This window comes from Paradesertivirga mongoliensis, from assembly GCF_024436395.1.
GTDB classification, from domain to species: domain Bacteria; phylum Bacteroidota; class Bacteroidia; order Sphingobacteriales; family Sphingobacteriaceae; genus Paradesertivirga; species Paradesertivirga mongoliensis.
In genome coordinates, this window is the sequence record NZ_JAFMZO010000003.1 from 1 (window position 1) to 57,671 (window position 57,671).

Genomic DNA, 57,671 nt, shown 5'->3' on the forward strand with positions numbered 1-57,671 from the left:
TGATGATTTTCTCTTGTGTTGTCATTGCTTAATCTGATTTTAAGTTACTAATTTTATTGTAACTGTCAGATTAAGTCGTGACTACTTCACTTAAAACCCCAACGTGACTCCATCTATAGTCACTAAAGAGAGGCTTTCCTAACTGGGTCAGCCTCTCTTTTTATATTTCTTCATTTTGTGTCTATCTAAGTGCCTTTAAGGATGAAGCAACAAAAGTTACCGAATCAGATCAGCGCAATACTGATTAAGCACGTCGCTGTTAAAAATTCACAAATATTTGCCACCACTGGAATCAGCCAGACACGTTACTTGTGAATCCGCTAGGACGAATCTGATTTTTTGGAGATGTTCGAAAGCTCGAAAAAATGAGACCCTAGGAATGCTAAACTGAAGAAAAACTTTGCAGACAGCATCGGCCCACAAAGTACTAAAAGATCTGACAGAAAGGAAAGTACAACCCAAAAGTCATGGAAGCACAAACTCGCATTTGCAAAACGGCCGTCGCCTGTAGGCCTTTATTTTTGGTCGTAACCCATATCGTAATTTGGATTAAACCACACCATGTGAATTGGTGTATGAAAACAATTCTTTGACAAATATATCTTACGTTCCTGCCTTCCTTCGTTAATAAATCCAAGGCTTTCGTAAAACTTCACATTTCTCTCATTATGCTCTCTTGTATAAAGTTCTACCCTTAAAATGTGAGGAAAACTTGTTTCAACCACATACAAAAACTCTTTAAAGATAATCTTTCCCAAGCCTTGACCTTGTTTTGAGGGATCAATAACAATTGTTAGGTCAGTTAGTAGATGTTGAAACGCGTAGATTTTGGGCGTAGCTGCGTGTATTTCTCCTACAATTTGATATTCATTTACAGCAACTAAAATTAAACCGTTATCAATAGATTCTTCTAAAAAATTGGAAACATATTGTTCAGTGATTTCGCTTGGGTTGCGGATAATGCCGTCCGGAACAATTGCCAATTTTTTGTACAGCGAAAATATTTGTTCATTATCATTGATTGTAGCTTTTCTAACTATCATTTTTTTTGCTATTATGCTCACCTCCATGCTTATAGCTTACTCCCCGCCCGTATTAGCATTTTCTTGTCGCCCAGAACCAAATTAATTAAAAAGGATAACAGAACAACAACCACCTCGCCTCGATATAAATTCAGACCTTCGAGTTTGCAGTCGACTCGCACCTAAAGCACCTAATGGTACCGGTGGGCCGCGTTAGTCGCCAGCGATAGCTAATTCAAGTAAAGCCACACTTAAATTTCGATTCTGAATTGGAAGTTCAAAATCATTAGTTGTCTTATAATATTCAATAAACTTAAATCCGAATGATTTATAGTAGTCAATGATTCTTTTGTTTTCTGCCCAAGTATCCATTCGGACATATTTCATCCCTTTTGTCTTGGCAAATTGCTTGGCCCAAGCAAGGACCTTGTCAAACAGTCTGTGTCCCTTGAAATCTTGATTGACAACAATTCTGTGCAGATAAATAGCGTTACCTTCATCTCTTTCTCGCCAGATCAAAGGGTCATTAAATTGAATGCTGAAAACGCAGTGAATGGCATTACCACACACAATTTTGTATTGCAACCCATTCTTAATGTCCTTCTCCAGTACATCTTTGTCAATATCGTCCCAAACCGTGTAGCCCTCTCTCCCTTGCAAATCCATAGCCCGCTCAAACAGCCAAATACAGTCTGCAAAGTCCGCCTTAGTTGTATTAATGATTTTAAACTCTGTCTTGCTTGTTTCCACACCGTAAGGTTAAAAAGTCTATCCCTATTAAAGTGTTTCTTAAATTACCAGCTTCTGAATCACCTTTTCCGGCAATTTAATATAAACTACATACGTACATTTTTATCACTTTGCAGCCAGATTACAATCCCATCGCGGATGTATTTCAGCTACCATTTCTGATCCAAATCCGCAGCTTCTTTTAGTAAACGGGAAACGTCATTGATATTTATTTCAGTTGGTGATAGATAAACTCTGTAATAAATCCTCTTATTAGTTCCACGAGTGAGATAATTAGCCGCATCTTGGAGCTTACTCCCATACCAAAACCCAAGCAAAACTCCCTGTTTAATTCCTCCTCTTGGAACAGTTGAAGGCCATATAATACATATTCCCTTTTTACCATAAAAGAACGGAACATTGTAAGATATTTTCTCTTTGCAATAGCTGGGAAGAGTCTCGATGATTATTTCCCTCAACACATCCACTATTATTCTTTCTTCCTCTGGAAGAATGGAAAATAGTTCCGCATAATTCCTAATTCTCATGTGGATTATGCAGAACTATTAAAATTGCTTAAGCACCATACGTTCCTGTCCTTACTTCGCCAGTCCGATTGTAATAGGCGAGTATTACGCCCTTTTCTGTAATTTCACTTTCAGTCAAGGCAAGTTCTGTAGCAATTCTGCCCTCTTTAAATAATTTTTTTCCTTCACCAAGAATGACAGGGTGAATTCGAAGATGGAGTTCATCCACTAAATCATTTTCCAGAAGAAGCTGAATAAGTTCACTACTGCCCCAAACATGAATATCAACGCCGTTCGAATTCTTGAGCTTCTTGAGGTCTTCTAATTTATTAAGAAAAACCGTATTTTTCCAATCTGACTTTTCTAGGGTGTTGGAAAAGACATATTTCGTACCCTCAGTAATTTGTGGCCACATATCCGCTCGTTGTGGCCAAACAGAATAAAAAATCTCAAATGTCTTTCTGCCTAAAAGATATTCTGCATTTGCATCCATATATCTTTTTACTGCCTTACCACTAACTTCGTCTGCGTGTGGAACACTCCAGCCACCAAATTCAAATCCGCCTGATGCATCTTCATTGGGGCCTCCCATTCCCTGCATTACTCCATCTAGTGTAATGTTTGTCGTAACAATTATTTTTCTCATGTTATTTATATTTATTTTTTAAATGTTTCTCTAATAAACTTAAAATCAACGCAAATCTATTCTGGAATCCATTTCTGATCATGGTTTCCATACGTTCCAAAGATTCGTTAACGATGGTAATACTGAGTTTAGTTACCCCGTTTTGTTCACTGAAATGGTAGTTCCACTCAGATCCTGGTAATTGCGGGTTTTCATCTTTATCTGCGAAGTAATTGTGGAACTTAAAACTGCTCTTTGGTGTAATCGATGTGTATTTTTGAATTATCCAGTTTTCCCCTTCATCAGGGCAACCCATCGCATAAAACCTTTGCCCCCCAACTACAAAATCCATATACTTTGTTTTTGAAACAAGAGGAGGCGTAGCTTCCCATTGGTCGATCAACTCAGGCTTCGTAAATGCGTCCCAAACCAATTCAAGTTCAGCTGCAAACTCGCGACCTATGGTTATGGTTTTGCTAAGCTTGTCCACATGAAAGTCAAATTGAAGATCTTGATTCATCACTTCATTTGTTTAAATCAATAAGTAGTTCGTCCAAATTATTGAAGCACTCAGCCATACCATCCTGGTGATTTCCTCCAATCATCCTTTCAAAAGCTTCTAGAGATGTATATTGAACCGTCTTTTTGAGAGTAGTAATACCATTAGTATCCGTAAAAACTAAGTGACTTTCTGAACCAAAAGAGTCGGAACTTACATTTCCATCTTTATCGGAAAAAGCAGACTTGTATTGGATATCCGTTTTGAGAGTTATGGCAGTGTATTTTTCAACAGACCAGAATTCTTTTCCCCCGGGGATGCTTATGGCATACAATCTGCGACCTCCAACGGTAAAATCCATTTCTTTTGTATTCGACACTACCGGTCTTGGTGCATACCATCGATCGATTAAATCAGCTTTTGTAAAGGCATCCCATACTAAAGATGCTTTAGCTGCAAACTCTCTCGTGTAGTACTCTGTTCGGGTTTCCTTGTTAACTCTCCAATCAAATGCTAACTCTCTATTCATTTTTTTTGCTTTTTTATTGTTGCTAAAACATTGTCTAGTTGATTAAATCTCACTTCCCACATTTTTCTGTATTGGCTAAGCCATTGATCAATTTCTTTCATCTTTTCTAATTCAAGTGAGTAATAAATCTCTCGGCCCTGAAACTTCTGTTTTACAAGCTGGCATTCGGCAAGAACGCGCAAATGTTTCGACACAGCTTGTCGTGTAATGTTGAAGTTTTCAGCAATAGCATTCGGGGTCATTGCTTGCAACGCTACCAAAGCAATAATAGCTCGCCTTGTCGGGTCTGCAATGGCTTGAAAAATATCTCGTTTCGTTTGACTTTCAATCATCTTGCGCAACTCTGTGGTTGCAAATATATATGCAACTTTTGGGTTTCGCAAATCTTTTTTTTTTAACTATTGATGGCGAATTAGCCTTTTAAAATGTAGGCTATTCATTTACTAGCATAAATCCATTCGTTATGCTATTATTTAGTATAAATATCAGTATGCGGGCACAAATGTATTTCTATCAAAAAGCTGGAGAAATGGCAGCAAAAGTTACCCCCCAAGATGAAATTAAGTCCCGAGACAGCGTGCTATTTGACAAAACAACTTATATTAAACGCCATAAACATATTCAAAAGCGTTTCACTCTTCCACCTTCACAGTGAGTTCTCGTGATACAAGTAGAGAAAACTACAGCTTCTAGGAAGTCGCAGTGTATATTACAATTGGCTACTGAGATATGCAGGTTGATATTACCTATAGTCAAAAGCATGGCTGACCAAGATACGTAATGAGAAAAGTCACACTTCACATAAACCAGCCAATAATCAGTCGGCAGAACTGAATCTGCATCCTTTCCTTTCTATGGCATGAAGCCATTAGAAGATTGGAGCACAAACAAGCAGTGAACGAGATTGCTTTGAGCCGGGCCATTAGACTCTTAGTTCGTTTAAAAAATTTCGGAAAGACGTTAGGGAAGTATTTAAGTCAGGATTTGAACAATAATTCGATTCAATGGTCATATTCATAGTCTAAAACATGGCATGATTCCTTGCTTCTTATCGATTAAGTGTTTAAAAAACAGTTTCCTTGCCGCAGTCTCTGTAACGACACCTCAGATTAGATACTCACCGGCTCAATGCCTTCAGACGTCATCATAACTTTCTTGATCGTGCCGTCGTTGTTGTAGTGTAAGTAATCCATACAAACAGACCGTCTATGACTCCCGCCATCTTTCAATCCCCCGTTATGATAGAAAAAGTAAGATTTTTCACTTATATCAAGGGTTGCTGGCCTATTCGTTTCGCAGTTACCCGCTAATTCATTTACCAGACCCATGAATTTCCATGGACCATAAATACTTTCGCTCATTGCATATGCCACACGTTCAGGAGTCCCATATCCATACATCAGGTAATAATTTCCGTTACGTTTATAGACGTGTGAACCTTCGTTGAATTCGGGGAGTGATATCTGCTTTATTTCTCCCTTTAATTCCAGAAGGTCTTCACTAAGTTGCGAATAAAGGCAACGGCCATTTCCCCAGAATATGAAAGCCCTTCCATCATCGTCGATTATCACGCTAGGATCAAGATTCGCTTTCTCACCCGCTTCTACGGGAAGCATATCTCCGGTGATAAGTGCCGCACCCTTTGCATCGAAGAAAGGCCCCGTGGGTCTTTCCGAGACAGCAATTCCAATAGCCTTCCCGGGAATAGTCTTATGAGAAACCGCGGTGAAAAAATAGAACAGATTATTGTAGTATATGATCTTTGAGGCAAAGGCGTCCCCGGAGGCCCATGTGTAGTCTTTGGCAGCTAACGGACTTGGATGCTCGACCCAGTTTACCAAATCCCTCGATGAAAAGCACAGCCAATTCGTCATAATATACTCCTCTCTTTCCACCGGACACTCGTCATGCCCGGTGTATAAATAAACCACCCCATCATGTTCAATTAAGGTTGGGTCAGAGGTAAAAACGTGCCGAATTATTGGATTGTTCGTTTTCATAATTCACGAGATTTCTTCAGATTATCAAACAAGTTTATAGCAAAAGGTTTTGGAAATCATCACAGAAGGTCCTTGAGAACTTTAGCAGTTCAGACATGGCAAGGCGACTGTAAGGACTGTTTTTTTGGCAATACAGCTGAAAATGAGTAATCCATAAAGCTGGCTCCAGATGCTCTAGCCCCCTTCACATCAGTCAGACTAGTTGCTTTCTATACATGCACCAATATCTCGCGTAGCCCATTTGGGAAGAGTTCAGTTAACTACAGAGAGAAATTGCATGAGGATTTGTTCCCCAGGATCGATATTTAACCTACAGTTATAAGCGATTGGCGCGCTGTCGCATTTAGCCCTTATATTGTCGCAATATACTTCCTAAAGTCTCGTGCCCCCGCCCGAATTTTACATCATTTAAACATAATAATATGAAGCACAGCAGTGACAAAATTTCTATTGCAATCATGATCGTAACCTCCTGTCAATAACAAGAATGAACTATGTCGAAGTTACTCTAAGGGAAATCGCAACCGACCTCTTTACTATCGAATCCGACGGATCCATTCAGCGGCCATTCAATTTCCAATCTCGTTCCGTAACGCTAGATTTTATTGATTTTCATATTTTGGCCGACTTGATTCACTGAAGCCGAGAAAAGACTATTGGAAGAACTAACCGCTCTTTACTAGAGAGCTGAAGCGCTCAAAGCAAATCTCGAATTAGTTGACCGGATGTGTTTTGAATTTTTACGAACGGCTTTGCGTAAAAAAGACATTGATCTCAATCAGGTTATCTATGATTGTATACGAACCCTAAACCAAAACACAAATAAGATCGGGTATGATGTTCTGGACGAATTCATCAACGGATTGATTTGTACAGACGATCCCCCAGAAGCCAGGCTCTCATTGAAAGAGGGCATGGTGCAATATCAGAAAACACCCGCTAGGATTATATTGGAACTTGTATCTATCGTTCAGAATAGACAGATAAAAAAGTTTGTTGACCTTGGCTCCGGTTTGGGTCAACCCGTTATACTTTTCACCCTTTTGACAGGAACAAGATGCTTCGCCATTGAATACGAGCCAACCTACCGTGAGTATGCGAAACGTTGCGCTTCGCAGCTAGGGATTGACACTGTCACTTTTATAAATGTAGACGCTCGCAATTTAGATTATCCCGACAATGCAGTTTTCTATATATACACTTCGCTTGAGGGTATTCTGTTAGAAGAAATATTAAAAAAAATTGAGCGAAAGTCACTCCATATGCCCATCAGTCTGTTTACGTACGCCCCCTGTTCTTCAGTCATAGCTAAAAAAAGCTGGCTCCATTGCTCAAATGGCAATCCGATTGATCCTCATTCCCTTTGCGAATTCACTAGCTTACCTCCCTTATACCTTTAGTAAATACGGCGATTGACAAAATGGAAGTTAGGCTTGATTAAATAAACAGCTTTAAAAATCTGAAACATGATAAACAGGACGGCCTTATGTAGTTTGCTTGATGGTAAGATCAAACTGCTTTACGTAAATGCAGCTAACAAACAAATCACAACACGACCTTCGTTATCTTCTGTTAAAGCTTGCTCCAGAGATACCGGGAAAAGATCGTTTTGAGAACAACTGCTTCCTGGTATAGTACTGAAGTAATCAAATGTATAATAGAAAAAGAACCACGTCCCTCGGGCATCATGCAAACCTGACATTAGATGTTTGTGCCTTTTTCTTTCGCAATGATTTTTAAAAATGCTGTTACTAATTTATGTGGATTTTCTTCTGTTGAATTGTCCTGTGGCACAAACAATGTCGCAATAAAAAACAAATGATTTTCTAACTCCAAAATTCTTGCTTCTTTGAGATTGTCAGTGCCAACAATTTTAAACCCTTTATCGGCAAGTTGATTTTGATATTTAGGGTTTAGTCCAAAGTTGCAATAGTATTTTTCTCTTATTTTATCTGTTTCAAAAATTTGAAATGTTTTTGATGATTTGTCGGTAAGCTCAATTTCAAGAGTTTGTCCTGCTAATGAACAACCTAAAGGATTTACAACAAGTTTAGAAGAATACGGGTCATATTCAGCGTGTTCAGCCTCTGTAATTCCTAATACATTCCTTGCAAATTCAATTACCATATGTTGAAATCCGCCGCAAGTCCCAATTGTCGGTATATTTTTCTCTCTCGCATGATGAATGATTTTCAAAGCCCCTTTCATGCTTCTGTAAGGACTTCCTGGCGCTATCCAAAATCCGTTATAGGTTCGAATAATCTGGTCAAAATCACTTTCAATAATGTCAGTTGAAAGCCATTCAAATTCAATCTTTATATTATATTTTTTGATGGAATGTAGTATAGCTTCATTTGTCGCTTGATGTGGTCGAAAATCCTCATTATAGTCTCCTATTATCGCTAATTTCATCGTCAATGCGATATAAAGCTGAAGAAGTAAATCATGTATTCTTTAATGAAATAAAACGATATGCGCCAAAGCCTGGTGTTGATGAAGTTTGCAAAGAAGTTATTCTTGATCTATATAATTCAGACTTTGCCTCTAAAGGTGATGGAAGAAGAGAAGTTCTTGACAAAATAGATGCTCTTACCAAAAGGCAAAAAAACGCAATGGAGCTTTTATTAAAAGGGGATTTAGACGAAATTGAATACAAGGAGATAAAATTAGACTGCGAAGCTAAAATAAATGCTCTGGAAGCTAAACTGAGTGACTTTTCCATAAAAAATATCAACATTGCAGATGACCTCGATAAACTGCGTTCACCCGAGCGGTTCGATGTTGCAGATTCCTCTCGTTATTTTTCCATCATTCCATATACGCTGTATCTATACAATTACCAACTCACTTAATTAAACCGGGTTCAAGCTTTGATCCATCATTTACTTACGCAAGTACGCAAGTTTGCATTTTTAAGCGTTTTTTATGCAATAATAAACGCAATACATCGTAAAACAAATTTTTATAGTAAAAAAATTTGTTTTCCTGCTTTCAACCAGAAGACTAAAAGATTGAAATTGAGTTCCAGTTGATCTATAAATGCTACTAGTATTGATAGTATCTAAAGATAAGTCATATGAGATAGGGTTGAATTCTTCAACACTGAGAAAACTAAACTTTATAGTTGAATGTAGGTACCCCACTTTTCCGACAATGCTAAACTAAACAATTACGCACTCCTTTTTTGTTTGAATTCTATGGGCGAGCAGTCGCCCAGACTGGAGTGTGGATGACTGTTGTTGTAATCATCTCTCCATTCATCTGCAATATTCTGCACCTGTTCCAGATTTTCGAAGATATAGGCATCCAGGACATCTTTTCGGAAGGCGTTATTGAAACGCTCACAATAACCGTTCTGCGTCGGTTTGCCCTTTTGTATCCGGAAGTGCTGAATGGAGGAATCATTGCAAAAGCCCTCAAATGCTTTTGCAATGAATTCCGTGCCATTATCGGTGCGAATGCTGTCCGGCCTACCGTACCAGTCTATCAGACGTTCGAGTAATTGCACCACCTTCTGTGAGGGAAAGCTGAAGGCTGCATGACACATCAGCGCTTCCCGGTTATAGTCATCTATGACGTTGAGTATGCGTACCTTCCGACCATTTTCGAGCCTGTCTTCCATAAAGTCAGCGCTCCAGGTTTGTTGGGTGCAAGGAGTTGTAACAAAGGGAGCTTTTGCGGGTTGGGAAGACGCCGCTTAATCTTTCTTCTCCGCCTGTTCATACCCAGCGTGACGTATACCCGCTCAATTCGCTTGTGGTTCCACATTATACCCTCTCTGCGGATCCGTTTTGTGTACTCGGGACAACCACGTGTGGGCAGTTTAGTGGCATAATAATGAAGCCGCCCTCCACTTCGGTGTCATCTCTCCGGGGCTGATAATAATACCCTGAACGATCTAAGTCAACCAGTCTGCAGGCCCTGACAATACTGATCTTTTCCTCATCTCTAATACTCTCCAGCAGATCTCGTTTCTGACAGGGCCTTAGAGCTTTTTTTCGATTACATCTTTCAATATCCGATGATCAAGACTTAGCTCTGCATACATCTGCTTCAGTTTAGCATTCTCCCACTCCATATCCTTGAACTTGCGAAGCATCGCTGAATCCATGTCCTCATATTTTCGCTTCCACAAATAAAACGTGTTCTGGCTTACTCCAAGTTCACGGCAGATATCCGCCGCTTTCTTACCAGCAGCGTGTTCTTTCAAAACTCCGCTGATCTGGCTCTCTTTAAAGTTTGACTTCTTCATTTTACTAATCTTTTAAATTGTCGGAGTTTTGGGGGGACTTACAATAGGAATATTGTGTATTCTGCAGGCTGTTATGCAGGGCCTTTGTTTTAAGCTGCCCGATTCATTATAATCCAAGCTGCTTAAGATAACCGCTCCCTGGCTATAGATATTGGAAGTGGTGGTCATCTTCTTCCTAAATGGCCATACGTGTAGCCGTTTACGATCGTGGTAGTGACACTGTTTGCCGTATGGCTGCGCGTACTGGCCATCAGCTCCCATGCAAAGTTGTACGTGTTGGTAATAACATCGGTTCTGCCCAGGTGGTTCTCAGCCTTGGTTTGGAAACTCTGCCTTTATCGTCATAAAAACTATTACTCAGCAGCAACGTACTACTCCCCAGGACATTCACCCTGGTACCGGTAGGCAGTCCCCTGGTTTTGCTGTTGGGTGATACGCCTGAAGCGCCCAGGGTATTGTTGTAAAGTCAGCACGAACTTTCTATCTTCTGGGGGGCAGTTTGCTCCGGAATCGGGTGGTCAGTTTACTTCGGAATAGTGGGTCAGTTTACTCCGTTTTTTCCACGTATACTGCCAAACTTAAGGAACCTATCTGAAATCTATGAAAAAGGAAACATAACTCAGAAGCATACATTGCTTCGGGGAGTGGTCAAAGATAGTCTGCTATGGGGTGACGGCTCATTTATAACTGCTTTTATAGACCCCACCTTCTACGATAACATACTGACAGTCAAACGGAAAGGACTGCTCTTTCATGAGTAACCCTTTCGAAATTCGGACAATTTTCCGTTTAGTACCCAAAGCCGTATTAATGTCGAACCATTTTGTTGATGATCTAAAAAAAATAGCCGCGTTAAGTGGTTCTATGACACATCAAGGATTAACAAAGCCGAATCAGGTCCAACCGAACTGCTGTTATACGAGCATCTCTAATATCTATTGTTCCGGCAGTACGGGTATCAATTCCTTTTTTTGACACCAAGGCGATTACCTTTGGAGTATTGGCAGCTTTCAATGTAGCTGCATCGATACCTGGAGTGGCATCATACTCCATTAATGTTACAAATTAGCCATTAGCCGATTGGGAACTGTAACCTTAAGACTGATTATTGCCCGATAAAACGAAAGCCGCATGAGCTCTCTTGCCAGAAACGGAAGAGGGACAGATTGCACCAACAACGCAGTTGTTGTCTATTCATCCATAAACACCGAAGCCGCTTTATCACTCAAATTAGAATTTCCATCTCCAACCCTCACTACCAATAAGTTGTTTGTCTCAAAATCTATAGGCTGAGATTCTGAGCACAAGATTTTACTGTAAATAAGGATAAGACCACAATGGATCATGATAAAATTATTTTTAATTTCATGGTTCGTATTGATATGTGTTAAACTTTAGATTAATTACTCCAATTGTCTGTACGGAAAGGTGTTACTGGCAATCCATTACTGTTAAATAAATTAGGCATAGCGATATCTGTGAATCCAAATCGCACTGCTTCTGGCTTTTTCACGTTTTTAGAAGACACCTCTAACGTATTACCTTTTATTGATCCTTTTGCATTGTAGAAATTACCGTCGCTGCCTGCTATCTGTATTTCCGTTATTTCTTTTCCTTTTACAGAAAGTCCTTTTTCCAGATATTTAAAATGAAGGATTATTTTACGCCCTTTAATCTCTGACCTATCGTAAACAGGGCTCCTATAGTCTGTTTTATGCTTTCCGTAGGTTTCTACTAATGCTAAATCTGCCAACCTGTTTGCTACCTCTACCTTTTTTTCCGGGTGTATATTTTTGATGTCGGGCACCAAATCTGAAATAACTGCCATGCCTGTTTTGGATAACAATAGCACTTTAGTTTGTTGCTCCCTTAAAAGGGCCGAAAGATTCCTTGTTCCTGTTTTGTAATCGTGAGGCGCTATCTGAACATAATAGAAAGGAAAATCGTAACCCCATGCTTTTCGCCATGATTGTATCATCGCCGAAAAAAGCTGGCTGTAACCTTGCCATGTAGGCACATTTGATTCGCCTTGATACCAATATGCACCCGCTATTCGATAACCTACTAACGGGTAAACCATAGAGTTCCATAAACTTCCAGGTGTATGCGGACGACTTATATCTGGTTTCTGCAGGTCTGCATAAGACTTTAGAAGCGAATTACTGTTAATCACCTCTTCCGGTGTCCATACTTCCGCAGGCGTACCTCCCCAACTCGAATTGATTACTCCTATAGGTACATTCAATTCTTTCTGCAATTTTTTGGCAATAAAATATGCAATGGAACTAAATCCTTTGACAGTCTCTGGATTTGCAGTTTTCCATGAAGCGACTAAATCGTCTTGCGGATTTAACGAACTGACATTTGGAATATGTAAAATCCTTATCTTATTGTTATTGATAGTAGGTAATTCATCCAGCATTTCCTGATGATTATTTAGTGAATTCCAAACCATGTTAGATTGTCCCGAACATAACCATACTTCCCCTATCAAAACATCTTGCAGTACAATCCTGTTATCAGGAGCGATAAACGTAATTGTATACGGACCTCCAGCTCCGGGAGTCTTTAATGTCGCTCTCCAATTTGCATATCCATCTGTCCGCACTTTAACCGTATCTTTTGACCACGAAGGAATAATCTGGATAAATTGAGATGCTCCAGCCCATCCCCAAATACTTACTTCCGAGTTTTGCTGTAAAACCATATGGCTAGAAAAAAAAGATGGTAATCTAACTGCTCCTTGCACAGATACAGCTAAACATAAAATTGTAATTACTAATAAAGCTTGTTTTCTCATTTATTCATTTTTAAAATTTAAACACATAATCGCCTGAAGGCACTTTAAAACAAGGCTTCCTTTAACATTATGCAGATATTCTATTTCTTTAATGGTGGAAATAGCCTTATTGCCTTCTTCTATATCTTTAAGTGAAGAGGCTGGACGATATATTTCCGCGCTGCTGTTTGCCGGTATGGAAACCGGCATAATATTCTGTCCTTGTGGCATGCCATCGTCAATTGTCTATGACAACTGGCCACCCGTCTTTATATTTAATAGGTCGAATTAACATTACCCGGTCTGAATTTTTTGCTTTATTGGTTTGTTTATCTAAAGGAATGGCATGGTAAGCTATATAAACTTTTCCTTGCTTATCTCTAAAAATTGAGTTATGCCCCAGAGCAAGCCAGCTATCATTCTTTTCAAGGATTACGCTGTTTCCACTTCCATTATGCTCTCCCAGTCTTCTAAAAGGTCCTGTGGCCTTTTTTGCTCTCGCTACCAATACAGCATAATTTGCATTCTCTCCGCAACAATTATCTCCTGAATAATAGAGATAGTATTTACCCTTATGATAGTCTACCCACGCACCTTCTACCAAACGATCGTACTTTTTTTCCTCGTCTGTATTGATCAAAGGCTGCGGCTTAGACCCTGCTTTAAAAGCGCGCCAATCCTCATTCAATTCCTGTACCTTGATTGGCTGATGGCCAGATCCCCAATAAAGCAACTTCCTGCCTGATTCGGGGTCAACGAACGCGAATGGATCGATATTGATAAATCCTTCACCTGAGATTAGGGGAGAGCCTTTATCAATAAAGGGACCTTCCGGCTTGTCAGAAAAAGCAACACCAATACATTTACCTGTGTTCTCCCCTTGTTCCCCTGAATAGAATAAAACGTATTTATCTATTTTCTTATCAAATAAAACATGAGGAGCCCAAAAATCTTTCGTCGCCCAGCTAGGCTTTTGAGGCAGGGCATCACCCTCAATATTCCAGTTTTGAAGATCCGTGGAAGAGGCAACCGGTATATTATAGTTCTTCCCGTTTATTCCTCCATTAGTAGCATACGCAAAGTACTTATCGCCTACCCGGATAATCGTTGGATCTGGAAAATTTGCATTTAATACAGGGTTGTTAAGATGTGTTTGTGAGAAACTAATAGAAACAGTTATTGCAAAGGCAATGATAAAAAATAGTCTTTTCATTTATTTTATTAGATATACTTTCGCCAGATTGTTTTGTTCAAGAGTTACTTTCTTTTTATTATAGCCACCCATCCGCCTCCCGGAGCCATTTTTATACTTAGTTTGCTTTGGTTGGTAATATTTAAATTTACTTTCTTATAATCATTCCCATTGCGGTGTGCATTTACTCCGTCCTGCACAATTTCTGCCTCAAAATTACCTCCAGGTAAAAAAGAAAAGTCAACAGTGAAGTCTCTAGGGTCCCAGTCTGTCATACCGCCTATATACCAGTTATCCCCTTTACGCCGGGCGGTAAGAATGTAATCCGAAACTTTAGCTGAAATTACATGTGTTTCATCCCAGGTAACTGGTATTCTTGATATAAAATCGGCAGACTCATCCTCTTTGTAATAGTTGGTTGGGCTGTCTGCCAGCATTTGTAACAGGCTTTCATAAACCACATACATAGCCAACTGATGGCACCGTGTTCCCATGCTCATCGGGGTCTCAAATATATCCCGAAAACTATGTTTGTTAGCATTATTCATTGCTCCTGGAGTATAGTCCATAGGGCCAGCTACCATTCTGGTAAAAGGGATTGTTACATTATGTTCAGGGGTAATGGAGTGTGTCCATTTATTCTGTTCCAACCCTTTTACTCCTTCATGGCTCATTATATTCGGATATTTCCGATGCATCCCTCCCGGTTTAAAAGAACCGTGAAAATTTACAAGCAGCTTTCGTTCTGCACAAGCTTTAGCCAGTCTTTCATAGTAATTTACCATACCTTGGTCACTTCGCTGCATGAAATCCACTTTTATACCTTTTACTCCCCAGGCAGCAAAGCGATCTAATAGTTTATTCATATCATTATCCAAAGGTTTCCACAACGACCATAAAATAATTCCTACATTTTTGGTTTTTCCGTAATCCACCAGTTCCGGAATATTAATGGCTTCGGTAGATTCCATCAAATTGGTAGTCGAAGCGGACCAGCCCTCATCCAGAATAATATACTCGAGGCTATACTTGGAAGCAAAATCAATATAATATTTATAGGTTTTGGTATTAATTCCCGCAGGGAAATCAACGCCATAAATATTATTAGCATTCCACCAATCCCATGATACTTGGCCTGGCTTAATCCAGCTCGTCTCCTTTATAACAGAGGGGGTTGATAGTTTATAAACCATATCGCTTTCTGCTAATTTCCTGTCGTCATTCGTAATTGTAAATACTCTCCAGGGCAAGTTGCGGGTTCCAGCAGTTTTTGCAATATAATCCGCTTCTTTAACGATATTTTCCATTCTATCACCGCTTTGAACAGCTTCAAGCACTACAGGCGGAAACTTTGCTTTAAGCGAGTTTGTTCCCGTTGCTTCTAAAAACATATTAGGATAATCTAACACGTCGGCATCTGTTATCAGAACACGTATATTATTTTTAGTAGTAGCCAACATCGGTAAGGAGCAAAATTGCTTGGATGTGAAAGCAGAAAGGGCATTTTCCAGATATGGCCGTTCATTATCCGACAGGGTGCTTTGTTCTTCAGGAAACAACACACGTGTGGCTTGGGGAAAGTTAATTTGGAGACTTTCTTGGTTAACCAAAATATCCTTTACAAAACTTGTTTTAAAACGATAAGCCAAACCGTCATTGTATACACGAAAAACCAGTCCGTTATTATTCTTCAATTCCAAAGTAATCTCACTATAATTATTATCAACAATTTTCGACTTTCGGGCAACCTCTGCCGGTATAGGTGCATTTACCTGTTGCCGCTTTGATCTTACTACAGCGGTATTTAATTCACGCGAGTTAACTGTAAGGGATATTGTACTGGGGAAGATGACTTCTTCATTATGTAAGTTAACACTCCATTGTATATCCTTTTTGCTAATAGTAACTGATAATTTTAGCTTTCCATCTGGCGAAGCCAAGGTATATTGTTGTGCAACTGAGGCTTTTACTGCCAGAAAAAAAACGATGCTTAATAAGAAAAACTTCATCCGAATAGTATTAAGTGTGAAAAACATGAATTAGCTACTTCTTTTACCAACCTTATGGCCCTCAATAGCGTAATATCCTATAGCGAGATAACATGGAATGACCATCCAATATGCTTGTTGAGGATTAGCCTTATCAGCGATATAACCATATAAAAGAGGTAATAAAGCAGCGCCTGAAATAGCCATCACTAAAAGAGAAGACCCTATTTTAGTAAATTTACCTAATCCTGCTATCGCAAGAGGCCAGATAGAAGGCCACATTAACGAGTTTGCCAAACCAAGCATTGCTACAAATATCACAGAGGTTAAACCGTTGGTTACAATAGCGAGTATTGCAAATACAATTCCTATTAGAGCAGAGCTCTTAAGGGCTGTTTCCTGGCTGAAATATTTTGGTATGCAAACTATTCCTATTATATATCCTACAAGCATGCTTATAAGTGTAAATGAGGTGAAGAACTTTGAAACTGCAAGTGGTATACCCTGATAGGAGCCATAGCCGATAATACTGTTACCCGCTATCACCTCTACCCCTGTATATAAAAACAAAACGATTACACCAAGTAAAAGATAAGGAAACTGAAAAATTGAGGACTTTACAGCTTTTTCTCCTGCTTCCAATTCTTCTTCAGTCTCTTCATCAATTTCGGGAAGAGCCGAGAAGTAAACTACCAAAGCAAGAATTACCAGTAAAATTGTAATAATCAGATAGGGCAAAATTACCTTATTAGCCAGATCATCTAATTCATCAATTCTTCGTAGCGGACTTAATAAGCTTAATTTGCTTTTTAAAGCATCAGCATCATTTAAAATAACAGCTCCAAGAACAACAGGAGCAATAGCTCCTGCAATCCCATTACATATTCCCATGAAACTTATCCGTCTTGCAGCGCTTTCTTTAGGGCCTAGGATAGTAACATATGGATTTGACGCAGTTTGTAATACTGTTACTCCTGCTCCCTGTACAAATAAACCTAATAGAAATACAATATATAACCGGTTCATTGCCGCAGGGATGAATAAAAGGGAGCCTGCTGCTACAAATAGCAAACCTAATGATAAACCTTTCTTAAATCCGGTTATTTTAAGTAACCAAGCTGAAGGTACTCCCATAAAAAAATAAGAAATATAAAAAGCAAAAGCAACCAGATAAGATTGAAAATTGTTCAGTTGGCATGCTATCTGAAGATAAGGTATTAATACAGAACTTAGCCAGGTAATAAAACCGAATATAAAAAACAGCACCCCGATAATTATTAATGGGTTTAATACTAATTTACCTGTTTTAATTAAGGTGGCTTCTTGTGTAGCTCCCATAGTTACTAATCTTGCTTACTTATTTTATCCAGTATTTTTTGATAGACAGATTCAGGGAACAAAGCAGGTTGTGCGTACCAAAAAAATGATTCTACTCCTTCATACACACCTGTCTTGATATGCATTTCAGTAGGTAAATAACTTGATACATCATTACAGTATCCGGCAACACTGACTATTTTATCAGGCCATAATTTTTTAATTCCAATACTATATTCAGTAACTACCTCGCGTGATAAACCAACAAGCTTCCAGCTACCAATGTTAATGGTCTGAATATATACGGGCATAGTCACAGGCATTCTATTTTGTATATCCAAAGAAAGCATAAGATCGGCCCAACGCATATTTGTCTCCGCAAAAACCTCACCTGACTTGTTGCTGTTCTGTTGCTTGAAATTAATAATTTCTTCTCTGCTCCATCTTTTCACAGGAAAATTCATAGAGTCAAGATTAAAAGTAATTTTCCCTGCTAGCTTTTGCATTGGTTTGTTTAATACTTCTCTTACATCTGAGGCAAGGTTCTTGCCGGTATTGATATGGTTCGTACTTACAGGATTGATATCTCCGCCACACCCCTGAATAAATAAGGAGCCCGAAATTCCTGCATCTTTTTTAAGGGATGATCTTGTTATTCCCGGATAATTAGGACTAATTGTAAATCCCTCTATGCCTTCATTTTTAAATACAGGGTGGCATCCGGCTAAAAACAATACTGTCTTTTTACCATCCCTTTTCCTTACAACATTAACCACATCCACATCATCATCATAAGGGATAGGCTCTCTCGTAAATGTACGGTTAGCTCCAATAGAGGTTTTACCTCGTCCGAAATACAACTCTGATGGAGTCATATTACGGATTGCACGTTCTATAGCATCAACCATAGCAGGCTTGACAATCGAATATAAATACGTACTATCAGGTCGCTGGTTGTGTTCGCCCCAGGTAGTCCAGCGTTGGGTAACGGGAGCAAAATGGGTATGAGATGCATTGATTAATATTGCAGAGGGAGGTACATGATACTTTCGGAAAATCTCATGTTTAACTGAAGAAATAAAATCATAGTCGAAACCACATAAATCTGCTCCCACAAGTACAACCGTTTGTTGGGCAGAATTTATTGAAAGTGCGGTAACAGACAGATCTCCAGTAGTTTGGTGCCTGGCTTCATAAATAGTATTGTTATCATCAAGTCCATATAAAACATCTTTAGCAATTGCAATAAACCTAAGATCTACGTCATATGATACTCCGTTATACCTAGCGATCTTTAACCATGTGCTATTTTTATTCTTTAAATCGTATTTCAGCAAATCATTGTTAACCGTAAGTGCATATAAACACCCTCTATACCCTGTCAAGCTTTGAATTCCGGAAAGCTTTGATAATCTTTGCCAGTTCAGGTTTTCACCCTTCACTGCCGCATAAGTAACAGTTCCTTCTTTATTTGCGGCGTAGATAATATTATCAAGAATAGTTATTGCTTCAGCGTTATCTACTGAGCCAATCTTTTTCCAGTTTAAACGTTTTTTAAACCCCGAATGAAGGACCTGACCTGTCCCGTCAACTGCAAATAGCCTTTTCTTATCCCCAGTTAGAAGTTTAATGTTTTCTGATTTCCCAACACTTCTCCACAACATTTTTCCAGGGTTGGCAACCAATAGCTCCCCATTGCTAATTGAAAATAAGTTATCCTCAGTACCTGTAAAAGAAGTGCACTTATTTAAGCTCTCTTTCTTGCTCCACCTAAGAGTGAAACGGCCCTCCGGGGGAGCTCCATATCCAGCAAGCGCCAAAGAGAAAGGGTGTAGAGTAGGCTCAATGCTTGCTTTGGCGTAACCCGCTTTGTAATTTGTCTGAGCATCTGCAGTTAATACAGGTGTCAGGTATAAAATTATAAAGATTACTTTCAACAGATGCTTGGTACTCATGGGAATAGGTAAAACGGAGAAATTAATTAGGATTGATAAAAATTGTGGAAGTATTAACGCTTCGCTTTCCCGAAGGGGTAATGACAACAGTCTTTAATTGTCTTTTTTCACCTTTTCGAAGTATAATATGAATAGGCCTCTCGTAGAGGAAATCGGTCTCCCTGGCATCTTGTCCATCAAAATTATAATATATTTTTGCACCTTCTACGGAAGGTTTCAGACCGATTTTAAATTCAGAGCCAAATAATTTACTATTATAAATCCCAATGGCTTCTGGAACCCTATAAATTTTATCTGTCTCGTCCAGCAGAGCTAAGTGTTTTGGCAACCTTTGCTCAAAAAAGCTTACAGAATCTTTTTTATACGGTTCTGTCCATGCAATCTCTGATAAAGCAAATAGACGGGGATATAACATATACTCTACCTTGCGATGAGTATCCATATACTCTGTCCATATAGGTGCTTCCACGCCAACAATATATTTTTTTTGTTCTTCGGATAAGGACTGGGGAGTGGGATCATAAGCATATATTCTGGACAAAGTATTAAACCCTCCGATAGCATATGGTTCAAGCTCTTTTTCACCCTGAAGATAATCAAGATATACATTTGTGTGAGGAGCCATTATTACATCATGATTTTGTTTAGCTGCTTCTATTCCCCCTTCCACTCCCCGCCAGCTCATTACTGTTGCATTAGGTGCAAGTCCCCCTTCCAGTATTTCATCCCAACCAATAATTTTCCTTCCATTGGAATTGATAAATTTTCCTATGCGCTGTACAAAATAACTTTGTAATTCAAGTTCATCCTTTAATTGATTTTCTTTAATGCGTTTCTGACAGAACTTACAAGCCTTCCAGCGATCTTTCGGGCACTCATCTCCTCCAATATGAATATACGGAGAGGGGAATAAAGCCAATACTTCAGTAAATACATCTTCCAAAAATTTAAAAGTGCTTTCCTTGCCTGCACAATAAACATCTTTGTAAATCCCCCATTGTTCTGCTGTTTTAAATGGACCGGGGGTATCACCGCAAGCAAGCTCAGGGTATGCCACAAGTGCTGCTACCGAATGTCCGGGCAGTTCAATCTCAGGAATAACTGTTACGTGTCTCTCCGCAGCAAATGCTACAACTTCTTTAATCTCTTCCTGTGTATAGAAGCCTCCGTAAGGCAGGTGGTCCGACCCTTTTAATGAGTCGGTATAATTGCTGATCGGACTGCTGTCTCTATACGCTCCTACAGAAGTAAGTTTAGGATATTTTTTAATCTCAATACGCCATCCATGATCCTCAGTCAGGTGCCAGTGGTAGACATTCATTTTATATTTAGCCAGCATCTCGATCTGACTTTTTATAAATGATACCGGATAAATATGATACCCTACATCCTGCATTATGCCTCGGTAAGCGTAGCGAGGCTTATCAGAAATTTCTGCACACGGTATCTTTTTACCATTAAGCGTGACAATCTGCATCAGCGTTTGCAATCCATAGAATAATCCTGCATCATCTCCTGATATAACAAGATTTGAAGGTGTTATAATCATATTATACCCTTCTTTATCAGATTCCTTTTGAACCTTCGAAATAAAATCAATAGTTTGCTTGGACTTACCGGACTTCTGTAGTACCGGTAATTTCATTCCATAGTTTTTTTCGAAGTAATCCCTTAACATAATAGCCTTCCCTTTAGATTTACTATCAGAGTAACTTATAACTGTTTTTGCTCCAATAGTAAAATCGCCATCTTTTAATGCAATAATATTTGGAGCGGGTATTACACCCAGATTAACAGATTGTGTTTGTGAATACACAGCTGTACAGCAGCACAAAAGACTAATAAGGATATATTTCAAAATAATTGGAATAGATTTCTTCTAAAACACTGCTCTGGTTTATTACAGAATCTTAAATAAATACTGCAGCAGTAGCCTGATATCATTAATTAATACTATAATACTATAGAGAACTTTTATTTCTTTTTAGCCATAACGTCCACAGTTTGTTTTATTGAATCACTTGAACCTTTTGTAAGTTCCCAGTAACTCTCTTTCTTTTCAACTTGAAGCTGGGTCGTTACTATCCAGCTCTGGATCCAACCGCTAAGGGTACACCATGCTCCCCAGCCTACATCAGCATTGGAGGCCCAGTAATCCCAGCGGTCATACTCAAAGGCTCTGAACCAGGAGCCATCCAAATCCTTATGCTTTTTACTATTTACCTGGATACGGGTCAGAAAATCTGATAACTTATCTACTGCTGTCTTGTATTTTTGATTACCTGTAGCATGAGCTGCTTCGTTTAAGCTGAATATAGCAAAATTACATGTATATAACATCTCTGCTACCGGATCGCCATTTTCAAAGATTAACGAGCTTTCGTCTGTACCGTAATCGCTGTTGGATTTTAACTCTTTGAAGTGACCCTTTCCTTCGCCAATTTCTTCCCTTATACCGCCACTCTCTACCTGCGCTTTCAGCAAATCTGTTGCAACTATATCCAGCCAGCGACGATGCTCTTCGGTATCTTGTATACGTACTAACCAGGCCAGTGGCAGAACCATGCGCGCCCGCTGGGTTTGCAAACTGCTTCCCCACAACCATTTGTTTGGATAAGCATCCATTGTCATTTTGATAGCCGTTTTTGTTTTGGTAAGAAGCGGCTCATAGCCTGTTTTGTTGTACAACCATAGGTACAATGCCCACATCCAGGACTCAAAATGAGGAGAGGGATAAAACAAATCCCTGTTTTCATAAAACTTCAATCCATTCTTAACTATATCATGCTCCTCCAAACGCTCACTCCTGAACCCTTGTTTTCCTGTTGTTCGGAAGTTAGCCATAATAGCTTCAGTAAGCTCTCTATCCCACTGATTTGACTTAAGGTAGGCAGAGGCACCTATTATACCTAAAATTGCTCTGGCATTATCATCACCATAAAACGTGCCCGGATTCGTAGTTGCCCAACCAATTAGTCCATATGCAGGGCTATTAGGATCGTTTTTAGCACCAGCGCGCATATTCGATGTATCGAACAAATAATTTATCAGGTTAATCGCTTTTTCATTATACTTTTCATCTTTAAAGGCACTTCCGGCTGCCGCCAGGGCCATACTCACTTCCCCCTGTACATCGGCTCTCATCCAGTAATTATATTGCTGCCTGCCATTATAATTAATTAAGGAAGTATGCCCTTCTATTATTCCCAAAGCGCCATCTCCGCTCGGTTTATTGTAATCGATTGGCGGGCCCTGAGCACCCTTATTTGCCTGATTTTTCAACCACAGGTCTTTCCAGTTGGGATGGATAAAAAGCTTAGCGTTATCAAACCACTCCACTCCTTTTTTAACACTATTAATTCTTGCTCCCTTAGGCAATTTTTGATTCTTACCATACATGGGAGACACATGACGCGGCCAATGCTTAATTTTCAAAGCCTTATTATCTGTCACTTGAGACAAAATATAGGTCCATAATTGTTTTATAGATTCGTTGGGCCCATACCGAGCTGTAGCAAAATTGCTTAGCTTGGTCATCGAAATCATGGCATTGCCACTCTCAAATAATAACGGATATGTGGTAGTATTTGCCAAGCCATATTCCGCTTTATCGAATCCTACAACTCTGGCCAGTACAACTAATGGGTTACTTACATTCACCGGTAAGATATGGCAATTATGAATTCCCAGTAAACTCATCGGCTTTAAAACTCCGCCCAGCTCTGAACTGGTAACAACACCCCGCTCAAATCTGGTTTCAAGAGGTGATGTATTTACCTTTAATCCCGGAAAAGATGATGGATATTCTATATAAAGCTTCAGATCCTTTTTGTTTGCAGTGCTAAGCATCGCTTCTGTCACATCATTCTTAGTACTTACTTCCGGGTAAGATTCGGATATAATAAACACTGCTGAACCAGAAGCTGCGGCATTAATAGCTGCAGAAGGGGATGGATACTGCTTAACTTTATAGCCTTCGCACTTTAAAAGGATATAAAGGTCATTCGCAGTACTGCCGCAGAATGCTATCTGCTTTCTCTTCGAAAATCCTGAGGCTGTAGTAATTACTATCAGTAATGAAAAACAAATGGTTAGAAATTTACTTAGCATAATTATTAGACAAATGCGTTTTTTAGCGGTTATAAAATCAAATATACACGCAAAATACCTTAAATCAAATTTTTAAAAGAAAATTTCCATTTATCATTAAAATTTTACCAAACGAAATAACGGAGCCGAATCTTGTTTAGTTAAAAAGTAGTATGTCTATGTTCAGGTAATTATATAGAGAAGTATTTATACTTGATTAGGATGACTACTTATTGCTATGACAGGCACCCGTCATAGCAATAAGCTACCTTTTGAATCGCATAGATATTTATAGCTTCACTTCCCATGCTTAATAGAAGAGCGGGTATTCAACATTTTACAAGGCTTTTTCACAAATTTAGTCCTGGCTGCCATGCCATCCCGACCTGATAATAATTATGTTATTACTTCTCTCTATTATCTATCGATAGTTGAACGTAGCTTTTTGATCGCCAACTGTTACAACAAATTCTCCTGGTTCTGTAACACGTTTTAAAGTAGCATCTACAAAGGACAGCTGTTCTCCAGTGATTTTAAACGTCACAGTTTGTGTTTTACCAGGTTCAAGACTGATCTTTTCAAAGGCCCGAAGTCTTTTCGCTTCTGGTGTGATAGACGCAACCAAATCACTTACAAATAACAGTACAGATTCTTTTCCCATTTGATTGCCCGTATTGGTAATATCAACCGATACAGTAATTGGTTGGCCTTCTGTTAACACCTTACTGCTTAATTTGAGATTGCTGTACTTAAATGTTGTATAGCTAAGGCCGTAACCGAACTCCCATTGTGGGTTATAGCTGTTATCCACTTCTTCCGTATACTTTCTGTAATAATTGAACAAATAATTAGGATACCGGGGATAAGTATAAGGGAGCTTTCCACTAGGATTTACTTTACCCGCAAGCACATTTGCCACTACATTCCCTCCCTCATTACCAGGCAAATAAGCATGTATAACTGCAGAGCAAAGTGGCTCTATAGCTGAAATTATTCTTGGACGCCCTTCTGTAAGTACCAGAACAATGGGTTTACCTGAAGCTTTCAAAGCACGGGCCAGCTCAAGTTGTGCAGCAGGAAGCGTCAGATCCTGGATATTACCAGGTGTTTCAGCATAGCTGTCTTCACCTAAACAAAGCACAACAACATCTGCCTTTTCTGACTTGGATAATGCGGTGTTTAAATCGGATGGTGCATTAAACTTTGCACCCTGAGCAAAATCCACATTCTTACTTCCAAAAACATTTTGAATAGCCTCATAAATGGTATTTTTATCTTTTTCTGTTTCATCACTGTTAGTACCCTGCCATCTCCTTGACCATCCCCCGTTTAAAGCAACCATAGAATTAGCAGCAGGACCAGTTACCAAAATTTTCTTATCGGTCTTGAGAGGTAACAGGTTATTGGTATTCTTCAGCAAAGTGATACATTCAGAAGTGATTTCGTAATTTGTTTTATTATGAGCAACACCGTTAAATTCTTTATAATCACTTGCTTTACCAACAGGATTGTCGAATAATCCTACATCAAATTTCACTCTCAGAATTCGTCTTACGGCATCATCAATACGACTCATTGAAACTTTCCCCTCATTAACCAAGGCTACAAGGTCATCACAAAAAGTATAATCAACAGGTACCATACTCATGTCAATACCTGCATTAATTGCCATCATAGTAGCCTCCTTATAATCCTTGGCTACATGATGTCGATCAACAAGAAATTGAATATCCATCCAGTCGGTAAGAGCAAAACCTTTAAATTTCAATTCCTTTTTTAATACATCTGTAAGAATATATTTATTGGTATGCACGGGTACACCATTAATTTCCCCACTGTTTACCATTACAGTTTTTGCACCGATAGCTATTGCGGCAGCGAAAGATGGAAGAAAATATTCCCGAAGCTCTCTTTCGGGTATCCAGGCAGGCGTGCGGTCAAGTCCGGTAAGCGACATGCTGTATCCCATATAATGCTTCAAGCAAGCCGCTACATGATATTTATCTATCGAAGAAGAACTACCCTGGTAACCTGTTACCATAGCTTTTCCTAATTCTGAAACCAGGTAAGGATCTTCGCCAAAAGTTTCGTAAACACGTGACCAGATTGGCTTTCTGCCTAAATCGAGTACAGGACTAAATGTCCATGGAATAAATGAAGCGCGAGTTTCGTACGCTGTAATTTCAGCAGCCTTTTTCACTAATGCTCTATTGAAAGAAGCTGCTTGAGCAATTTGCTGAGGAAACAATACAGAATTAGCAGTATAATTATTACCATGAATAGCGTCAATGCCGTACAAAACAGGAATCTTTACCCGTTCCTTCAAAGCCATATCCTGGATAGTTTCAATCCACTTATGCCAGTTTTCACGCGTTTGAGCCGTAATTCCAATATTAAGTATCGAACCTACTTTATATTTCTTTATACATTGTGCTAATTTTTCCGGGTCAAGCTCATCTGGTTCTGTTAATGATCCTGGCTTTTTCAGGAGGATTTCAACAGCAATTTGGGTCATCTGTCCAACTTTCTCCTGAATAGTCATTTCAGATAAAAGCTTATCAATTTTTTTATCGATCTCATTATACGCTTTCCGGTTTTGGGCAAAACCCACTACTGATAGAAATAAAAGTAAAACTGTAATTAAATTTCTCATTTTAAACTGCTGTTTAATACTGCATCTTTGCGGTTAATTCATTAAAAAGTAAGTCAAGTTTCCTTGTAAACTGATACTAATAACTCTGATACATCTGGTAATATATTTCATGCTCTGCCTGGAGCGTGTAATGCCCTAGCAAGACAGTTAATTAAAAGATCAATTCAACCAGACCCGGGCAATAGTTTTATTAGTCACATTTTCTCTATGGTTAGTCGACTTCAAGTTTTTCTTGCCCACCTAATATTTAATATGCGGTTAATCTGCTTTACTCATCATCGACCGGATGACAGATTTACCAGGGGTAGCTATAGCAGAACCCTTAGTTACTTCCCAAAAGCTTTTTTTCTGCTCGATCTGAACCTGAGAGGTAACAATCCAGCTCTGAGTCCATCCTGTAAGTGTACTCCATGCGCCCCATCCGGCATCAGAGTTAGATGCCCAATAATCCCATTTACCGTAGTCAAAGGCTCTGAACCAGGCACCATCCAGGTCTTTGTGTTTGGCACTCTGAATCTGTATTCTGGTCATAAAATCTGATAGCTTATCAGTAGCTTCTTTATACTTTTTATTCCCGGTAGCCTCTGCTGCCTCATTTAGACCGAAAAGCGCAAAATTACAGGTATACAACATGCAGGATATTTTCTCATCATTCCTAAAGATCAGTGACCCTTCATCTGTACCATAATCTGAATTAGACTTCAGCTCTTTAAAAAAGCCTTTTCCTGCACCAATTTCTTCGCGGATTGCACCACTTTCATCCTGGTACTTCAAGGTCTCAGTTATCATTTTATCCAACCACTGACGATGCTCCTCTGTATCTTCTACCCTCACCAACCATGCTAAAGGAAGAATCATCCGTGCGCGCTGCATTTGCATACTGCTTCCCCACAACCATTTTTCCGGGTATGCATTCATCGTAATCTTAATCGCTTCTTTGGTTCTGGCAAGTAAAGGTTCGTGTTTGGTTTTATCATATAACCACAGGTAACATGCCCACATCCAGGACTCAAAATGTGGCAAAAGATATACCAGGTCCCTGTTATGATAATATTCCCATCCATTTTTAATAATATCCGGTTGCTCCAAGCGTTCGCCCCTGAAACCCTGTTTTCCGGTTGTTCTGAAATTACCCATAATAGCCTCCGCCAACTCCTTATCCCACTTCCCGGAATTCAGGTAAGAGGCTGCTCCAATTATTCCCAGTATTGCCCGGGCGTTATCATCTCCGTAAAAAGATCCGGAATTAGTTGTTGCCCATCCAATCAAACCGTAGGCAGGACTCTGGGGATCATTTTTAGGTCCGGCCCTCATGTTTGAGGTTTTGAATAGATAATTAATCAGATTGGCTGAGACCTCATTATAGTGTCTATTTTTTAACAGACTTCCTGCTGCTGCCAGGGCCATAGCAGATTCGCCCTGTACATCTGCACGCATCCAGTAACGATATTCGTGAGTACCGTTATAATTAATTTTAGATGTATGCCCCTCTAATATCCCGAGGCTTCCATCACCGCTGAACTTTTCCTGGCTAATTGGGGGACCAACAGGAGTGGAAAGGCTTCCATACTTTAGCCAGTCTGCTTCCCAGCTTGGATGAAGAAGAAATTTACCATTATAAAACCATTCAATACCTTTTTTAATACTATTCAATCTCGCTTTTTCAGGTAACGATTCAGTCTTGCTGTACATAGGCCTTACATCTTGAGGCCAGTTTTTTAGTTGAACTGATTTATTTGCTATGCGAGATAAAATATAAGTCCAAACTTCCTTAATCGATTCGTTTGGTCCATATCGGCCGGTTTGAAAATTACTGAGGCCTGTCATGCTTACTAGTGCATCTCCTTTCTCAAAAAGCAAAGGATATGTCTTTGTGCTGTCAAGTCCGTATTCTGCCCTGTCGACTCCTACTACTCGGGCTAATACAACTAATGGGTTACTCGCTTCAACTGGTAGTATATGACAATTATGGATGCCCAAAATGCTCATCCGTCCCAATTTCCCTCCAAACACATCACGGGTAATCACACCACGTTCATAACGTGTTTCAATAGGGCCTGACGGAATAGTTAACCCTGGAAATGAAGAAGGATATTCAATGTAAAGTTTTAGCTTTTTCCTTTTAGCGACATTTAGCAGGTTCTCAGTAATCCGGTTAACCGGATCCATTTTCGGATAATCTTTCGCAATGATAAATACACTCGCCCCTGATGAAGCAGCCTTTACTGCAGCCTCCGGAGTTTTATATAGTTTTACCATATAACCTTCCTGCTTCAAAAGCTGGTGTAGGTCATTTTTTATAGCGCCGTAAAAGTATACTGTTTTACCAATTGGACGCGCATGTGCAGCTAAACCTATTATAGTAAGTAATAACAGTGTAACAAGGTTCCTTTTTTTCATTTTTCTCATAATAATTTATTTACTTTACTCATCATCAATTGTATCACGGATTTACGTTGAGTACCTATAGCAGATCCTTTAGTTACACCAAAGGCTTTGTTTATGTTGAATCTAACCTGACAGCAACAATCAACTCTGGCCCCATCTGTATGCACGTTCCCATATAAAAAAGGCGATTTTCATCCTATAGCCAAACCGTAACTAATGAATAATTTCATAAGCGGGCATATGCCGCTCCTTTTGATAAAGCATGATCGTTAATGATCCAGTTTCTGGTTCAACAAAAGGCCCAGGATTATCACTGATTTAAAGCGTGAACATTCTCTTCGTCAATTACAACTCTGGCTATTCGCCTTACATAAGATCCGCGGAAAGCAGCTTGCGTATTTTAGCGTTTAACATAACAAATATAACCGCACAAAAAATTATATCAAAATATATTTACAAATAGCAGGGCTGCCGGTTGATTCCCTATTCTTAAGAAATTGAATGCTACAGACTAACGAGGAACACCCTTTCGAGTTATACAAGCGTCGCATTAAATTCATCTAAAGTTTTCCAGCAATACCATTCCTGTCTAGGTAAATGAAAAGGTCCCTTAAACAAATTACCCTTTGCAGTTTGGGAAATAGTACCATCACGGTGCAGATAACCAAACCACTCTCCGTTGGTTTTATCATAAAAATGGTTATACGAATAATCATGAACCATTTTATGCCATTCTGCATACTTATTATCTTTTGTAAGAGTATAGGCTAGTAATGTGGCAATAATAAATTCATTATGCGGCCACCAAAACTTCATATCGTGATAGTATTCCTGAACCGGTTTGTTATAGACATCTCTAAAATAATAGATACCGCCATATTCTTTGTCCCAGCCTCGTTCCCACATGTAATCAATGATCTTACATCCTAGTTCAACTAAATGCGGATCATTATTGCGGTACTTGGCCTCATTTAAAATAAACCAAGAAGCTTCTATTGCATGACCAGGTGTAAGCATTCTTCCATCAAAGTGATCTATAATACTTCCATTCGGAGCCACCTGTTCCATTACGCACTGTATATCGTCCTTCACAAAATCCCTTTCAATTTCTAAAATCCATTTCATTATCCACTCATCGCATCGAGGATCACCAACAGTTTCCCGGAGTTGCTGAGCGGTATTAATCATAATCATCGGAACTCCTATTGCTTTTGCTGGACGGATATTTGTAAACTTCGGAGTCAGTAAGCCGGGAGTAGTTGCATACTCGATACATTTTCCAAAGAGCTCTCTTGCCCGTTCTGCAACCCGCTTATCGCCACTTGCTTTTGCATAGGCAGCCATGCCAATCACCGCAAACGTTTCTGAATAAAAATATCTGCGCTTACGGATAGGTTTACCATCACGGGTGACATGGAAAAACATCTGCCCATCTGTATCAAAGCAATACTTCTCAAGAAAATCAACTCCAATCTTAGAGCCTTCAAGCCACTCTTGTTTCGCTTCTACTGTATTGTACAAGGTGGCCAATAACCATGCAGCTCGCCCTTGTATCCAGACAGCTTTGTCATCATCTAGTAGTGAGCCGTCGGCATCCCGCATCAGCAGGTATCCCCCGTACTCCTTATCGAAAGATCTCGGAAACCAAAATGGGACTGTATCATTTAGCAGTTGGTTCCGGTAGAACTCTTTTAACTCCTGCAACTCCTTTTGAATCTCTCTTTAGATAGACCCAAGATTAATGCTTAAAAGGCAAGGCAATTACTCTGGGAAGATTTGAGGAATTTTACCTTATTTACTATTTAATGCCTTTCTATTAATTTCTGTCAAGTGGTTTACTTATGTTTTTATCAAAAGCATTCTTAAGAATCTCAGTTAATTCTTCAAAGTTTACGGGTTTAGATATATAGCATGTCCATCCCCGCATTAATACACTCTTCCCGGTCTTCAGTCAAGGCATTCGCCGTCATAGCGATTATTATAGGCTGGTAGATGTGGTTTTTTCTAATGAGCCTGGTTGCTTCCAACACATCCATTTCAGGCATCTGTACATCCATTAAGATCACATCAAACATCTTTGCTTTTAACATATTCAATACTTCTACTCCATTATTCGCTACTTCTGGATTGTAACCCAGTTTAGTTAAAATCCCTATTGCTAGCTTTTGATTAATAAGATTATCTTCGAGCAAGGAGGATATTTAACGGAAAAATTTTACCGAAATTGGCAGGTAATAGCGATTTCCTCTTTTGATCTATTTCGATACCATTGGTAATTCCTTTTAGTTGTTCTTGTACCAACCTTAAGAACTGATCGTACTTTACCGGTTTTGTTAATACCGAATTGAAAAGGCCCGGATACTTTACTTTGTTCTCATCTCCTACAATACTCAATAAAACAATAAGTAAATTCGGATATTTGTCTCTTATTTTACGAGCTACTTCAATGCCATTCACTTCGGGCAGATTAATATCTACAAACACAAAGTTCAGGTCGGTTTCTTTTGCAAGCAGTTCAAATGCCTGATGTCCAGACGATGCTGAAGCAAAAGATACTCCCCAATTCTCTAATTGTGATTTTAGAACATTCAAATGGCTCATGTTCTGAACTATAAGGAGTATCTTTTTCCCTTTATCGTCTGTAGCAGTGAAATAGCCATATTCGTTTTTTGCACTCTCCCTTGCCTGTGTATTTATATTGAAGCTAAATATTGTACCCTTTCCTACCTAACTATTTACCCAGACAGTTCCTCCCATCAGTTCTGCCAGTCGCTCACTGATCACTAAACCCAAGGCGGTACCGCCGTATTTACGGGCTGTCGTGTTATCCACTTGCGAAAATGACTTTTCTTCAGGAATTCCAATTCCAGTGTCATGTATGTCAAAAGTAAGTTCTAACTTGTTATTAATCGAACTGCTCAAAACTACTTTAAAACAACTTCCCCCTGATGAGTAAACTTTAGAGCGTTGCTTATCAGGTTTGTCGGAGTCACCTTTTAAATGGCCCACTTTCAAGGAAGTCTACAGGGAAGCTTACAATCTACCGGTAACGTTTTTTATCACTATCATAGAGGTGCGATTTCAGCCATCGAATTTTTTTAGAGATTAATTTCTCCAATTACAAAAGTTATCTTTTCACTTCGTAGTGTAAGGCTACTTCTCCGTTAGAAATTGTTTTGGCCCCAATTAACTTTAACCTTTTCAAATCATTACTTGGCGCAAACATTGGAATTCCCGTTCCAAAAATAACAGGGTTGACAAAGATCCAATACTCGTCTATTAGATTTGATTGCAATAATAATTGACCAACGGAAGGACTTCCAAATAACAGTATGTTTTTACCTGTTTTATTTTTATTTTCCTCAATCGTTGAGACAATATCACTCTTAACTAAGATTGTATTATTTCCTTTCAATTCATTTAGCGTGTTTGAAAGCACAAGCTTTGTCGCTTTGTTATACCAATGGGAATAGCACTTCTCAAACTCTGAAGAGAGCGGGTTATTTTCGATAGCAGGCCAATAGCTCTCGAACATCTCGTAAGTTATTCTGCCAAATAAAATACTATCAGCACTAAGTAATAACTTATTAACAAAACTAAGGTGCTCACCGGCATTCTCGAACCGGTCCAACTCTCCATTTTTCCAGGCAGTATAACCGTCTAAAGATGTGTGTGTAATTTGAATAATTTTTCTCATAACTATTTCTGTTCCTCCTTCAACGTGCGGAGACATTCGGATTATTAAATCGGTTTTTTAATTTTATTATACTTGTGCGTTTAGTGTCGTTCTTCAATGTCGTTGGCCATTTTTTTTTAAATAATTAATGGTCACACCTCCTTCGTCACTGTCATCGTAACTTGAATTGAACCATCGAGCATTAGCAAGCCTTTGTTTGAGATAACCGATGTCGCCTTCAGAAATTTGAATTGTAAACTCTTGCATGAATAATAAATTTAGAATTATACCGTTATGGTGAATCTCGGATCGTTTCATAATAAAGGCCAATAACACCTGATTGATATTCCTTTATTTGGAGAAGTTTCAGCTTTTTTCTGCTTTTTATTTCTTTGAACAACGGCGTTCCCTCACCTAGAATTATCGGATTTATTCCTATTCTAATTTCGTCTATTAAATCAAGATTAAGAAGTGTGGTAATTAGCCCTGAACCGCCGAATAACCAAATATCTTTATTTGCACGTGCTTTAATTTCGTTAACCCGCTTAACAATACTTTCAGCAATAACTATCGAATTAACATCCGTAATTTGTCGTTTGGTTGAAAAAACAAACTTTTGCAACTTGTTTATCCTGGAATAAAACTCTTTCTCGAAAGTACCGGCTCCTTCCGACGGAAGGTAATTCCCGTAAAGCTCGTAACTAACCCTTCCGTATAATATAGCATCAATTTCGCCGGCAAAATTACACAGATCTCTCCCTATTTCATCATCAAAAATGATCCAGTCTGTTTCTCTGTTTTTTCCTTCTATATATCCGTCGAGTGAAACAGTAAGGTCAAGAATTATTCGTTTCATATTAAGTTTGTAGTATTATTAATTCCCTGTTTATCAGAGCGGCACCAATAGCATCTTTAAATTTTGCTGCTGGCTCCGATGATTCGGCTACGCCGATTGCAGAACCTTTAATAGTCTGATGATTGACAGCAACATACCAAAAAAATTTGCCGTGCCTTTTAATAACTTTTGACGCAAATGCACCACCCTCAGCCCATACAAAGTCTGTAGCCTTTAATAAGCCTTGATGTTCTTCCCAGTATATAAGGTCGGAGGATGAAAAGCACAGCCATTTATTCATTACATAATCTTCTGTTCCCGGTGGCGCTTCGTCATGCCCCGTGTACAAATAAACTTTATCATCATGATCAACTGCGGTAGGGTCACTTGTGTATTTGTGTTTTATTATCGGATTTCCGGAAGTTTCCATATTGAATCGTATATTATTGCCGGATGTTTTGCAAGGATTTTAACAACCAAAAAACAAGGGCAGACAGAGTAATCCGCAGATTAGTAGGGAATAAACCATTTATTTTCATCGTCGTTGCATTTTCAAAATTCAGATAAATATCTTACCTTCCATTGTCACCACAGAAGAACCGCTTATCACTATTCCGTCATCTGCTATCTGAAATTTGATAATTGAAGGTCGCTTCATTATACTCCCCTGCAACAGTTGATAAGAGGTACCGGCTTTTATTCGCCCGGTCTTATACAAGAGTCCCGCAAGAGGCCCAGCTGCACTTCCGGTAGCAGGATCTTCGTCTATGCCGATTAGCGGATTAAAAAAACGTGTTTCAACGAGGTGTGTATTACTTCCGGTGAGACTGAAACAATAAACTCCTTCAAAACCATATCTGATACTTAGGTCGGAAAGTCTTTTTTTATTCGATTGAATTTTATCTAATACCTCCGTGCTTTTCACCGGAACCATTAAATGCGAAACTTCAGTAGCTGCAACAACGGGCGGCAACTCACTCGAAAAATCAGCCATATTTAATGAAAGTCCTTCGGCTACCTTTTCAACGGGAACGACATCTCCAAAACTTGCCGGCCTTTGTTTCATCCCGATTACATGAGTACCTGAAGAATTGTTAAGTTCAAGATAGGTCGGGGTATCTTTCATAATTACATATGGCTCGCCCGCTTGCCCGGCGAAAATGTCTTCCCCTTTCTCTAAGAAATCTGAAACAACCCCCAGCAAGTTATGGCCTCCTCCATGAATTTCAAATCCTGTTGATGTAAAAGACCGGATTTTTAAGGCTCTGTCTTCTACTGAGTAATAGGCAAAAGAAGACTCAGAATACCCGAATTCACTTGATATTTTTTCGTACAGTTGTTTTTCCAGCTCGCCAGTTACTTGTATTACAGCTAATTGATTGCCGGTAAACGGAGTTTCGGTAAATACATCCAGAACCCTGTAGCTGAAGGATTTTGTTTTACTGTGAGACACAATGATGAAAGGCTTTTTTTATTAACCTTAATGCTTATGAAAAAATTCCTTCAATTCAGCGCTATAAACTTCCGGCACCTCAATAGCGGCAAAATGTCCGCCTTGTTCCAACTTTTTGAAGCTTACGATATTTGCTTGCCGGTCTGCCCATTCTTTAGGAAACTGTGCTTCCTTGGGAAATAACGAAACTCCGGTAGGCACATCAACTCTTTGTGATGATTTTAATCCTCCTGTATACATCGCTTTTGCATTTTCGGCATAAGTTCTAATCGAGGTGTTGACAGTTTGAGTAACCCAATAAATCATGATATTGGTGAGAATTTCATCTTTTGTAAAGCTGTTTTCTATGTTGCCGTCACTATCGCTCCAAGAGTTTAATTTCTCCAGTATCCAAGAAGCCAAGCCCACAGGTGAATCGTTTAATCCGTATCCCAATGTTTGCGGCTTCGTAGATTGAATCATAATATAGGCCCCTTCGGTAAAAACCCATTGTTGTATCAGTTGCCCGAATTGTTGTTCGGCGGGCGACATAGTGCTCCAATCTTCGCTTCCGCTAGGATAACCTACATCAGTTAAATGAATTGCTTTTACAGTTCCCGGAAATTCTACAGCTAATGATTTCGTAATAAGCGTTCCTATATCACCGCCTGCAGCATAATAATTTTGATAACCTAAAACGTCTGTCATCAATCCATTAAAAAGCCGAGCAGTTCTATCACAATCTACCGCTTCCCGGCTTGAAAACCCAAATCCCGGTATAGAGGGTACAACAACATCAAAAGTTTGCTCGCCTTCGGTAAGCAAAGAAAGCACTTTCACAAAACGGTAAAATGAGTCCGGCCAGCCGTGGCTCAAGAGCAAAGGCTTTGAGTTGTGCCCTTTGCCTTTTATATGGATAAAATGAACGGTAATACCTTCAATATCTGCAGTAAATTGAGGAAGCTTATTTAGTTCTTCCTCATGTTTTCGCCAGCTGTATTTTGTTTGCCAGTATTCCAGAAGTTCCTTTAAGTAAGCAGAATTAGTGCCGTAATGCCATTCGGCATCCTCGGGTGAATCTGTCCATCGAGTGTTTTTTAAGCGATTGTTCAAGTCTTCGAGAGTTAATTCCGGAACTTGGATCTTAAAGGGAGCAATTTGTGCCATATTTATCAATTCAGTTTTAAGCCGTGATCTAATTACAAATCGTAGATACTCTGCAAAATAAACTGATGGATTCTAATGAAAATAGAACAAATCCGACATGATTATTCGCTCAAAATAGATCCGCTATCTTCTAATAAATTGGTTTTGGATAAAAGCTTTTTAGGGGTAAGGGTAGTAAATTTTTTAAACTCGCGATTAAAATGGGATTGATCGGAGTAGCCTAATTCATAGGCCAAGTCAGTAAGGGATTCAAATTGTCCCTGTTGAATAGTATAAAGAGTTCTTTCAAAACGTAAGACTCTTTTATAAAATGAGGGCGTAAAACCAACAGTTTGCAAAAAAATGCGTTCAAACTGCCGCTCACTTATTTTGTACTTAGCCAATAGCTTCGCATAGCTTGTTACTGAGCTTAGTTGGAGGAAATCTATTACCCTCTTGTCTAATTTTTTAATAAAATCTAATCGCTTCAAAAAAAAGGCGTCCAAGATCTTAATCCGCATTTGATGAGAAGTTGCGCTTATTAATTGCTCGATACCTTCATTTGGACAAAAGTGATTCATATCCAACACTGCATCAGTAGTCTCTTGGGCATCAACACCAAAAAATGCCTTAACAGCATGCGGAAAAAAAGAAACAGCTATATGGGAGTACTTTGGCTCCATCTGCAGCAAGGCGGGCTTGGATGTAACCCCTTTTAAGCTTGCAGGAAAAATACCTTGATTGTGATAGCCGTGGAGTGCATTTTTACCATCTAAACATTGAATGATAAGACGAGGAAACCTATCTGCCATCAGTTGGAGGCTTAACATTGAGTTAGTAGGAAGGTTAAGCCCCAAAGACCAGTAATACCTTATGTATGATCTTAACGCAGGATGCGGTTGATATATATCATGAGTGGCTAAATGATTTTCGAAGGCCATTTTTATGGTATATTTTCTCCAACAAATTTATTATTACCTAGTAAAAAGCCGACTACTTTTTCAATAATTTTCTAGACACTCTCTTCAGACTTTAGCATTGAAATATAATTATTATCACTTTTGGTTTTGACAGGGTAAAGCCTGTCTATATTTTTTTTCTACCGGATATGCATCTAATGTTGCTACAAACTTCGGATTAGCTGCGACATCTCTGCCATCCTTATCATAAGCAATTGAAACTTCCAGATATCGACCTGTTCGCTTCAACGCGTTTTAAGCATGTAATATTTACATAAACCTCCATTCACCGCTGTATTTCACCCGGTGTGCTTATAGGCTCACCATTTATTGTTCCGCAGATTGAAATATGCCCCTATCCTTGCCCGCATGTTTAAATATCCCATTTATATTTGGTTCGGTACAAACACTAAACGTCTAATCCCGATTTATTTAAGTTCAGATCCGAATTCAGCTTATTATTTTTAACGGTTCGAGACAAGTGGGGCTCTTACACCCGATTGCAAATTTCTTTGTTGCTTTTAATGATGATGAATCCCGGTTTGCGGATTTAAACGCCTTTAGGGCTTAAATGGACTACCCAAAGATTGTTCGATCATATAAGCAGTTGCAACGGCTTGTCCTGCTGCGCGAGCTACAGCTCACGTTACCGGATCACCCAATTGTCTTGCAACAGCATGTGCTCCCAGCGACGCCTTCATCGCTACCCCTGCTTTCACCTTTTTCCCAGTTCTCAAAAGCCTCCGAAGCATGAACTAATCCTTGAATAATATTTTGACCCATAAGTTCTGTTACGAGTTACGCAAACTCTCTTGCTTATTGGTTGAGCTTACTATGATTTTCTGCTGAAAGAAGTCCTCCTCGGTGTTTTGCAAAATTTATACCGCTTGGAATATTCAAGTTTGGCGTTTAGAGGCATAAATTTCACTTTTGGTGAATGTACTCGCTGATATTTCAAGAGAAAACTAATCGTTTTTTGGGACTATATTAGACAAGGACCTTTCGCATCAATGTGTCCCTCGCATCAGTTTTGCATCTAACAAAACCCATCTTTTCAGCAAATTTTACTGCTTTAACATTTTGTGTTTTGGTTTGTCCCATTAGTGCTGTTACACCTAATTCCTGTTTTGAAACTTCCACCAATAAGTCAAATGCAGCCTGCATATAACCCTTTCCCCAATATTCAGGTAGCAGGGAGCCTCCTATTTCAATTTCCTTGTTCAGTTTATCCCAGTGGTGTAACGCGCAGTCGCCAATGATTAAGGTTGGATTGTCCGTCGGTCTTATTGTAAAAATATATTCGCAGATCGATATAATTCGTTCTGTAAATTCTATTGGCGTTTCATTTGGTAAAAAAGGACTTTCATCAAAGTTTATTGCCAGTGCAGGATGTGTGTAAAGACCATGAAAAAACTTAGCGTCGTTTACAGTAAGATTTTTCAGTATTACTTTTCTGTTCGATAACATTTCGGAAACATTTATTATCAAGAGTTACTAGGGTAATGATTTTAATTATAGTCTAAAGGAGCGATTTGCGTATATATAAGTAATATCCCATCGTGTCTCATTATTAGATTTTCTGAGAATTTCACAATGAACTGTACATTATACCTGGTTGTTTTTACAAGTACTCATAATCTAAAACTAGAAGGGGTTTCATCGCTTTTTATTTACCCTTACCGCTGTACGACTTGATTGAAACGCCTTACTCGGACATTCCAAACTTTTGGCGTCTTAGACGGGCCGAGATCCGCAAAGCAGAGACTAAAATATGTAATTTTTAAAGTATTCACTTTGTAAGCACAGCATTAAATTAAAAAAACCTTATGAACGCTTTTTATGGGAATATGTATCTTTGCTCTATGAGAATGACCGTAATGTTATAGTATAAATTTTCAAGTCACTAAAACTAATGTCCAATAGGGCACTAATACTTTATTGTCTAAAATTTATATTGATACATTATGTATGATATTTTAAATTCCCAACAAATACATTCTTTTATTACTGACGGTTTTGTCCGCATTGATAATGCATTCTCTTCTGATATCGCAGCCGAAGCAAGAAGCATATTATGGAAAGATATTCCAGCAAATCCAAACGATAGACACAGCCGGTCGTATGGCTGGGGATGTATACGCAGGAGCCATTTATAAAGGCTGCTAATAACACTATACTTCACAGCGCCTTCGATCAATTAGTCGGGAAAGAAAAATGGATACCCTGCATGAGTATGGGTGCATTTCTGTTCGTTTCCCTTCTGAAGTGGATTCTGGTGATACAGGCTGGCATGTAGACGCCGGATTTGCGGGAGCTGATCACAATGACTTTTCCGCTTATCGCATCAACGTGTATTCAAAAGGGCGCGGCCTGTTGATGCTGTTTTTATTTTCTGACGTAGGCGAGAAGGATGCACCGACCAAGATTCTTAAGAGCTCTCATCTTGATGTTGCCAGATTATTAGCAGAAAAAGGTGAAGACGGGCTCTCGTTTATGGAATTGGTCTCTGAGTTGTCAGGAATTTCTAAAAGTGAAGAAATCCTGGCTGTAGGAAACGCTGGAACAGTTTATCTCTGTCACCCGTTCCTCGTTCATGGTGCACAGCGACATCTTGGTCAAGTTTGTGTCGATCTTCGAGTTTTCGGAATATACTGGTCTGCAAATCGAAGAGATTCGGACCTTCCTTCGCCCACCAATTCTTCATTCTTCCAGCTTTACCACTTTCCCTCGATTTAAATACATCTTCGTATTCAGTGACATATTGCCATGTCAGTGGGTAATTCGACTTTAATTCTTTCATCGTCACCACTAAGTCTTCAACTGTTGGGTCCCATTGCTTGTTGGTAAAAAGTAGGGTTGAGGTCCAAATGCAATTAGATGGGAATTTCACCCTGACTTTTTTACTTAGACTTGGTGATCGAAGGTTTTAAAGTTTAGTATACATAATCTTCAAAAAGTTCCACCTTTCATTGTAGTCGGAAGATTAATGAATAAAAAAGGGCTTCACACCAGCCCTTCATCTGCAAATGAGTAAAACCCTTCAACTGTCACTATTAGATGATCTAAAACAGCTATATCTAACAATTTTCCTCCATTTTTAATTTTTCTGGTAAGGTTTATATCAGCCTGACTAGGTTTTAAATTTCCTGATGGATGATTATGAGCGAGAATAATGGAACTGGCACATCCTTTCAAAGCAGTTCCGAAAATTAATTTAGGGTCAGCTATTGTTCCTGCCATTCCTCCTGTTGAAACTTCAAATATTCCTAAAACTTTGTTTCCGCGGTTTAACAGGATGACTTTGAACTGTTCCTGTAATTCCATCTTATTCATATCCCAATTCTGGTACAAAATCTCATAGATGTCTTTGGAGCAGCATATTCTTGGTCTTTCTGACGCTTTGAACTTTGGTCTGTAAATAACTTCAATTTCTGATATCTGGAACAATGAAATCTGATTTTGTAGCTTTTCCATAATTAGCTGATTTAGTAGTGAATGAATTAATCATGGCGCTCAAGCAGGACTGAATAAGGACTAAGGGCAAAGTGGAGATTCAAATAATGTGGAGGCTCCGCCACAGGCGGATACCCATTTTTTTAATACTACTTTGGCGCAGCGTACCTGTGTCCGGATGCAGACCTAACTTTGTGCTGATGATTAAGAATGATGATCGTGAATGACTAGACCGACAGGATTGAAGATGGAACTTTTGTATTTTTGCGATAATGGGAATGCCGCTGAGATTAACGTTAGAAGGTAAGGACTACTGGTTTCAGATAGAAAATGAGCGACTCATTACTAAAGGCACAGTCGAGATACCGATTGTTTTTGAAGGGGCCTCATTGACGTTGCTCAGAAACGGAAAAGGTTGGTTGATAGAAGGAAACGGTACTGGATTGTCCTCAGACTTGGTTCACGCCATTGGCCGAGCCATTGAGTCGAGGTTTAGGTTATGAAAGAAGAAGCCCTCGAGCTCCTCTCACTTATTTCTCTTTGTTCTCAATCTCGGTTACTTCTTTTCTCATATCAGAAGCGAGAGTTTTAATATCCTGCAATCCTTTGCGCACCCGCGTTCCCGCAGCGCTGTTACCGCTATTATAAAATTTGTCAGCATCGGCTTCAATAGACGCAAGTAGATCTTTCAGTTTGTTGTAATTATTCATGAATTTGAGTTTAGATAGCCAAGATGCGAAAGTTCACCAACAAAACCAACTTGTTCCCTTGTTTGAGCTCACAACGTTCGTTTCTAACACGGTGTGTTATCGAACAATCCAACCCATTCTCACTGGGTAGGCACCAAAGAGCGGTAGCCATGCGAAGCGTCAAGGCCGGATGGCCAAAAAGCAACGATGACCGATGAATCCGCTTGTATAGCCTTTACGCTTCGCGTGGCGTCGGTATCTTTGCTTAAGGTGGTGAGAAAGGCGGATTTACATATAGTGAAGGTGGCCAGCAGTTATTTTGGAGAACACTTTACTTTTACTGTGTCTAGGAATCAACTCAGCATTGCACGATTCACATACTGCAAGCTCACGTGTTAGGGTTTGATTCTCTCTCCTTTTATTTTACAACTCCAAACCCGTTTTTTTTAGCGTTCCGAGTTCACTGCTCCACTCTCCACCCATCATCATACAATAAAAAATCCGCCTTATGGTTCTCCTTCTCATCAAACTTCCTTTTTGACAGCTTAGCAAACGGAGTAACATTCCTATAGGAGGTTGTATATTCAACAACAGCCTTTTTATCACCATCTAACATCTGGATACCAGTAACTTCTTCAATAGCCTGATCAGCTATTTTGACCCTTTGTATATTGTCTTTTTTATCCTCTTCCGTTTGCGAAACCATGTACGCCTCTCCTTTTTCTGTGAAGGAGATCAACGGTTTTCCCGAATCGCTAAAATCTTGTGTTCGTTGGACAGTTAAAAGACCATCGCTCTCCAATCCGGCGTCGAGCATTCTTTTAGCGTAGGCAGGGTCTGAAACAAATATTTTGTAGGTAGCGGGCTGAGATTGGTGGTTTTCTTGTAGAAGTTTCAGAGCTTTCTCCCGATCTAGTTTTTCAGATGAGCAGGATACGATTAAAAGGATTGGCAGTAAGTAGGTTAGTGCATCTTTCATATAAGTAGGTCTATGGAATAACTAAGATATAGAATTGTGCCTTTATTAAAAAATGCATGAAAACTAAAGAAGCCCTTTCGGGCTCCTGGATTATGACAGAGACAGTTTTCGCTTACGCGATTGCTTTTGCTTCGGCTGCTCCGGGTCGGCATCCTTCTTTTGGGCTTGCTTCTGAGAAGCCTTTTCTCCGGTTGATTCAGACTTTCCGAAAATCTGAACGTTCTGCCTTCTTACAGCATGCATCTTCTGATCGTAAACGTTTATGTTCTTGAATTGCGGAACGGCTTCGATGAAAAACTTCAAATCCTTTTCACCCTGTTTCATCGTCACCTGCTGCACATTGCCTTTTTCGAGGGACTGGAGGAGCTGTTTTTTTTGTTCCGGATCAGCAAGTTCCTTGATAGGAAAATTGCCTAAAGTCTTTTCCAGATCGTATCCGTAATGATCATTAAACTGTTTTAATTTGTGATTGCCTTTATCATCCGCATTCTCAAAATCCAATTTTAGCCATGCACTGTACTTTTGCCCCTCTTTGATCATGAGGTCTTTGAAAACGGATCGACCTTCCAAGAGGTTGAAGGCCTCCTTTGCTGTAATTCCGTTCCCTTTATTCACATAGAAGGATTGACTTTTTTCTTCCTCCGGTTTTCCGTTCTGCAGTTTAGCATCCATTCGGTTGAAGAAATACATTTCTGTAGAATCAGATTTTTTGAAATGGAGAGTGTAGTCCATCTTATTATTGAAATGAGGAATTTGCAAGTTGATCTGAAATTCTCCTTTTTGTTGCTCAATATTTTTCTTCAGTTCCTCGTTAAGTTTGTCTCCAAATCCAAAATACTTTAAGCTGGATTGAAGGAAGTCTAGATTTTGCGTATTCATAGATCTTATTGATTTCAAGTGTTGAATGTCTTTATCCTCATTTTGCCTGGGTTTGATATCTAACATTTTTTTCAATTGATAGAGAGCGTCTGACACATACCCGGTTTCTATTATTTCCCAGGCAGAGGTATTATCATGAGCATACTGCTGGGCATCCAGATGGCTGGAAAAGCAGTTTACATCCCACTTTCCTTTAATGACTGAGTCGGGGGCGTATGCGAACCACTTTTTCCCCTCCGAGTACTCACTTTCAAAATAGTCGCGCAGATTGTCAGCGTTTTCATGATCGAATTCCATCTTCTATTCCTTTAGTAATTGCGCCTTTACATTTTCTCTGCTGTCACTTTTAAGTACAAGTTCCGGGCTCCGTTCTTTTCGTAAATCTCCGTGAATAACGCCTGGCCTTTTGCAAGTGGAAACTTGTCGAAGGTAAATATATAAAGTCCCGAGCCACCGGCTGTGATAGTATTTTGCGATGCTCCAATGGCTTGCGTTGGATGGATTTCCCGCTCCTGAGTAACTGTCCTTTTCGTGGTTTTGAGATCCCGGACATAGAAGCGGACGAAATCGAGATCATAGTTAATACTGGAGTTATTTTCGATTTTCAACTTATAAAAGAGAGTATTTCCTGACACTGATATCTGTCCGAGTTCAGCTTTTACTCTGCCCTTTTTGTCGCTGGTTACTACATTTCGGACTCTACCTGATGCTAGTTTTGAGCTGACTTCTTCTTTTGGCGTTTTCCGTCGGGCATCTACTGCTACAGTTTCCTGGCTGTTAGCCAAACGATAAAAGCGACCAGCCCGGCCATAAGAAAAGGCAACGGGAAAATGATAATCTCCTCCGTCTTCTGTTGTTATACGAATCTGGGAGGGGAAAAAGCCTTGCGAGGCTTTAACTGTAAGCACATTATCTCCTGTTACCGCTGCAATTAGATGACGACCAGCATTTACCGGATTGGCAATCCTCGCAGGAAATTCTATTGCTGTTGTTTTGTTGTGGCTGACATAAATAGTATCCTGACCGCTGACTAGATTCGCTATGCAGATCAATGTCAGGATTATTATTGATTCAAATGATTTCATGGCTGATGAATTAGTTTCGTTGACTATTATCTCTGAGGAGCAGCTGATATCCAGCCTTCAACTTTACTCTTACCTGCTTTACTTTGCGACTGAACAAGCCCTTTGCAGCCTGTACTCCTGCACCAGCTACCTGGGCAGACACAGACGGATCCATTGTCATAATTTGCAGACTTTGCACTGCATCCTCAACTCCCTTTTTTGAGGCGTCACGGGTTATTGCTCCCGGAATGTATAACCCTTCCAGACCGTCAAGATCAAAGGCAGAAAGAGAGACAGGAAGAATGGAATTTTTATAGCGGAGAGTGGGGATATCAATTTTCAAACGCTCATCATCAATAGAAGCAATCCCATAAACAAATTCATTTCTCGGAATTAGCGTGCCTCTAACGAAAATGCTGTCAAGTAAGCGCAGTTTTATTACGGAACCGGCAACAATTTCCTGATCCTGATGGATGGTTGCTTCAATGGCATTTCCGGTGCTTTCCGCGTACCGGGAATTAATATTTCGGCCCAGAGCATACAGACTTTGTTTCTCCTCCTGGCCGTTTGCTACATGAACAGAAAAAGTCGCGGTTGATCTGTCAGTCAATTTCTGTTTTTGTTTTTCTCTTATCCTTGATGGATTTTGAATTTCGAGTACCTTTTCAAGTATTGAGTTTAGTTGGGCCATTTCCTTATCATCCTCATTCCCGCCCTGTAAGCTATTCATTAAGTTTTCAAGACGGTTTACGTCTGCACCCATATTAGAAGATTGTTGATAGGCAGCGATACGAGCGGTTGAGTAAGAATCTCCCGAAGGCGGTGTCGTTCGGTTCAACTCTGTTGTGATTTGTGCCAGCTTTTCGTTGATCTTCTGTTCGTTGGGATCAACCACATCTGCGTCCTGAGGAAATGCAAGTCCTTTAAAACCTGATTCTTCATCATTATTTGCCGACACTCTTGCTGAAGTCTGGTAGATGCTGAATTTGTCATTCTTCTCCTCCTGGTTGAACTTTGCATCTGGAAGATCCGTATTAAATCCTTCTTTTGATTGCTTCGCCAGGTCTTTGTCAGGCATTCCTTTTCCACCACCTAATGCCCAGAAGGCCATCGTCATAAAGGGGAATACCAGTAGTGGCAACACCATTAAAAATTTCCGTTTCCTTCGCGTTTCCGCCGATAGTTGCTTTTTCATAGCTATTGATTTAAATGATTAATAATTAAATTGAATGGAAGATGAGATATAAGCTTATGGCGCCAAAAAAGGCGCTGATAACAAGCAGGAAGATTTCTTTCTGAACTTTCGAGAAATTTGCTGTTTTAACATTGAGCCATCCGGCTGTCGAAAGTTGAAGTTTAATAATCTTTGCAGCGATTCTCCGAGCCAGGTCTTCCTGCTTGCGGCTTAACTTTAACAGAAACACTCTGCCTTTGCTGCACTATCTTTCCGAACCTCTCTGCCAGCTGCTTGGCAGTATCTCCGGTCACTTGTCCCGCTATAACATTACCTACGATGTTAAGAATTACTTCTGCCTGCTCTCTTCCATAATCTTTTTTAGCTGACTGTAGTCCTGAACCGCCAGAGTTGTTGCTACCTTATTTGATCGGGCAGTCGCTATCAGGCTGTCGATATGGTTGAAATAGATCGTCGGGAATTCATCAAATATCAAGCTGCATTTTTGCTTGTTTTTCTGATTTACTAGTTTAATCATTCTTGAAATATACAAACTCAGTACGGCCCCATATACCTGCTGCTTCTGCGGATTGTTGCCATACAAATAACTTTTGCCTCATCGGGATTATTTAAATCAAGTGTGAAGTCGTTACCTGATAATACGAAATACAAAGCTGGCGATGAAAGTCTTGCCATGCTAATTTTTGCACTTGCTACCTGACCTTCTAATTGATCATATGCTTCGTTTTTCCAGGCTGAAATAAAGGGATTGAGTAAAACTTCAATTTCTGGTTCCTGGTTAAGCACAGCAAACAGGTACTTATATTCAACCTGCATTAATTCAATAACATGTGGTAAGGTGCAAAAAATTCCGCCCTTGTATTTTCTCAAATACCAAATTATCGCTGTTACAAAATTGATAGGTGATTCAACGAAAAAGTCTCCTTGCTTTTTGATCCATTCGCGGTTCAACCCCAACATTATTGTTCTCGAGGCTTCAGTTGCATCGGTAATATCAGTCATGCTCTGAGGATTCAGAGGGTTGCACCGATGCGTCCTGGTTAAATCTTCAAAATTGATTACATAGAATTTCCGTTGTAGGTGCTTTTGGTCTTCGCAAGTCAGGAGGGTGTTGTAAGCGATTTTGGTTAAATCATCGTATTTAAAATCATAGATAAACATGCTAAAGCCCTTCTTAATATGCTGGGTGATGATATGCCGGATTGCAAAATATGATTTCCCTGAGCCGGGAGTACCGAGTATCAATGATCCCCTAAATGGATTGATAGTGTTAATCCAGCTGTTTCGGGTTTTACCTTTCAAGTAGTACTGTGCAGGCAGATTAATAGAGAACTCATTTTCCAACTTTCTTTCCTCCTGAGGAAATGTCTCGTTGTCCTTATTGAAGATATCACCACCCAACTTTAGTATCAATAGACGCGAAAGGCGCGTTCCCCTTTGATAGAAAAATACATCACCAAATACCGAGTTGATGGCAATAACAAGGTGGAAAAACTGAAATACGAGGGTTCCAAAGTTTGGATCAACGGGAGTCAGTATTTCGATAATGTACCTCAACTCGCCTGGGAATTTTACATTGGAGGCTACCAGCCTGCTCAAAAGTGGTTGAAGGACAGGAAAGGAAGAGAACTTGATTTCGAAGACATTTTACACTATCAAAAGATCATTGTGACGCTAACAGAAACCGACAGGTTGATGAAGGAAATTGATGAAATTATATCCGCATAGTTGGCAATTACATTTTTAAAAGGCTCAGAACTAAATACTGCTCTGGAGCACCTTATTGAGGATGCAGATAACTACTTATACCTAATTTGTCCTTACTTTCATTTACATGAGAAGCTGAAAGTTGAATTGAAAGACAAAAAGGATAAGCCCGATCTAAAGATTGTGGTGATGTTCGACAAAAATGAGGAAGGTACACATAAGAGTTTAAGAAAAGAGGATTTCGATTTTCTCAGGACCTTCCCTAATATCGAAATCAGGTACGAACCGAAATTGCACGCTAAGTATTACGCCAGCGAAGACCGTGCAATAATCACCTCTTTAAATTTACTGCAATACTCGCACGATCATAATATTGAAGTTGGGGTTGTTATGGATGTAAAAGGCTTCCTGGGCGATATTGGTGATTTAGTAAGCTCTGGAAACAGTGTAGAACGGGACTCATACCTGTATTTCGAAAAGGTTATTAAAAACTCCGAGTTAAAATATCAACGAGTTCCTGTTTTTGAAAAAGCATTGCTCGGATTCAAGAACGACTACAAGAAATCGGAAGAGAATGTAAACCTTCTTGATGACGTCTATAAATCTAACGCCCCATCTGCTGTTGGATATAAATGGGGAAAAAATTCGCCTGCCGAAGAAAGGGAGCGGCGTGAATGGTCTAATAACCCACTTGCTGAAAAAGTTGGGTACTGTATTCATACCGGCGAAGAAATACCTTTCAATTTGAAGAAGCCCTACACAAGAAAGGCATTTAGCACCTGGTCCCAATTTAGTAATCCGGATTATTCCGAGCGATTTTGCCATTACTTTGGGGAACCCTCAAACGGCGAAACAACTTTTGCCAACCCTGTTCTAAGGAAGAATTGGCGCAAAGCGAAGGAAGATCATAGGTTTTAAGCTGCCCTGCAATTAATAAAAGTATTTGGAACTAAGTGGTATAAATACTTCTTCAACTGACAAAATCTTTTACAGCTTATTTCGCTGGATTTTGCAGCAACTCATGAATCTGTTGATAAGCGTAATAATATACACCACCGACCTTCTTCGCATATAAAATACCGTTGGTTCGATACGTATTTAACGTATTCTTGGTAATATTCAACATAGTCATCACTTCGAAAGACTTTAACCATTTCTTTCTAGGTGTTTCATTATACGTTTTTAAAAGTCTCTCAAAATCTTCCAATAATTGGACACGGAATTCCCGAAGATCATCTGTAGTCAATATTTCAGTAGGCATGATAAATAAGTTTATATTACAAAAGTGATAACTCTAGAAATTTACCAATGGGGATTTTTAAAAATGGCCATTGAAAAATTTCACTTTTTTTGATCTTGCACCTACAATATTATTGCTATGAAAACTGAAAGAATTTGTATTTACCCAAAGGACGTCATGCTAATAACAGGAAGAAGTGAACGTTCAGGTTGCAGGCTTTTGCAGACCATTAAAAAAAAGTATAAAAAGACTAAGCACCAGTTTGTATCGATTTTTGAATTTTCGGAATACACTGGTCTGGAAATTAATGAAATCCGGGGATTTCTCAATTAATAAAAGACGAGTCTATTTTGGTACATTTTGTGCTTTTTAGTATATTTGAATGTCATTAGAAAATGTCTGATCACTTACAGGAACAGAATACCTATTCGACAACCTTAAGATTGTTCTTTATCGTAACAGATTAATAATAAACGATTTACAGAGTAGGATTGTCGTCCTGCCACCCCGACGAAAACGTTGTTTATCAATGTGAGAAAGGCCTTAAAACACTGTTTTAAGGCCTTTCTGGTTTTTTACAAAACCAAAATGCCCCCTATGTTCATAATCATCTGCAAGCGGAAACAGAAGAAGCACAAATCCTGAAAAATCCCTCACTTGAGTACAACCTCTATAGCTGCGACGGTTTTCCAGATTTCTGAGTTCTGTCTAAAAGCTTTCACCATAGACCACCTTCCTTCGCAGATGAAAAAACAGAGGCGTTCCTGTTCTATAATTCATATTTCACAAAATTCTGAACAATAAAAAATACCATGAGTTAAAATGGCAAGCTTCGGAAACGATGGAACAGGACAAGATCATAAAAGCTCCACGTGGAAGAGAAAGGCTCAAATGGCTGGGCCCGGCATTCATCTGGATGCTGTCTGCCGCAGGCTCCGGTGAACTTCTCTTTACGCCCCGCATTGCATCTCAATACGGATATACGCTGGTTTGGGCTCTTGTGATAGCAGTAGTGATGAAATGGTTCATTAACCGGGAAATCGGACGATATACAGTTTGTTCGGGTGCCACCTTCTTCAAAGGGCTGGAATCTATTTCTTCAAAAAGCAGAGCTCTGCTGTGGTTCCTGATTATACCGCAACTGGCTGTTGCCGTGGCTACGGTTGCCGGCCTCGCAGGAGGAGCCTCCACCGCCCTGATAACACTTTTAGACATTCCCCCCATATTTTATGTAATACTGATCGTTTTAATTACTACCAGTATCATTTCCATGGATCGGTACAAATTAATTGAAAAGGCTACAACTGTATTTGCAATTATTATCTCGCTTGCAGTACTCACGGCTTCTATCAGTACCGGTCCGGATGCGGGCGCAATTGCAAGTGGCTTTGTTCCCCAAATTCCATCTGGATTGAAGGTAGATGAGCTTTTGTCGTGGCTGGGATTCATGCTTGCGGGGGCGGCAGGAATGATGTGGTTTTCGTATTGGATAGCAGCAAGAGGATACGGAGCAGCAAACCTGAAAAACGAAGAACCCCTGAATTTCAATACACTCTCGCCCGAACAAACTCAGTACCTAAAGGGCTGGATCAAACAGATGACTATTGCAAACACGCTGGCCGTTGTTGGAGCCCTCGTCATTGCATTCGCTTTTTTAATTCTGGGAACGGAACTTTTAAAGCCACAGGGCTTGCTTCCCGAAGAAAATAAAGTAGCAGAAACATTGGGCCGCCTGCTTGGAGGGATATGGGGCGAACTTGGTTTCTGGTTCATGATTTTGGCGGTTTTTATAACTTTCTTCAGTACCATTCTCTCCGATCAGGACGGCTTTGGAAGGATGTTCAGCGACGGCGTAAGAATTCTTTTCAAGAACACTTCGCATGCAAACAGCACCTGGCTTCAACAAAAGAAGTTACAGAAAACCATAGTGATAACGGTGCTCGGCATAATACCCGTTATCGTTTACCTGCTTACAGGCGAACCGGTAATTTTATTGAAAATAGCAGGTGTTATAGAGGCCTGCCACATACCTGTAGTTGCAGGGTTTATACTATATCTTAATTACAAAAAGCTCCCGGTAGGCTTAAAGCCCACTGCATTCTCGCTAATTTCTACAGCGATAGCAGGGCTCACCTTTACTGCATTTGCAGTAGTTTATATACTTCAGTTAAGCGGATTAATTAAAATATAATCATCTATGAAAAGCATTGGTAAAAAACACTGGCCAATTGCCGAAGGATATATTCCGGAGAACAGTACCGGCGGCCTGATATGACCAGCCATGAAACTGCCTGCATTTTAAATGCGGGCGATAATGACGCCGTGATCGAAATAATGTAAACAGAGAGCAGGAAGTGTTTATAAGCGAGTTTGGAACAAAGGCACTTCCGAAACTAAAACTCTGATCGTTAGCTGATAATGGGCTGAAAGTTCAAAACTTGACTTGTTGCAAACGCTATGTGGTGGATTTACTTCTAATACTTTCTCATGACTTTATTTGTCAAAGTAAAAAAACTTGCTACTTTTGTTCAACAGTGTTGAATTTAGGTAAACACAATAACAAGCAGGTGGCAGAGTGAATCATTTCTGACAAAGCACTAAAACATCATGACTATAACCAATATGTTTAAACTATCCAGCCTAGCGCATGCGCTTTTATTCTTTTTGATTTCCAGCCATGCGATCGCTCAGGCTAACAATCAGCCAGGCGCAACAGTAACCGTCGACTTAAAAAGAGAGATTGCTCCTATGACACCGGTATGGGCGTGGTTTGGTTACGATGAGCCGAACTATACTTATATGAAAGACGGAAAAAAACTTCTTTCGGAAATAGCTGAACTAAGTCCGGTACCGGTATACGTACGCACGCATAGTTTATTAGTAACCGGCGACGGGAAAGCCGCTTTGAAATGGGGCTCAACCAATGCATATACAGAAGATGCTAATGGCAATCCAATCTACAACTGGCGAATTATCGATAGTATTTTTGATACTTATATTCAACGCGGGATGAAGCCATTGGCACAGATAGGTTTTATGCCGCAGGCCTTGTCCACCCATCCCGAACCATACAGGCACTACTGGAAGCCGGGCGACCCTTACACGGATATTATTACCGGCTGGGCCTATCCTCCGAAAGACTATAATAAGTGGCGCGAGCTGGTTTATCAATGGGTAAAGCACTCGGTAGAACGTTATGGGCAGAAAGAAGTAGAAAGCTGGTATTGGGAGGTATGGAACGAACCAAACGGCCATTACTGGAAAGCCAGTCAGGAAGAGTTTTTCAAACTTTATGATTACGCGGCTGATGGGGTAAAAAGGGCTTTGCCAACAGCTAAAATTGGCGGGCCGAATATCGCGGGAACATCAGGAAGAGGTGCACAGGATTGGGTAAATAACTTTATTAAACATTGTATATCCGGCACAAATTACGCTACCGGCAAAATTGGCTCTCCGCTCGATGCAATACTTTTCCACGCCAAAGGTTCGCCAAGATTATACAACGGTGTGGTAAGAATGAACATGTCGCCGCAAATGCGGGATATCGCTACAGGGTTTAAAATGTCCACATCTTATCCCGAAACTAAAAACCTGCCCATTATTATCGGAGAATCAGATCCGGAAGGCTGTGCGGCCTGCGGAATGGCTACAAATCCGGAAAATGCCTATCGAAACGGGACTGCCTATTCAAGTTATACAGCGGCAAGTTTCGCGCGAAAGTATTTGCTCTCTGACAAGTATAATGCAAACTTTCTCGGTGCAGTTTCCTGGTCGTTCGAATTTGAAGACCAGCCCTGGTTCTATGGATTCCGGGATTTAGCGACTAACGGCGTAGACAAACCCGTGTTAAATGTATTCAGAATGTTCGGGATGATGACCGGTAAAAGACTGGCTGCAGAAAGCAATCGCATGTATCCCTTACAAACGGTTCTTGATTCGAGTATACGCGGTAAACAAACCGATATCGGCGCACTTGCCAGTAAAGACCGGAAGTCAGCAGCGGTGATGGTTTGGAATTACCATGATGAAGACAGACCGGGCCCGGCAGAACCTGTAAAGATCAATCTTGATAACATTCCGGCAACAAGCGGATCCTTAAGCATTTATATGATCGATCAGGAAAACAGTAATTCATATGAAGTGTGGAAAAAGATGGGCTCGCCGCAAAACCCTACTAAAGAGCAAATCACCGAGCTTGAAAAAGCAGGGAAACTGAAACGCATCAGCAAAAGAAAGATCAAAATTAAAGGAGGAAAAACCGTAATTCCATTGGAATTAAGCCGTCAGGCTGTAGCTTTGGTGAAATTAGATTGGTAGGTAAACTATTCTGCGGGCATTCAATCCTTCAGCTAGTTTCTTGAAAATCTGTAATAATTTAAATTAAACTTGGAAAAAACTCAAATACAAAACACGGGCGAAGGATTGGAAGACCCGTCGAAAGTTGGCGACAGAATAAAAATTTTAAGGATTAATCAAAAGAGGACCATGCAGGAAGTGGCCGATAGCTGCGGCCTTTCTAAAAGCATGATATCTAAGATCGAGAATAATAAAACAATCCCTTCTGTTGCCACACTTGTAAAAATTGCGCAGGCCCTGGGCACCAGCCTCTCCAACATATTTGAGCAAAATGCCTGGACCAAAGCCATCGTAACCACGAGGAAAGAGGCTGAAGAAAAAATGGTGCCCACAGAAAAAGGCTATTCCATCTTTCCGTATGCATCAGCTTTTCACGAAAAGAAAATGCAGCCATTTTTGTTCGTTGCGCGAAAGAACGAGGTGGTGCCCCATCAACTCTCGCATGAAGGGGAGGAATTTGTTTTTGTTGTAGAAGGATCGATGAAGATGCAGGTAGCTGAGACAGAGTATATATTGAAAGCAGGAGACAGCCTATACTTTAACTCTTTGCAAAAGCATGGAATAATGCCCCTCTCCGACGAAGTGGTTTACATTGATATCTTCGTGTAACCAGCTAACGCAGGTTGATCCATCAGGCGTCCTATCTCTCTGGCTTATGCCATAGCTGCGCTACTCATTGATCTGTTTTTCCGGTATATTTATTCTAAAATCATTCCCGGCAGAGTATAAAACTTGAGCCGGGGTGTCTTTTTAGCCGGTTGCCATTGATAAAGCAACCAAAAACTTCATTATTTTAGAGTGCGAATGAGCTTATCCACTTACCGGGAGAGGCTGTACCATAACCAGATAACCAATGAGTCTTCAAAAACTGATCTTACGAACCACCTTTCTCCTCTTTATTTTTGTTTGCCTGGCCTTAACCGGCAGAAGCCAGGAAATGGGTGCCGATGAAAAAAAATCTATGGAAAAGGCCAGCTATCCGGGCCTAAAAGGGGCAGGAAAAGGCCTAACAGGCCCGGGCTCGAACCTTCCGCCAGAAAAAATGGAATGGTGGCTCGATCAAAAGTTCGGGATGTTTATTCACTGGGGATTATATACAATTCCGGCGACGGGAGAATGGACAATGTTTAATCAGAAGATCCCTGCCGAAGAATATGCCAAACTTGCTGACGAATTCAAACCCAGGTCCTTCAGCGGGAAACGATGGGCCTCCATTGCCAAAGATGCCGGGATGAAGTACATGGTGATGGTTGCCCGGCACCACGACGGGTTCGCTCTGTGGGATAGTCCGGCTAGCTGGAACGATTTCAATAGTATGGAGACTGCAGCTCGTAAGGATTTCGTAGCCGAATACACTGCGGCTTGCCGAAAAGCCGGTTTAAAGGTAGGTATCTACTATTCGCCGATGGACTGGCGCTTTCCTGGATATTTTGATCCCAGGGGGCTTCCGGACAATGCCGGCCTGATGAAAAAGCAGTGCTATGGGCAAGTGGAGGAATTAATGAAGAACTATGGAAAAATAGACATATTATGGTACGATGGTGCATGGCTGGCTCATAAAGACGGAGACGCTGCTGCAGCTTGGTTTTGGGAACCTCTGAAACTCAATAAAATGGTACGAAGCTACAATCCTGATGTGGTGATCAATCCGCGGTCGGGTATGTACGGCGACTTCCAGACCGCCGAGGGAGATGCGGAAGTAAAAGGCCCCATTATTCCGATTCCCTGGGAAAAATGTTTAAACCTGAACAGAACAAGCTGGGGATATAACAAAACGCAGAAATTAATGTCCCTTAAGGAGGCAATTACGATGCTGGTTAATACGGTAGACCGAGGAGGGAATATTTTATTAAATGTTGGTCCTGACCAGGATGGAGTGATACCAGAGACGCATGTGGAGCGCTTAAGAGAAATAGGCGCCTGGCTGAACAAAAATGGAGAAAGTATTTATGGCACACGGCCCGGCCCTTTTCAACCCCTTGACGGAGTATATGGCGCTACCCATAAAGGAAATAAAATCTATATCCACTTAGTTAACATGCCGGATGGAACCGCTGAACTAAAGTTGCCGCCCACCGATCAGAATATTCTCTCTTGCAGGATATTGAAAGGTCCGAAGATCAAATTCAGGCAGGATGAAACAGGGATTACCATAATGGCTAACTGGAAGCAACTGGATTCTGTAGTACCCACCTTCGAGCTTGAGGTTAAATAGATTGCTGTTCAGGGATAGGATTAAACCGCCGGAAGCTATTTTTCTATGACGACCTTATCCAGGGCTACTGTATATCCCGTACTACCGTAGTTGTTTTTTCTTTTGTCGGACCAATTGGGCCGTTCTCGCATTACAGACACCGTCATCGTATATTTCCCCTTCGGTAAAACCGGACTAAGAAATTTGAGTCCTGACACCGGATATTTAGAGTAAGTGTCGACAATCGAAGTAAATAAAACACTCCCTTTTTTATCACGGAGAATAATTCGGGCATATCCATTTTTCAATCCCGAAAAACAGTATAAACCAATTCGGGTGCCTTTGAATTTTACCGAAAAGGATGCATCCTTACTATCCGAACTACTAAGTGATAAGCTATCGCGCCCGGCAGAATGCTGCCATTCTCCACTATACCGGATGAATTTTTTATCCGTATTTTCTATAGCTTTTCCCCTGATTGGTCTTCCAGATGCCTCTCCCGTTGAAGTATTAATATTCCAGGACACCTGGTAGTTTTGAATTGAAAGCGATAAGCCGGAAATGGCGAAGGGTTGCCACACGTAAGTTGCGGCAGACGCTTGTTTTGGATACGACCAACGGTCGCCCATAAACATATAAGTTGTGTCTTTTGATCCCTCGATAGGCAATACAAAAGAGGTTTGCGAGTTCCAGGTAAGCGTGCCTTCGGGTGCGAAGAACCCACGGGCTGTCCAGGGGCCTTTCAGCGATGTGGCTGTATAATAATTGTTATCATTTTTTTCCCAACTGGTGAGGTTTGAACCCAGAAAATAATAGACGCCGTCTTTCTTAAACATCGCAGGCGATTCGAATCCGGAAGTCATGTGTTTATTTACGAGCTCACTGGCACTTTTATAGTCATCACTGAGTTTGTAAATATCGCCGCCATGTATCAACACATATCCAGAACCATCCGTATCCTGAAAGGCACCCATGTCCCATTTCCGGATAGACTTACCATTAAACAGCAAGGGTCCTTTAAACGTGTAAGGGCCGGTTACGGACTTCGAAGTTGCATAACCAACAAATTGGTCTACATAACCAAGTGTATCTACATGCATATACATTACATATTCGCCGGTTTGCGGGCATTTCATCACTTTGGGGCGCTCTCCTACCCTATCAGGGCCTAATTTTCCGGATGGCTGAACCGGCAATGCAATACTTTCAAATTTCCAGTTATAAAGATCTGCAGACGAATAACAATTGAAGCCTACGAACGCATTACTCGTATCTGTATGCGCTTCTCCAAAAAGGTAATATCTGCCATTATCCCTGATAATATTTGCACCATGGGCGCTAACTACATTTCCTTTATCATCATACCAGGGTATTCCCGAATAAACCGCATCATACCTGGCCGCTCTCTGAGCCATTGAAAGATGAGATAGTGACAGAAGTACCACCGCGAAAGATAACTTGCTTAGAAATTTAGGTGTCATTTCAATAATTGGTTTTATATAGATGGAAGGTTATTTTTAAAGGTGCCTTAACTTTGATTTTGATGGTGGGAACCTCCTTGTTTTTCCTAAAAGAGAAAAGAGATGGGGCAAATTAATATCAGTGAGAATAATATGCGTTTCATGGCTCCAAAATAATGGATTTATTTTGGGATAAACTAAATCTGTATTAAGTGGGCATGCATTGGGCTGGTAAAGCAATGCTTTTTCTACTCCATCGCTGCCGACTCCAGGTAAGCAGAGGTAATACAGTGCTTTTATTTTACCTTTGCAATATGTCCATTCAAGAATTAGAAGACTTTTTTAAGAGCAGAGAACTACCGGCCGAAATAAGCACACATCCGGCTATCAAGATTGTAGACGTTCCGAAGTTTATAGAAACTCAGTTAATTCAAATCAGAACACATGGAGTGAAAACCCCTGCGTATGACAGGTTGGTGGAGCTGAAGGAGTGGTTTTTACGGAAAGAAAACGGGGGTGAGATGGTTTCTGATTCTTAAGACCTGTATTTCAACTGCTAACAGGGCTTTGTACTGCGGATATATCTCACACGCAGACTCTCACTTTCCGTCTCGCCCTGCGCCTAACTGTTCGGGTTGTGCCCTTCTTAACGGCTCCCAGCACTAACTTTCTTCATCCAGAAATTTCGTCCGAAAACTTTGAACCTATCCCCTCTATCCTGATTTGGAAACAGTTCAAGGCGCATATTCACGTCATCCATAAAACCAATAAAAGCGGGTAGTGTAGTCTCGGAGTTATAAAAATCTACTGTTATCGGCTGCCTTGAAAAATCAACTTTGTAGCTAAAGTTTTCAGTTTTCATCGAATTGGTTAAAACTGCACTGACACTGTCTTTAAACGTAAGACCGCCCTCCTGCATACCTCCTTTAAAGTAATGTTTCCAGTCCCCTATCAGATCACCATAAGAGGGCTTATGAAAATCCGAAGCCCGATAACTTATTTTTTTAAATACGAGTAGTCTTTTTTTAGTTGTATCTGCATTGCGGGGTATATCCGATTCACTCTTATACAAGAGAGTGCTATCATTCAACAGCTGAATACCTGCTTTTCTGTAGCGCTTTTTCTCGCTGTGTAGATCGAATGTATACCGAATACTGCTTCTACCTTTCTTTGATAACAGGCTATACTGCAAACGATTGGTTATTAAACCGTTCATAGAAGCCCAATACGCCTGATTTTCGTTGATAAAAACAAGGTCTGATTTAAAGTTAGGTTCCGAGCATCTCCAGCGCCCCACTAAGTCAATAGTACGTAGGTCCTGCCCGTAACCGGTCAAACAAAAAAAGGTAGAAATAACCCACAAAAAAGCTCTTTTAAACATAGATAAGTATAGGAATTTTCTCACGTCTATAAAAATCCCTCATTTCGGGGAACAATTATGCGGTGTTGGTATCCTCACGAAATTACTCGTATGTTTCGACACGAATTGGAGAGAATGCTGAAGCTTACCGATCGAACGCGGGTGTCTAAACCCGGTTGAAGCGGATACCGGCCCCGGAGCCTAATGCCTCGTGCCGTATAAGCGTAAAACGGGACTACAGTATCCACGAAGACAAACTTTGCCTTTCCAAATCCGGAACGAAACCCCTACTCTTTCACCCCTCTTTTATAAATAATCAACCCGTTTAGAAAATTCCTCAGAATCTGATCGCCGCAGGGCTTATAATTAGGATGCTCTTCTTTGCGGAATATGGCGCCGAGCTCGGTTTTGGTAATGCGGAAGTCGACGAGGGCAAGCACTTTGATAATATCGTCGTCGGTAAATTTAAGCGCTACGCGCAGTTTCTTCATGATATCGTTATT

The 57,671-nt window shown here is 40.1% G+C and carries 55 protein-coding genes and 2 pseudogenes (1 of these 57 running past the window's edge); 13 read left to right on the top strand and 44 right to left on the bottom strand.

The window, feature by feature from the left end; translation table 11 throughout:
- Positions 1-515: 515 nt before the first annotated feature.
- The 8 genes from J3P43_RS11230 to J3P43_RS11265 all read right to left on the bottom strand — a co-directional run bounded on the left by J3P43_RS11230 (position 516) and on the right by J3P43_RS11265 (position 5,931).
- On the bottom strand, positions 516-1,070 hold the full coding sequence (locus tag J3P43_RS11230; protein WP_255902373.1) for a GNAT family N-acetyltransferase: 555 nt from the start codon (positions 1,068-1,070) through the stop codon (positions 516-518).
- A gap of 165 nt (positions 1,071-1,235) precedes the next feature.
- Positions 1,236-1,772 (bottom strand): GNAT family N-acetyltransferase, encoded by a 537-nt coding sequence (locus J3P43_RS11235; RefSeq protein WP_255902375.1) that lies wholly within the window; start codon positions 1,770-1,772, stop codon positions 1,236-1,238.
- Between the two features lie 149 nt (positions 1,773-1,921).
- On the bottom strand, positions 1,922-2,299 hold the full coding sequence (locus tag J3P43_RS11240; RefSeq protein ID WP_255902377.1) for a DUF1801 domain-containing protein: 378 nt from the start codon (positions 2,297-2,299) through the stop codon (positions 1,922-1,924).
- Positions 2,300-2,327: 28 nt separating this feature from the next.
- On the bottom strand, positions 2,328-2,924 hold the full coding sequence (locus tag J3P43_RS11245; protein WP_255902379.1) for a dihydrofolate reductase family protein: 597 nt from the start codon (positions 2,922-2,924) through the stop codon (positions 2,328-2,330).
- Position 2,925: 1 nt separating this feature from the next.
- Positions 2,926-3,423 (bottom strand): SRPBCC family protein, encoded by a 498-nt coding sequence (locus tag J3P43_RS11250; protein WP_255902381.1) that lies wholly within the window; start codon positions 3,421-3,423, stop codon positions 2,926-2,928.
- Between the two features lie 4 nt (positions 3,424-3,427).
- Positions 3,428-3,931, bottom strand: coding sequence for an SRPBCC domain-containing protein (locus J3P43_RS11255; protein ID WP_255902382.1), 504 nt, complete (start codon positions 3,929-3,931; stop codon positions 3,428-3,430).
- A complete protein-coding gene (locus J3P43_RS11260; RefSeq protein ID WP_255902384.1) occupies positions 3,928-4,263 on the bottom strand; it encodes an ArsR/SmtB family transcription factor in 336 nt (111 codons plus the stop codon). Before J3P43_RS11260 ends, J3P43_RS11255 begins: the two co-directional genes overlap by 4 nt.
- Positions 4,264-5,040: 777 nt before the next feature.
- Positions 5,041-5,931, bottom strand: coding sequence for a family 43 glycosylhydrolase (locus tag J3P43_RS11265; RefSeq protein WP_255902386.1), 891 nt, complete (start codon positions 5,929-5,931; stop codon positions 5,041-5,043).
- A gap of 752 nt (positions 5,932-6,683) precedes the next feature.
- Between J3P43_RS11265 and J3P43_RS11270 the strand changes: the two genes are divergently transcribed.
- Positions 6,684-7,331 carry a class I SAM-dependent methyltransferase gene (locus J3P43_RS11270; RefSeq protein ID WP_255902388.1) on the top strand — a complete coding sequence of 216 codons (648 nt, stop codon included), beginning with the start codon at positions 6,684-6,686 and terminating at the stop codon, positions 7,329-7,331.
- 301 nt (positions 7,332-7,632) lie between these two features.
- Here the strand turns inward: J3P43_RS11270 and J3P43_RS11275 are convergent, their stop codons facing one another.
- Positions 7,633-8,343, bottom strand: coding sequence for a CTP synthase C-terminal region-related (seleno)protein (locus J3P43_RS11275; RefSeq protein WP_255902390.1), 711 nt, complete (start codon positions 8,341-8,343; stop codon positions 7,633-7,635).
- A 5-nt stretch (positions 8,344-8,348) separates the two neighbouring features.
- Here J3P43_RS11275 and J3P43_RS11280 point away from each other — a divergent pair, with 5 nt between their 5' ends.
- Positions 8,349-8,783, top strand: coding sequence for a hypothetical protein (locus J3P43_RS11280; protein WP_255902392.1), 435 nt, complete (start codon positions 8,349-8,351; stop codon positions 8,781-8,783).
- 317 nt (positions 8,784-9,100) lie between these two features.
- Here J3P43_RS11280 and J3P43_RS11285 read toward each other — a convergent pair.
- Both J3P43_RS11285 and J3P43_RS11290 read right to left on the bottom strand, forming a co-directional pair.
- Positions 9,101-9,565, bottom strand: a pseudogene (locus J3P43_RS11285) (integrase core domain-containing protein); the annotation flags it as partial.
- A 351-nt stretch (positions 9,566-9,916) separates the two neighbouring features.
- Positions 9,917-10,183, bottom strand: a complete 267-nt coding sequence (locus tag J3P43_RS11290) for a transposase (protein WP_255902394.1) — start codon at positions 10,181-10,183, stop codon at positions 9,917-9,919.
- A 179-nt stretch (positions 10,184-10,362) separates the two neighbouring features.
- Between J3P43_RS11290 and J3P43_RS11295 the strand changes: the two genes are divergently transcribed.
- Entirely contained in the window at positions 10,363-10,530 is a 168-nt protein-coding gene (locus J3P43_RS11295; RefSeq protein WP_255902396.1) for a hypothetical protein, read from the top strand.
- A gap of 532 nt (positions 10,531-11,062) precedes the next feature.
- Here J3P43_RS11295 and J3P43_RS11300 read toward each other — a convergent pair.
- The gene (locus J3P43_RS11300) at positions 11,063-11,236 is read right to left on the bottom strand and encodes a hypothetical protein (RefSeq protein ID WP_255902398.1); all 174 of its coding nucleotides are present in this window, start codon (positions 11,234-11,236) and stop codon (positions 11,063-11,065) included.
- A 78-nt stretch (positions 11,237-11,314) separates the two neighbouring features.
- Here J3P43_RS11300 and J3P43_RS11305 point away from each other — a divergent pair, with 78 nt between their 5' ends.
- Positions 11,315-11,476 (top strand): hypothetical protein, encoded by a 162-nt coding sequence (locus tag J3P43_RS11305; RefSeq protein ID WP_255902400.1) that lies wholly within the window; start codon positions 11,315-11,317, stop codon positions 11,474-11,476.
- 106 nt (positions 11,477-11,582) lie between these two features.
- Here J3P43_RS11305 and J3P43_RS11310 read toward each other — a convergent pair whose 3' ends face one another.
- The 21 genes from J3P43_RS11310 to J3P43_RS11410 all read right to left on the bottom strand — a co-directional run bounded on the left by J3P43_RS11310 (position 11,583) and on the right by J3P43_RS11410 (position 38,059).
- Positions 11,583-12,890 (bottom strand): sialate O-acetylesterase, encoded by a 1,308-nt coding sequence (locus J3P43_RS11310; protein ID WP_255902402.1) that lies wholly within the window; start codon positions 12,888-12,890, stop codon positions 11,583-11,585.
- 93 nt (positions 12,891-12,983) lie between these two features.
- Positions 12,984-13,193, bottom strand: a complete 210-nt coding sequence (locus tag J3P43_RS11315) for a hypothetical protein (protein ID WP_255902404.1) — start codon at positions 13,191-13,193, stop codon at positions 12,984-12,986.
- 7 nt (positions 13,194-13,200) lie between these two features.
- Positions 13,201-14,175 carry a glycoside hydrolase family 43 protein gene (locus J3P43_RS11320; protein ID WP_255902406.1) on the bottom strand — a complete coding sequence of 325 codons (975 nt, stop codon included), beginning with the start codon at positions 14,173-14,175 and terminating at the stop codon, positions 13,201-13,203.
- 44 nt (positions 14,176-14,219) lie between these two features.
- Entirely contained in the window at positions 14,220-16,163 is a 1,944-nt protein-coding gene (locus J3P43_RS11325) for a glycoside hydrolase family 97 protein (protein WP_255902408.1), read from the bottom strand.
- Positions 16,164-16,193: 30 nt separating this feature from the next.
- Positions 16,194-17,480, bottom strand: coding sequence for a sugar MFS transporter (locus tag J3P43_RS11330; RefSeq protein ID WP_255902410.1), 1,287 nt, complete (start codon positions 17,478-17,480; stop codon positions 16,194-16,196).
- A 5-nt stretch (positions 17,481-17,485) separates the two neighbouring features.
- Positions 17,486-19,414 (bottom strand): PQQ-binding-like beta-propeller repeat protein, encoded by a 1,929-nt coding sequence (locus tag J3P43_RS11335; protein WP_255902412.1) that lies wholly within the window; start codon positions 19,412-19,414, stop codon positions 17,486-17,488.
- Positions 19,415-19,436: 22 nt separating this feature from the next.
- Complete coding sequence (locus J3P43_RS11340; protein WP_255902414.1) at positions 19,437-21,230, bottom strand: beta-N-acetylhexosaminidase; 1,794 nt, start codon at positions 21,228-21,230, stop codon at positions 19,437-19,439.
- Positions 21,231-21,388: 158 nt separating this feature from the next.
- Entirely contained in the window at positions 21,389-23,524 is a 2,136-nt protein-coding gene (locus J3P43_RS11345; protein ID WP_255902416.1) for a hypothetical protein, read from the bottom strand.
- A 400-nt stretch (positions 23,525-23,924) separates the two neighbouring features.
- Entirely contained in the window at positions 23,925-26,156 is a 2,232-nt protein-coding gene (locus J3P43_RS11350) for a glycoside hydrolase family 3 N-terminal domain-containing protein (protein ID WP_255902418.1), read from the bottom strand.
- Positions 26,157-26,414: 258 nt separating this feature from the next.
- Positions 26,415-28,565, bottom strand: coding sequence for a hypothetical protein (locus J3P43_RS11355; protein WP_255902420.1), 2,151 nt, complete (start codon positions 28,563-28,565; stop codon positions 26,415-26,417).
- Between the two features lie 513 nt (positions 28,566-29,078).
- Positions 29,079-30,248, bottom strand: coding sequence for an AGE family epimerase/isomerase (locus tag J3P43_RS11360; RefSeq protein ID WP_255902422.1), 1,170 nt, complete (start codon positions 30,246-30,248; stop codon positions 29,079-29,081).
- Positions 30,249-30,442: 194 nt separating this feature from the next.
- On the bottom strand, positions 30,443-30,736 hold the full coding sequence (locus tag J3P43_RS11365; protein WP_255902425.1) for a response regulator: 294 nt from the start codon (positions 30,734-30,736) through the stop codon (positions 30,443-30,445).
- Positions 30,723-31,256 (bottom strand): response regulator, encoded by a 534-nt coding sequence (locus J3P43_RS11370; protein WP_369414804.1) that lies wholly within the window; start codon positions 31,254-31,256, stop codon positions 30,723-30,725. Before J3P43_RS11370 ends, J3P43_RS11365 begins: the two co-directional genes overlap by 14 nt.
- 15 nt (positions 31,257-31,271) lie before the next feature.
- A complete protein-coding gene (locus tag J3P43_RS11375) occupies positions 31,272-31,553 on the bottom strand; it encodes an ATP-binding protein (RefSeq protein ID WP_255902429.1) in 282 nt (93 codons plus the stop codon).
- 118 nt (positions 31,554-31,671) lie between these two features.
- Positions 31,672-32,241, bottom strand: coding sequence for a dihydrofolate reductase family protein (locus J3P43_RS11380; RefSeq protein ID WP_255902431.1), 570 nt, complete (start codon positions 32,239-32,241; stop codon positions 31,672-31,674).
- 271 nt (positions 32,242-32,512) lie between these two features.
- Positions 32,513-33,076, bottom strand: a complete 564-nt coding sequence (locus tag J3P43_RS11385) for a dihydrofolate reductase family protein (RefSeq protein WP_255902433.1) — start codon at positions 33,074-33,076, stop codon at positions 32,513-32,515.
- Position 33,077: 1 nt separating this feature from the next.
- Positions 33,078-33,485: a family 43 glycosylhydrolase gene (locus tag J3P43_RS11390; protein ID WP_255902435.1), complete on the bottom strand. Its 408-nt coding sequence runs from the start codon at positions 33,483-33,485 to the stop codon at positions 33,078-33,080.
- Positions 33,486-33,614: 129 nt separating this feature from the next.
- Positions 33,615-34,508, bottom strand: a complete 894-nt coding sequence (locus tag J3P43_RS11395) for a PhzF family phenazine biosynthesis protein (RefSeq protein WP_255902437.1) — start codon at positions 34,506-34,508, stop codon at positions 33,615-33,617.
- A 27-nt stretch (positions 34,509-34,535) separates the two neighbouring features.
- On the bottom strand, positions 34,536-35,654 hold the full coding sequence (locus tag J3P43_RS11400) for an epoxide hydrolase family protein (protein WP_255902439.1): 1,119 nt from the start codon (positions 35,652-35,654) through the stop codon (positions 34,536-34,538).
- Positions 35,655-35,755: 101 nt separating this feature from the next.
- Positions 35,756-36,574, bottom strand: coding sequence for a helix-turn-helix domain-containing protein (locus tag J3P43_RS11405; protein WP_255902441.1), 819 nt, complete (start codon positions 36,572-36,574; stop codon positions 35,756-35,758).
- 1,005 nt (positions 36,575-37,579) lie between these two features.
- Positions 37,580-38,059: a GNAT family N-acetyltransferase gene (locus J3P43_RS11410; protein ID WP_255902443.1), complete on the bottom strand. Its 480-nt coding sequence runs from the start codon at positions 38,057-38,059 to the stop codon at positions 37,580-37,582.
- 747 nt (positions 38,060-38,806) lie between these two features.
- Between J3P43_RS11410 and J3P43_RS11415 the strand changes: the two genes are divergently transcribed.
- The gene (locus tag J3P43_RS11415; protein ID WP_255902445.1) at positions 38,807-39,328 is read left to right on the top strand and encodes a phytanoyl-CoA dioxygenase family protein; all 522 of its coding nucleotides are present in this window, start codon (positions 38,807-38,809) and stop codon (positions 39,326-39,328) included.
- Between the two features lie 267 nt (positions 39,329-39,595).
- On the opposite strand, the gene J3P43_RS11420 is transcribed toward J3P43_RS11415, so the two are convergent.
- The 7 genes and pseudogenes from J3P43_RS11420 to J3P43_RS11450 all read right to left on the bottom strand — a co-directional run.
- Entirely contained in the window at positions 39,596-40,066 is a 471-nt protein-coding gene (locus tag J3P43_RS11420; protein WP_255902447.1) for a JAB domain-containing protein, read from the bottom strand.
- Positions 40,067-40,575: 509 nt separating this feature from the next.
- Positions 40,576-40,755 carry a BF3379 family histone-like protein gene (locus J3P43_RS11425; RefSeq protein WP_255902449.1) on the bottom strand — a complete coding sequence of 60 codons (180 nt, stop codon included), beginning with the start codon at positions 40,753-40,755 and terminating at the stop codon, positions 40,576-40,578.
- 439 nt (positions 40,756-41,194) lie between these two features.
- Entirely contained in the window at positions 41,195-41,713 is a 519-nt protein-coding gene (locus J3P43_RS11430; protein WP_255902451.1) for a hypothetical protein, read from the bottom strand.
- 90 nt (positions 41,714-41,803) lie between these two features.
- On the bottom strand, positions 41,804-42,889 hold the full coding sequence (locus J3P43_RS11435; protein WP_255902453.1) for a hypothetical protein: 1,086 nt from the start codon (positions 42,887-42,889) through the stop codon (positions 41,804-41,806).
- Positions 42,890-42,915: 26 nt separating this feature from the next.
- A complete protein-coding gene (locus J3P43_RS11440; RefSeq protein ID WP_255902455.1) occupies positions 42,916-43,677 on the bottom strand; it encodes a DUF4138 domain-containing protein in 762 nt (253 codons plus the stop codon).
- 10 nt (positions 43,678-43,687) lie between these two features.
- Positions 43,688-44,851 carry a conjugative transposon protein TraM gene (gene traM, locus J3P43_RS11445; protein WP_255902456.1) on the bottom strand — a complete coding sequence of 388 codons (1,164 nt, stop codon included), beginning with the start codon at positions 44,849-44,851 and terminating at the stop codon, positions 43,688-43,690.
- Positions 44,852-45,069: 218 nt separating this feature from the next.
- A pseudogene (locus J3P43_RS11450) lies at positions 45,070-46,285 on the bottom strand (type IV secretory system conjugative DNA transfer family protein); the annotation flags it as partial.
- 3 nt (positions 46,286-46,288) lie between these two features.
- On the opposite strand from J3P43_RS11450, the gene J3P43_RS11455 reads away from it, so the two are divergent.
- The gene (locus tag J3P43_RS11455) at positions 46,289-46,579 is read left to right on the top strand and encodes a type ISP restriction/modification enzyme (protein WP_255902458.1); all 291 of its coding nucleotides are present in this window, start codon (positions 46,289-46,291) and stop codon (positions 46,577-46,579) included.
- Complete coding sequence (locus tag J3P43_RS11460) at positions 46,580-47,476, top strand: phospholipase D-like domain-containing protein (RefSeq protein ID WP_255902460.1); 897 nt, start codon at positions 46,580-46,582, stop codon at positions 47,474-47,476.
- Between the two features lie 76 nt (positions 47,477-47,552).
- On the opposite strand, the gene J3P43_RS11465 is transcribed toward J3P43_RS11460, so the two are convergent.
- Positions 47,553-47,819 carry a helix-turn-helix domain-containing protein gene (locus J3P43_RS11465; protein ID WP_255902462.1) on the bottom strand — a complete coding sequence of 89 codons (267 nt, stop codon included), beginning with the start codon at positions 47,817-47,819 and terminating at the stop codon, positions 47,553-47,555.
- Between the two features lie 820 nt (positions 47,820-48,639).
- Here J3P43_RS11465 and J3P43_RS11470 point away from each other — a divergent pair.
- From J3P43_RS11470 to J3P43_RS11485, 5 genes are all read left to right on the top strand, one after another.
- On the top strand, positions 48,640-49,989 hold the full coding sequence (locus J3P43_RS11470) for an Nramp family divalent metal transporter (RefSeq protein ID WP_255902464.1): 1,350 nt from the start codon (positions 48,640-48,642) through the stop codon (positions 49,987-49,989).
- A gap of 47 nt (positions 49,990-50,036) precedes the next feature.
- Positions 50,037-50,138, top strand: coding sequence for a sensory rhodopsin transducer (locus J3P43_RS19705; RefSeq protein WP_369414805.1), 102 nt, complete (start codon positions 50,037-50,039; stop codon positions 50,136-50,138).
- A 267-nt stretch (positions 50,139-50,405) separates the two neighbouring features.
- Entirely contained in the window at positions 50,406-52,115 is a 1,710-nt protein-coding gene (locus J3P43_RS11475; RefSeq protein WP_255902466.1) for a GH39 family glycosyl hydrolase, read from the top strand.
- A 69-nt stretch (positions 52,116-52,184) separates the two neighbouring features.
- Positions 52,185-52,763, top strand: coding sequence for a helix-turn-helix domain-containing protein (locus tag J3P43_RS11480; protein WP_255902468.1), 579 nt, complete (start codon positions 52,185-52,187; stop codon positions 52,761-52,763).
- A gap of 244 nt (positions 52,764-53,007) precedes the next feature.
- Positions 53,008-54,369 carry an alpha-L-fucosidase gene (locus J3P43_RS11485; protein ID WP_255902470.1) on the top strand — a complete coding sequence of 454 codons (1,362 nt, stop codon included), beginning with the start codon at positions 53,008-53,010 and terminating at the stop codon, positions 54,367-54,369.
- Positions 54,370-54,404: 35 nt separating this feature from the next.
- On the opposite strand, the gene J3P43_RS11490 is transcribed toward J3P43_RS11485, so the two are convergent.
- Positions 54,405-55,829, bottom strand: a complete 1,425-nt coding sequence (locus tag J3P43_RS11490) for a family 43 glycosylhydrolase (protein WP_255902471.1) — start codon at positions 55,827-55,829, stop codon at positions 54,405-54,407.
- A 293-nt stretch (positions 55,830-56,122) separates the two neighbouring features.
- Between J3P43_RS11490 and J3P43_RS11495 the strand changes: the two genes are divergently transcribed.
- Entirely contained in the window at positions 56,123-56,347 is a 225-nt protein-coding gene (locus J3P43_RS11495; protein WP_255902473.1) for a DUF6965 family protein, read from the top strand.
- Between the two features lie 107 nt (positions 56,348-56,454).
- Here J3P43_RS11495 and J3P43_RS11500 read toward each other — a convergent pair whose 3' ends face one another.
- Both J3P43_RS11500 and J3P43_RS11505 read right to left on the bottom strand, forming a co-directional pair.
- On the bottom strand, positions 56,455-57,024 hold the full coding sequence (locus tag J3P43_RS11500) for a hypothetical protein (protein ID WP_255902475.1): 570 nt from the start codon (positions 57,022-57,024) through the stop codon (positions 56,455-56,457).
- Positions 57,025-57,455: 431 nt separating this feature from the next.
- A protein-coding gene (locus J3P43_RS11505) for a DUF1456 family protein (RefSeq protein WP_255902477.1) crosses the window boundary here: on the bottom strand, positions 57,456-57,671 show its 3' portion. Its footprint extends 6 nt past the window's final position; only the last 216 of its 222 coding nucleotides appear in the window; the start codon falls outside the window, past its right edge; its stop codon occupies positions 57,456-57,458.

What these genes read in the sequence shown, in the direction of transcription:
- J3P43_RS11230 (WP_255902373.1), bottom strand. Translation starts at nt 1,070, where the DNA reads ATGGAGGTGAGCATAATAGCAAAAAAAATGATAGTTAGAAAAGCTACA.
- J3P43_RS11240 (WP_255902377.1), bottom strand. Translation starts at nt 2,299, where the DNA reads ATGAGAATTAGGAATTATGCGGAACTATTTTCCATTCTTCCAGAGGAA.
- J3P43_RS11245 (WP_255902379.1), bottom strand. Translation starts at nt 2,924, where the DNA reads ATGAGAAAAATAATTGTTACGACAAACATTACACTAGATGGAGTAATG.
- J3P43_RS11250 (WP_255902381.1), bottom strand. Translation starts at nt 3,423, where the DNA reads ATGAATCAAGATCTTCAATTTGACTTTCATGTGGACAAGCTTAGCAAA.
- J3P43_RS11255 (WP_255902382.1), bottom strand. Translation starts at nt 3,931, where the DNA reads ATGAATAGAGAGTTAGCATTTGATTGGAGAGTTAACAAGGAAACCCGA.
- J3P43_RS11260 (WP_255902384.1), bottom strand. Translation starts at nt 4,263, where the DNA reads ATGATTGAAAGTCAAACGAAACGAGATATTTTTCAAGCCATTGCAGAC.
- J3P43_RS11265 (WP_255902386.1), bottom strand. Translation starts at nt 5,931, where the DNA reads ATGAAAACGAACAATCCAATAATTCGGCACGTTTTTACCTCTGACCCA.
- J3P43_RS11275 (WP_255902390.1), bottom strand. Translation starts at nt 8,343, where the DNA reads ATGAAATTAGCGATAATAGGAGACTATAATGAGGATTTTCGACCACAT.
- J3P43_RS11280 (WP_255902392.1), top strand. Translation starts at nt 8,349, where the DNA reads ATGCGATATAAAGCTGAAGAAGTAAATCATGTATTCTTTAATGAAATA.
- J3P43_RS11290 (WP_255902394.1), bottom strand. Translation starts at nt 10,183, where the DNA reads ATGAAGAAGTCAAACTTTAAAGAGAGCCAGATCAGCGGAGTTTTGAAA.
- J3P43_RS11295 (WP_255902396.1), top strand. Translation starts at nt 10,363, where the DNA reads ATGGCCATACGTGTAGCCGTTTACGATCGTGGTAGTGACACTGTTTGC.
- J3P43_RS11300 (WP_255902398.1), bottom strand. Translation starts at nt 11,236, where the DNA reads ATGGAGTATGATGCCACTCCAGGTATCGATGCAGCTACATTGAAAGCT.
- J3P43_RS11305 (WP_255902400.1), top strand. Translation starts at nt 11,315, where the DNA reads ATGAGCTCTCTTGCCAGAAACGGAAGAGGGACAGATTGCACCAACAAC.
- J3P43_RS11310 (WP_255902402.1), bottom strand. Translation starts at nt 12,890, where the DNA reads ATGGTTTTACAGCAAAACTCGGAAGTAAGTATTTGGGGATGGGCTGGA.
- J3P43_RS11315 (WP_255902404.1), bottom strand. Translation starts at nt 13,193, where the DNA reads ATGCCACAAGGACAGAATATTATGCCGGTTTCCATACCGGCAAACAGC.
- J3P43_RS11320 (WP_255902406.1), bottom strand. Translation starts at nt 14,175, where the DNA reads ATGAAAAGACTATTTTTTATCATTGCCTTTGCAATAACTGTTTCTATT.
- J3P43_RS11325 (WP_255902408.1), bottom strand. Translation starts at nt 16,163, where the DNA reads ATGAAGTTTTTCTTATTAAGCATCGTTTTTTTTCTGGCAGTAAAAGCC.
- J3P43_RS11330 (WP_255902410.1), bottom strand. Translation starts at nt 17,480, where the DNA reads ATGGGAGCTACACAAGAAGCCACCTTAATTAAAACAGGTAAATTAGTA.
- J3P43_RS11335 (WP_255902412.1), bottom strand. Translation starts at nt 19,414, where the DNA reads ATGAGTACCAAGCATCTGTTGAAAGTAATCTTTATAATTTTATACCTG.
- J3P43_RS11345 (WP_255902416.1), bottom strand. Translation starts at nt 23,524, where the DNA reads ATGCTAAGTAAATTTCTAACCATTTGTTTTTCATTACTGATAGTAATT.
- J3P43_RS11350 (WP_255902418.1), bottom strand. Translation starts at nt 26,156, where the DNA reads ATGAGAAATTTAATTACAGTTTTACTTTTATTTCTATCAGTAGTGGGT.
- J3P43_RS11355 (WP_255902420.1), bottom strand. Translation starts at nt 28,565, where the DNA reads ATGAGAAAAATGAAAAAAAGGAACCTTGTTACACTGTTATTACTTACT.
- J3P43_RS11380 (WP_255902431.1), bottom strand. Translation starts at nt 32,241, where the DNA reads ATGAGAAAAATTATTCAAATTACACACACATCTTTAGACGGTTATACT.
- J3P43_RS11385 (WP_255902433.1), bottom strand. Translation starts at nt 33,076, where the DNA reads ATGAAACGAATAATTCTTGACCTTACTGTTTCACTCGACGGATATATA.
- J3P43_RS11390 (WP_255902435.1), bottom strand. Translation starts at nt 33,485, where the DNA reads ATGGAAACTTCCGGAAATCCGATAATAAAACACAAATACACAAGTGAC.
- J3P43_RS11400 (WP_255902439.1), bottom strand. Translation starts at nt 35,654, where the DNA reads ATGGCACAAATTGCTCCCTTTAAGATCCAAGTTCCGGAATTAACTCTC.
- J3P43_RS11405 (WP_255902441.1), bottom strand. Translation starts at nt 36,574, where the DNA reads ATGGCCTTCGAAAATCATTTAGCCACTCATGATATATATCAACCGCAT.
- J3P43_RS11410 (WP_255902443.1), bottom strand. Translation starts at nt 38,059, where the DNA reads ATGTTATCGAACAGAAAAGTAATACTGAAAAATCTTACTGTAAACGAC.
- J3P43_RS11415 (WP_255902445.1), top strand. Translation starts at nt 38,807, where the DNA reads ATGGATACCCTGCATGAGTATGGGTGCATTTCTGTTCGTTTCCCTTCT.
- J3P43_RS11420 (WP_255902447.1), bottom strand. Translation starts at nt 40,066, where the DNA reads ATGGAAAAGCTACAAAATCAGATTTCATTGTTCCAGATATCAGAAATT.
- J3P43_RS11425 (WP_255902449.1), bottom strand. Translation starts at nt 40,755, where the DNA reads ATGAATAATTACAACAAACTGAAAGATCTACTTGCGTCTATTGAAGCC.
- J3P43_RS11430 (WP_255902451.1), bottom strand. Translation starts at nt 41,713, where the DNA reads ATGAAAGATGCACTAACCTACTTACTGCCAATCCTTTTAATCGTATCC.
- J3P43_RS11435 (WP_255902453.1), bottom strand. Translation starts at nt 42,889, where the DNA reads ATGGAATTCGATCATGAAAACGCTGACAATCTGCGCGACTATTTTGAA.
- J3P43_RS11440 (WP_255902455.1), bottom strand. Translation starts at nt 43,677, where the DNA reads ATGAAATCATTTGAATCAATAATAATCCTGACATTGATCTGCATAGCG.
- traM (WP_255902456.1), bottom strand. Translation starts at nt 44,851, where the DNA reads ATGAAAAAGCAACTATCGGCGGAAACGCGAAGGAAACGGAAATTTTTA.
- J3P43_RS11465 (WP_255902462.1), bottom strand. Translation starts at nt 47,819, where the DNA reads ATGCCTACTGAAATATTGACTACAGATGATCTTCGGGAATTCCGTGTC.
- J3P43_RS11470 (WP_255902464.1), top strand. Translation starts at nt 48,640, where the DNA reads ATGGAACAGGACAAGATCATAAAAGCTCCACGTGGAAGAGAAAGGCTC.
- J3P43_RS11475 (WP_255902466.1), top strand. Translation starts at nt 50,406, where the DNA reads ATGACTATAACCAATATGTTTAAACTATCCAGCCTAGCGCATGCGCTT.
- J3P43_RS11485 (WP_255902470.1), top strand. Translation starts at nt 53,008, where the DNA reads ATGAGTCTTCAAAAACTGATCTTACGAACCACCTTTCTCCTCTTTATT.
- J3P43_RS11490 (WP_255902471.1), bottom strand. Translation starts at nt 55,829, where the DNA reads ATGACACCTAAATTTCTAAGCAAGTTATCTTTCGCGGTGGTACTTCTG.
- J3P43_RS11495 (WP_255902473.1), top strand. Translation starts at nt 56,123, where the DNA reads ATGTCCATTCAAGAATTAGAAGACTTTTTTAAGAGCAGAGAACTACCG.
- J3P43_RS11500 (WP_255902475.1), bottom strand. Translation starts at nt 57,024, where the DNA reads ATGAACGGTTTAATAACCAATCGTTTGCAGTATAGCCTGTTATCAAAG.